The following is a 57671-nucleotide window of genomic DNA, read 5'->3' on the forward strand; positions in this document are numbered from 1 at the left end:
TTTTTCTACTGCTACGCAGTTGGATTTTAAATCTCTAAATTAACTATTTTTTTCTATTGCGTAATCTGGGTTTAATTTAGGATGACACGTTATTTCTTTATGAACACCTGTTGTCTTTGAAGTAATATCTCCGATAGGATCTTTTTTTCCAGATGCCATAACCCTTAACTTTTGTTTCACACGCCTCAATAATTGTTCAGTCTTAGTGAATTGTGTCAAATTTGTGAAATAAAGAAATATGCGTACGATATATAATTCTTCTATTTTTTTATCTTGACATACTAGTCTTGTATGTTCTCCAGGAACAAAGGCTACAAGATGTTTAGTGAATTGACCGATGATAGCTTCGTCAGATTCATTCGGAGTATCTTCAACTGCTGAGACACTTTCGATTTGAAAATAGAAATCTCCATAGTCAAAAATATATGTCGTAAAGTCCCACCAGATTTTATGAATTTGATGTTCTTTTAAATACCTTATAAATTGTAATTCACTGGTCTTATACAAATAATCCATTTTATATTCTTTTGGGGATTAATTTAGGGTGTATTCCCAATAGTATGAGTAAATAATCTTTAATTTATGAAAATAAATGGTGTCTCCTTAATTAACTTCATTTACAAAAAAAACTCCCTCACAGTTGCTTGTGAGGGAGTTCCTTTTTATAATATTTCTTGTTTGCTTATTGTGCGTTCAAGAACATTGATTTTTTAGATACCAATTCTCTAAAGTAAGGGTCTTGTAAATCTTTGATAAAGCGGATCGCTTCACCTGTAGATTTCATTTCAGGGCCTAATTGTTTGTCTACTTCAGGGAATTTAGAGAACGAGAATACCGGTTCTTTAATTGCCCATCCTGTTAACTTACGCGCAATAGTGAAATCTTTCAATTTGTTCTCACCCAACATAACTTTAGTAGCAATATTGATGTAAGGCACATCGTATGCTTTCGCGATAAAAGGAACGGTACGTGATGCACGAGGATTAGCCTCGATTACGTATACATTTTCACCTTTGATAGCAAACTGAATATTCAATAATCCTTTTACGTCTAATGCTTTTGCCAATTTGATAGAATATTCTTCCATCTTAGCTTGTACATTTTGTGATAAACTAAATGGAGGCAATACCGCGTAAGAGTCACCAGAGTGGATACCCGCAGGCTCGATGTGCTCCATCATACCGATAATATGTACATCTTCGCCATCACAGATTGAATCCGATTCGGCTTCTTCCGCTCTGTCTAAGAAATGGTCAATCAAGATTTGGTTTCCTGGAAGGTTTTTAAGCAAGTTAACTACTGCCTTTTCCAAGTCTTCGTCGTTGATCACGATGCTCATACCTTGACCACCTAATACGTACGAAGGACGAACCAATACTGGGTAACCCACTTCGTTTGCTACTTTGATAGCTTCTTCTGCTGAAGTTGCTACACCGTATTTCGGGTAAGGAATTTCTAATTCTTTCAATAAATCAGAGAAACTACCGCGATCTTCAGCCAAATCCATATTACCGAATGAAGTTCCGATGATTTTCACGCCTAAAGCTTCTAGTCTGTCAGCCATTTTAAGTGCTGTCTGACCACCTAACTGTACGATAACACCTACTGGCTTCTCTAACTCGATAATCTCACGTACGTGCTCCCAGAATACAGGCTCGAAGTATAATTTGTCTGCCATGTTGAAGTCTGTAGAAACAGTCTCTGGGTTACAGTTTACCATAATGGCTTCGTAGCCACATTCTTTAGCTGCTAACAACCCGTGTACACAAGAGTAATCGAATTCGATACCTTGACCGATACGGTTAGGACCAGAACCCAATACGATGATTTTCTTCTTATCAGAAGAGATTGATTCGTTTTCTTCTTCGAAAGTAGAGTAGTAGTATGGCGTTTGTGCTGGGAATTCAGCCGCACACGTATCTACCATTTTGTACACACGGTTGATACCTAATTCTTTACGACGATCGTAAACTTGATCTTCTGTTACATTACCTAACAACCAAGAGATTTGTAAATCTGAATAACCTTTTTGTTTCAAGGTCATAAAAAAATCACGTGGAATATTTGATAATTGGTATCTTTTCAATTCAGTTTCTAATTGAACCAATTCTTGAATCTGAAGTAAGTACCATTTGTCAATATGTGTTGCTTTACGGATAGATTCCAAAGGAACACCTAATTCGAAAGCATCTTTGATATGGAAAAGACGATCTGCACTTGGATGCTCTAAGCTGTGCATTATCTCTTCTAAATTGCGCAATTGACGACCATCAGCACCTAGACCAGCACGACCTGTTTCTAGCGATTGAGCCGCTTTTTGCAATGCCTCGATGAATGTACGACCGATTGCCATTACTTCACCTACAGCTTTCATCTGAAGACCTAATTCTTTGTTTGCACCTTTGAATTTATCAAAGTTGAAACGAGGAACTTTTACGATTACGTAATCTAATGTAGGTTCGAAATATGCAGAAGTAGTTTTTGTAATTTGGTTTTGCAACTCATCCAAGTTGTAACCGATAGCCAATTTAGCAGCGATTTTCGCAATTGGGTAACCTGTAGCTTTAGATGCTAACGCTGAAGAACGGGATACACGTGGATTGATCTCAATCGCGATAATATCTTCGTTTTCTGGATTCACGGAGAATTGTACGTTACAACCACCCGCGAAATTACCAATCGAACGCATCATCTTGATCGCTTGGTTACGCATATCTTGGTAACACTTGTCCGACAATGTCATTCCTGGTGCTACTGTAATCGAGTCTCCTGTGTGGATACCCATTGGGTCAAAGTTTTCGATTGTACAGATGATGATTACGTTATCGTTTTTGTCACGTAATAACTCCAATTCGAATTCTTTCCAACCTAATACAGCTTGCTCTACCAATACTTCGTGCGTAGGAGAGGCGTGAAGACCACGGTTTAATGCCGCATCAAAATCTTCTTTCTTGTGTACGAAACCACCACCAGTACCAGCTAATGTGTACGAAGGACGAATTACCAAAGGAAATCCTATTTCTTGCGCAGCTTCTTTACCTTCTAAGAATGAGTTAGCGATTTTTGAAGGCGCAACACCTACACCGATATCAATCATTAATTGACGGAATTCTTCACGGTTTTCCGTTTTTTCGATTGCTGCTACATCAACACCAATAACCTGAACGTTATACTTTTCCCAAATTCCGCGCTCTGATGCCTCAATACACAAGTTCAACGCTGTCTGACCACCCATAGTAGGCAATACCGCATCAATTTGTTGTTCCTGAAGAATTTGCTCAATACTTTCGCAAGTAAGTGGTAATAAATAAACGTTGTCTGCAACAACTGGGTCAGTCATAATAGTTGCAGGGTTAGAGTTGATTATCGAAACCTTGATGCCTTCTTCTTTCAAAGATAGTGCAGCTTGAGATCCTGAGTAATCAAATTCACACGCTTGTCCGATAACAATAGGACCAGAACCTATGATTAAAACGGAGTTAATGGAGGTGTTTCTTGGCATTATTTATTAAATCAAAAAGTTTAAATTACTATTTGTTGTTTGTGAAAAAGCGGTAGAAATACCTTTGATTGGAAGAGAATTCCGACTGCTTTGTCGGAGTGCAAAGTTATATATTTTATTTTTAAAATCCTTAAATTATTGTGATAATTTATTGTCAAAAAAACGTCTTAAAATCAAAAAGCCTTACAAAATTTGCAAGGCTAGTTACTTTTATTTTTTCAAATGCAAATCAAAATATTTTGCAATCTTATCGTACATATGAACTCTGTCTTTTCCACGAACATTATGTTCATGTGATGGGTACAGGAAATAATCGACTTGTATGCCTTTTTTAATGCATTGTTCTACGAAATCCATGCTATGCTGTTGTACTACGACTGGATCTTGTGCGCCATGAATAATCAATAAATTGCCTTTCAATTGACCAGCTTTGTCTAGCAATGAAGTCTTTTTGTAGCCATCTGGATTTTCTTGCGGTGTATCCATGTAGCGCTCGCCATACATCACTTCGTAATATTTCCAATCCATTACTGGGCCACCAGCTACACCAGCTTTGAAAGTTGTATTGTGTTTTGTCATTAACGATGTAGTCATAAATCCGCCATAACTCCACCCGAAAATTCCCATATTATCTTTGTCTACATAAGGGAGTGATTTCAAATAATCAAATCCAACAAGCTGATCAGCCATTTCGGCTTCGCCTAATTGTCTGTGTGTAACGCGCGTAAAGTCACGACCACGAGCGTCTGAACCGCGGTTATCCAATGTAAATACTAGATACCCTTGTTGAGCCATGTACAAATCAAAATAACCAACGCCTCCTAGCCATCTGTCTGTAATCATCTGTGCATGCGAACCACCATACAAATACACCATTACTGGATATTTTTTGGTTGAATCAAAATTCGTAGGGTAGGTGATACGAGCATTCAACGGAGTTTTTCCGTCAGGAGACAAAAATTCTTTAAATTCTATTTTTGGTAAGTTAATTTTACCTGTGAATGGATTTTCGGCTTCAAATATTGATTGGGTTTGTCCATTTTTAGTTGTTATAACTTGTAAGGTATAAGGTGTATTTAGATTGCTGTATTGATCGATCACATAATTTCCTGTAGGACTAACTGAAGCATTGTGTACACCTTTTGAAGTTGTTAATTGTTTCGTTTTTCCAGACTTAATCTCTACTTCATAAAGATGACGTTCCAAACCCTTATTACTTGCGCCTACATAATACAATTTAGAGGCGTTCGCGTTAAAGCCTTTGAAATTTTCTACAATGACATCTTGATAGCCTAGATGTTTAATCAATTTACCAGCTGTGTCATACAAATAAACTTGATTGTAGCCATCTTTGTCAGTTTGATACAAAAATTGGCTTTTATTATTGGGTAAGAAGGTCAATTCATGTTGCGGTTCTACCCAAGTAGTTGATTTCTCTTCAAAAAGTGTTTTTACGAAATCCCCTGTAACTGCATTGTACTGATTTAATTTCAAATGGTCTTGACCGCGGTTCAACACGCCGACATAGACAAATTCATTGCTAGGATCCCAAGTTACCGAAGTAAGATATTGTTCTTTTGGTTCGCCAGTTTTTAATGTGGTGTATGTTTTACTTTCGGTATTAAAAACTACTATAGTTACTTCTTCCGATTTCATACCCGCCATTGGATAGCGTATATCTTTGTTCGTCGCTACGCGCGTATCCCATTGCGGGAGCGGGTATTTAGTGACCATGGTTTCGTTCTTACGGTAGTACAATAAGCTCTTTCCGTTTGGTGACCACCACATTCCTTTGTGAATTCCAAATTCTTGACGGTGGGTATTGGAGCTACCATTGACAATCCCATCAATTGTATCTTTAGTGACTTGAATTTTTTGACCTTCTGTCGTTAGAATCTCAATATTATTACCGACCAAATAAGCGGTATATTGTGCATCTTGTGCTTCAACTAAATCCTTTGGAGATGATTTTACAATTTGCGCAGATTTATTTTTCGTATTGTAATGAATGTCGTAACTATCTTTCTCTGCTATTAATTCAAATGCAATGTTATCGCTATCAATCCAAGTATAAGTATAAGGGAAAGTACCTAAAGTAAACTTATCTGTCGTAATAACTTTCTCAAGGGCAGTTTTCAACTCTTCAGTTGAGGCAATTACTTTTTCATTCCAATTATCTTTTGCAGTTCTCGAAACCAACTGCTGATATGTGGCATCCAAATGCGTGAATGTATCTGTAGATTTCATCCACTGCACGCCAAATACTGTTTTGGGTGCAAATTTACTTGGTCCAAAGACAGTTTCGTCAATCGTAAAATTACGTTGCGCGTAAACAGTAGAACTGCTTAATAAAAAAAGTAATAGTAGTTTTTTCATTTTATGAAATAATTGTCAACGCGAAAATATGGATTTCCATTTAATTCACAGGAACGAAATTGTCTTTGTTCTTTATAATGGTCGAATCCAAATATTTCTGAAATTGACCAAGTCCCCATGGTCTTGCAAGGCAATAGGTCCCGGTCCGTGTGGAATCATTTGAGGCATACCAATATATTCGGTTGTTCCTTCTATTTGTGTGTTATAATGTACCACTACGCCATTGTGTAATACTGTGACTAAAGCTTTTTTGATAAGCACGCCATCTTTGTTGAATCTCGGAGCAGTATATAATATATCGTATGTATGCCACTCTCCGGCAGCCTTTGTAGCAGATACTAAAGGCTGTCTTTGTTTATAAATAGAAGCAGCTTGACCATTTACATACGTGTGGTTATTGTTGTTGTCCAACACTTGCAACTCGTATTTCCCTTGTAAAAAGACACCGCTGTTACCTCGTCCTTGACCTTCACCTTTTATGACTTCGGGGCTTTTCCACTCCAAATGCAATTGAAAATCTTCAAAATGCTGCTTGGTCTGAATATCTCCAGTTCCTGGTTTTACTGTAAGCACACCATCTTTTATTGTCCATGCTGCATTAGCGCCTTTTGTTTTAGTACTTTCCCATTGGCTTAAATCTGTGCCATCAAAAAGAATTAGTGCATCACTCGGCGCTTTATTCGGGCTGGTATGTACAATTTTTGATTTGGGTTCGTAAAATTCCGTGTCTTGTGGTTGGAATTTAGTCTGCGCAAATAAAGCGGTCGGAATGGAGAGTGTGAAAATTGAAAGTGTTAGAATGTTTTTAATGTTTCTCATGTGTTTAAGTTTATTGAATAAATATAAGGAAAAAGGCTAAAAATGCTTATTTTTAATTATGATTACACAAAAAGTTGCCCTGACGGATGTACGCTTCTATGCGCCAATAGGGTTTTATGAGGAGGAGCAGGTGATAGGCAATGAATTCTATATCAACCTCGAAGTACTTTTTCCTTTTGAAAATTCGGATGCTGAGGATTTAAAAAACACCATCAATTACGAGGAGCTTTACCAAATTTTAGTGGATGTGATGCGTCCTAAACGCAAGTTATTGGAATCTGCTTTGGAAGATATTTTGGATATGGTGTTGAAAAAATATGCTTTTGCGCAAGAAGTAAATGTGTCTATTCGCAAGGTAAATCCGCCTTTTGGGGGCGATTTAGCAAATTCCTTAGTTTCGCTAGCTTATAAAAGAGATTAACTTCATAATACTTATATGTTTAAGAAACGCCTTTTAGTAACCTAAAAGGCATTTTTGTTTTACAAAAATTGACAATTTGTCATCTAAAAATATAGTTTTATGACTTTTTGTCTTTAAAATACTGTTGGTATAGAAGTTGAATATTCCTTCATGTAAATAATTGAATTAAAATAAAATAGATAAAAATTAAAATTGGAGGATTATAAAATGGCATTATTAAAGTTCCCTACTAAAGCAGTTAACACAGACGGTGTAAATCCATTTGTAAACAGTGTATTTGACAACTTATTTAATGATTCTTTCATTACTGATCGTTTAGTAACTCGTATTCCAGCAGTAAACATTACCGAGTTAGAAAAATCATTTGAAGTTGAGTTTGCAGCTCCTGGTTTGCAAAAGTCTGATTTCAAAATCAATGTAGATAAAAATATTATTTCTATCTCTGTAGAGAAATCAGAAGAAAATGCTTCAGAAGGTAAATTGTATAGTAAGAAAGAATTCAACTATAATTCTTTTACAAGATCCTTTACTTTACCTGATACTGTTGATTACAGCAATATTGACGCGAGCTACGAAGATGGTATCTTAAAAGTAACAATTGGCAAAAAAGAAGATGCAATTATTGCAAAAAGATTAATAGAAGTAAAATAGTTTTATATTAGGTTTTGGTTAAAAAGGAAAACCCCTCGTATGAGGGGTTTTTGCTTTATATATTAACCGTTGAATTAGATAAGACCGACAAAAAGGAATTGGCTTTATTTACAAATTTTGTTAATTCCTCTTTTTCAGATTTAATAAAGGCATTATCTTCTAAACTTCCGATCACAACATTCATTTCTTCTTCGTTTTCGTATACCATATATCGGAATGGGTTTTCGTAATCTTTTTTGCGCGAATTGTAGATTTCAGTATATATCCATTGTTGTGTAGCAATGCTTTCTTCTATTAAGTTGGAGATAAACTGGACATCCCAATTTTCAATTGGTGTTTTCGTAATTTCTGCTAGTGAAGCTAGTGCGTGTGCTAATTTTTCTTGATTGTAATTAGCACTCCATTTATGATATTGCTGATGAATTTCTTGCCAGTTTTTGAATTTGTCGGCTTTGATGTCTTCTATCAAAATTTTTAAATCTTCTTTGGGAACGATTTGTCCACCTATATTTTCAAATTGTTTTCTTCCAATATCTTTATATTGTTGAAGTTTATTAAGTATGTCTAAAGCCCCATCATTTTCATCAACTAAGTGATCTAATATTTGTGTAGCGGCGTAGTGACGAATTAATTTTTTGAAAAGATTATAGCTTTCACGCGGTTTTAACAAAACGACTTTACGCTTCGAACATTCCACGTTTTCAAGATAAATATCTTGGTTTATTTTAATTTGATTATCCAATAAAACCTTCTTACCCTCTATTTTTGAGTTTGTCCAATTTGGATAAATAGATTTTCCGACAGCTTCTTCAATGATATCTAAAGAATCAAACATTTCATTAATCGTATCTGGCGCTAATACGTCGTATTCTAAATGTTGATTTTTCATTGTACGTTTATCACGCGCTACAAATTTCTTCGAATTACGCATTACGGCGTACATATTGTACAAAAACCAATAACCCGGCAAAATTATTAGTCTGTCATTTTGAACATCAGTACTTATTAATGAAAACGGTAGTTTAATATTTAATTCGTGTAAAAAATCTCCTTTAACAATCAACGAGTAGGAAGCGAATTTGGAATTATGCTTTAAACTTACACAGAGTCCCGGCCAGAAACCTCGATTTGCAATTATTTCGCCATCAGCAGAACGAGAATTGTGATTAGAACCAATTGTGGCGCCAGCAGCCATGTTGCTTTGCCCCATAATAAGTGCTGCACATAGAAAGGAGTTATTGTGGTGTTGTTCGTGTGCTGGAAATAACAATGAATTTAAAACCTCGCAACAGGATATGGTAGAGTTATCACCCAAAAAAGAGTTAATTAATCGTGCACCGTATTTTAATTGTGAAAAAGAAGAAAGGATAAAGCGAACAGCTTTCACACCGTAAAAAATGCGACACCCGTAACCGATAATACCATTTACGATTTCGCAACCCTCACCAATCTGTGTAATGGCTGTTTCAGTAGAATGTATAGTTACATTTTTGAGCTTATTTACACCTTTGATATATGCGTGATCACCAATAATAACATCGTTAATCATGTTACTATTTTTAATCACAACTTGATTGCCGATCTCACTGTAATATCCGCCTTTTTTTGAAAAGGCAGCTTCTGTTATTTCTTTCAGCTTATCCTGTAGCGCTACATCGTGACGATTGCGTGTCCAAATGTAGGCGTCAGTGGCCTGCATTCCATCAAATGGAAGAATCGGTCTGCCTCCGTTTTCGTTACACAGCTCTATCCAAATTCTCTTTTCTTCGGATTCGTCTTCTTTTATGATTCCATTTCCAAATTTTGCATTTTTGCTCGTTTCCATGTCGTTTATATTCAAAAGGATAACTTCGTTTCCTGTAATATAATTAGACATGTAGCGTACATGGTGAATGGCGTTGTCGTCACCAATTTCGCAATTAATAATTTGACTATTATATATTCCTGTAGGAAGTTTCAAGTCTTTGTAATCCAAGTAGAATGGTGATAAATTGCCTATACAAACTTTTCCGTAAAACTTAGAATTATTTACAAGATCAGGATTGAATTGATCGGTAACCAAAACATTCTCCCAATTGGGAGAATAATTTTGGTTTTGAATTAAGGTTGATACCTCTTGATTTGATAAATTACGATATTTCTTATTTTTTTTATTTCTATTGGAAGCTAGATGATAATAACTTCTTGTTTCTTCATCATTGGTCCAATCGTAGCCGAGTTTATCTAATGGTAGTTTATTTACTTTCCCCATTCTATTCCACTGTTACTGATTTTGCTAAATTACGAGGTCTATCTACATCTATTTGACGCTCGATTCCTACATAGTACGATAGAATCTGTAATGGTATAGTAGCTAGAATTGGAGCAATCATTTCATGACTTGCAGGTATTTTGATGTGTTCATCAGAAATGCTTATTGCAAGTTGGTCATCTTCTGTTACTACCGAGATCAATTTACCCGAACGCGCTTTGATTTCTTGCATATTACTCACTATTTTTTCGTGTACACGATCTTTCGTCGCTACGAATACCACGGGTAAAGTCTCATCTACCAAGGCTATTGGGCCATGTTTCATCTCAGCAGCAGGATAACCTTCTGCATGTATGTACGAAATTTCTTTGAGTTTTAATGCGCCCTCTAAAGCGATAGGGAAGTTGTAACCTCTTCCTAAAAATAGGAAATCTGTGGCGTGTTGGTATTTTTTAGCGATTTCTTTTATTCCGTCAATCGTATTGTCTAGAATATGCTGTACTTTATTTGGTACGTCGCTAAGTTCTTTCGCCAATTGTTTTCTTAATTCTTCAGAAGCAGATTGCTTGAATTCAGCGAGTTTTAGTGCGAATAATAACAATACAGTCAATTGTGCAGAGAATGCTTTTGTACTAGCTACACCGATTTCGGGTCCTGCATGCGTATAAATTCCCGCGTCTGAAAGACGTGCGATAGACGATCCAACAACATTTACAATACCAAAAATTGTAGCACCTTGAGATTTTGCGTTTTCTAAAGCTACTAAAGTATCTGCTGTTTCACCACTTTGTGAGATAGCTATAATAACATCCTCAGGAGTGATAATGGGATTGCGGTATCTGAATTCTGAAGCGTATTCAACCTCAACATTCACGCGGCACAATTCTTCAATCCAATACTCTGCTAATAATCCTGCATGCCAACTCGTGCCACATGCCACAATAATAACACGTCTTGCAGCGATGAGCTTATCTTTGATTTTATCTAATCCGCTAAGTGTGATTGACAAGTTTTCGGGATCTAATCGTCCACGGAGTGAATCAAAAATAGCTTGTGGTTGCTCATGAATCTCTTTAATCATGAAATGCTCATAACCTCCTTTTTCAATAGCAGCTAATTCTAAATCTAACTTTTGAACATAAGGAGTTAATGTTTCATTTCCTAGATTCTTGAGAACAAGTTGATCCGCATTGATAATCGCTAATTCATAATCATTTATATAGACTACCTCTTTTGTGTACTCTAACATTGGAGATGCGTCTGAGCCTAGAAAATGTTCACCTTTGCCTATACCAATAACTAATGGACTACCTTTACGAGCTGCAAAAAGTGTATCTGGATGTTCTTTTGACAAAATCAATATGACATAGGCACCAGTAACTCTTTTCAATGCAATACGGATAGCTTCTTCAAGCGAACATTCGTTATTTATATAAATATCTTCGATGAAATTCAATAAAACTTCTGAATCCGTCTCGCTATTGAAATGATAGCCTTTTTGTAGTAATTCTTCTTTTAAAGAAGCATAATTTTCGATAATACCATTATGTACTAAAGCAAGGTTTCCTGAATTGGAATAATGCGGATGTGAATTGGCATCTGATGGAATACCATGTGTTGCCCAACGTGTATGTCCAATTCCTAAAGTTGATTGTTTATCTTGTGATTCAAATGCCTCTTCTAGAGCCGCAACTTTGCCAGTTTTCTTGACGATTTGAAGATCGTTTATTTTGTGAAGTGCAATTCCTGCGCTGTCATATCCTCGGTATTCTAATTTTTTTAAACCACCAATTAGGTAAGGATATGCTTGATTGTGTCCGATATATCCGACAATTCCACACATATTTTCTTTGTTAAGTTTTTTAGTTAATAGGTGGCGCAAATATATGGAAAGACAATCGATTGTTTGGCTCTTTAGAAGGCTTTTTAGTTAATAAAAATTTTATTAATATTTTAAATTTATTAAAAAACAATATGGAATTTATCGAATAAATAGATGCTGATGGATCAGAACTTTTTCATTACTGAATAGTTTATAAGGTATAAGCGCATTATAAAACAATACCTAATGAAATATTATCGAATTAAACGCGGCAGGGGATTTTCTTATATAGATGCAGAAGGAAGGTCTGTGCAGGATGAAAAATTGCTTTCTTTTTTCAAATCATTAGTAATTCCACCTGCTTGGACTGAGGTAGAAATTAATGCTTCGCCACGGGCAAAAGTTAGAGCTACTGGTTATGATGCGAAAGGAAGGAAACAATACATTTACAACAGTAATTATAGATTACGCCAAGAGCAAAAAAAATTTGATCGCATATTGCAGTTTGCAAATAAGTTACCACATATGCGCAATATAACCGCACAGCATTTACGAAAACGGAAGTTAGATCAAAATAAGGTGTTAGCCTGTATGGTTCGGTTGTTGGATGTAGCTTTTTTTCGTCCTGGAAATGAAACCTACGCGAAGCAAAATAAAAGTTATGGGCTAACAACCTTGCGGTCAAAACATTTAAAAATTGATGGAGATAAATTGATATTCACGTATGTAGGGAAAGCTGCTCAGCCTCAAGAGAAATTAATTGCGAACGCGCAATTGGCTCGAATTGTACGAGAGATAGGTGAGCTTCCTGGTTATGAAATTTTTAAATTTATCGACGAAGACGGTAACATCAAAGATGTAAAGAGCCAGCACCTAAATGCGTATATCCGTGAGATCATGGGACCTGAATTTTCTGCTAAAGACTTTCGTACTTGGGCTGGAACTGTCATTGCTGCAATGAGTTTGGATGAATTAGGTGCTATCGAAGAGATTGATCAACGAAAATTAAACAAAAACATACGCGAAGCGGTTATAAAGGTAAGTGAGCGATTAGGTAATACGCCAGCTATAGCACGCAAGTCCTACATTGATCCTCGTATTATAGATAACTATACGAAAGGGAAAACTTTGGCTTATTTTAAAAAAGAAGTGAATAGGCTATTGAAAAGGAATCAAGATTTGTCGGTGGAAGAAATAGGTGTGCTGTGTTTACTCAAAAAAAGACTGCAATAAAAATAGATCATTATGAGAGCAATTTGGAATGGAGCAATTGGGTTTGGCTTAGTCAATATTCCCATAAAAGTCTACTCGGCGACAGAGTCAAGTACATTGGATTTAGATATGCTTGACAAAAAGGATTTAAATAATATTCGCTATAAGCGCGTTAATGAAGAAACGGGCAAAGAAGTAGCTTGGGAGAATATTGTAAAGGGCTATAAAATGGAGGAAAAATATATCGTTTTGGAGGATGAAGATTTTGAGGCTGCTAGTCCTGAAAAATCAAAGATTATTTCGATTTCTCAATTCGTAAAAGAAGCGGAAATAGATTCTGCCTTATTCGAAACGCCATATTTCTTAGAACCACAGAAGAATGGCGAGGCTGCATACAACCTATTGCTGAAAGCATTGTTAAAAACCAAAATGGGAGGAATAGGATCATTTGTAATGCGAGAACGTGAAATTTTGGCTTTGATCAGACCTTACGACAACAAAATGTTGATGTTGAATCGTATGCGTTATCCTGAGGAGTTGCGAAGTTATTCGGATTTGAATATTCCGATCAGAAAAGCAATTCCAAAAGCTGCCGAATTGAAATTGGCAGAATCATTGATTAAATCTTTAGCTAAGCCTTTTGAACCAAAAGATTATAAAGACACCTACAATGCTCAATTGTTGAAAATCATCAAGCAGAAAGCGAAAGGAAAAAAAATCAAAGTTGCGCCAGCAAAAGAGCAAGATGCAAAAGCTTCGGACTTGATGGCTATGTTGAAAGCAAGTTTGGAGAAAGGTAAGAAAAACACAGGCTAGAAAATTTGGTTTACTATGGGGTTAGAAGAATATAACCAAAAACGAAATTTTAAGGAGACATCTGAACCCGAAGGGAAAAAATCCCGAAAGCGCAAAAAACTACAATTCGTAGTGCAACGTCATGCCGCATCGCGGTTGCATTATGATTTTAGGTTGGAGGTAGATGGTGTGCTCAAAAGTTGGGCAGTGCCCAAAGGTCCTTCGCTCAACCCGGATGACAAGCGTTTGGCGATGATGGTCGAAGATCATCCCTTTGCGTACCGGACGTTTGAAGGAACGATTCCTAAAGGAAATTATGGGGCGGGAGAGGTTGAAATTTGGGATAAAGGATATTATGTGCCCCTTAATAAGACCAAAGGAAAACCGCAAGACAAGCTGATGCAGGAAGAATTGGATGACGGATCTGTGAAAATTATTCTTTATGGAGAAAAATTACAAGGAGAATTTGCGTTAGTAAAGATTAAAAATGGAGATCAAGACAATGCGTGGTTATTAATAAAACATAATGATAAGTTTGCTGTATCAAAGAAGTACGACGCAGAAAATTATGCTGCTTCAGATTCTAAAGTGACTGCTTATCTAGAAAATAAAAGAAAAAGTAAAGGCAGTTCTTCGTCCAAAGAGAAAATTATAAAGCTTACCTACTCTCGCACAAATAAAGAAAAAAAACTTTCCGAAACCATTACCCCGATGCTTTGCAAAGTTTCGGAAAAGCCTTTTGACGGTGAAGAATGGGCTTTTGAGATTAAATGGGATGGTTACAGAGCGATAGCTGATCTGCGGAATGACAAAACGCAACTTTACTCCCGAAACGGACTTGATTTTTCAAGAAAATTCTCTAAAATATTTAATGCACTGAAGCTGCAATCTTATGAGATGGTGCTTGATGGCGAAATTGTAGCGTATGATTCAAGTGGCAAGCCAAGTTTCAATCGTATTCAAAATTTAGATGATGATCAACAGGCTGTCGTATTTCAAGTGTTCGATTTATTGTGGCTCAATGGACATTCTACGCAAGAGTTAACGTATTTACAACGTAAAGAATTACTGAGTGAAGCCTTGGTGGCTAATGAAGTCATCCAATATCATGATTTTGTGCTGGAAAATGGAAAAGCATTTTTCAAAGAAGCACAAAATCTAGGCTTAGAAGGGATAATAGCAAAAAAGATAGACTCGTATTATACTTCAAATGTACGAAGTTCAGAATGGTTGAAAATCAAAATTCAACAAACAGAGGAAGCTTTGATTTGTGGGTTTACAGAGGCCAAAGGGTCGCGCAATAAATTTGGTTCGTTGGTATTGGGGAAATACTTGGACGATGAGCTGGTGTTTTGTGGGCATGTTGGAACAGGATTCAAAGAGAAAGATTTGAACGAATTACACAGCAAAATGTTGCCTTTAGAACGAAAATCATCACCGTTTCAAAAAGTTCCCAAAACCAATGGCAAGACAACTTGGATCAAGCCAGAGTTGGTCGCTGAAATTAAGTTTACCGAACTCACCAATGATCTGATTTATCGCCATCCCGTATTTTTGCATTTGCGAGAGGACAAAGATTCTACAACAGTTTATTTTTCCACAGATGAAGAATTAACAACCGCAGAAAAAAATACACCTATGAATATTTCCACTTCATCGAAGTCTTCTACTAAGAAGAGAGATGTAACCAAAAAGATTGGGGGCCAACAATTGAAACTAACTAATCAAGACAAGATTTATTTTCCCGAATTGGAGATTAGAAAGTCTGTGGTTATAGATTATTACCAAAGCATGGCTACATTTATTTTGCCACATCTCAAGGATCGTGCACAATCCTTAAATCGTTTTCCGAATGGAATTGATGGGATGAGTTTTTACCAAAAGGACGCGGGAGACGAAACCCCAAATTGGATTCCGACACAGGAAGTATACTCGGAAAGCACAGATAAATATATTGATTACTTGATTTGCAACGATAAAGCAACAATGGCTTATTTGAATAATCTAGGCTGTATAGAATTTAATCCTTGGACGAGTAAAATATCAAACCTTGATAAGCCATCTTATTTGGTGTTGGATTTAGATCCTTCGGATAATAATTCATTTGAAGATGTGATTGAGGTAGCTCAAGCTGTAAAGTTAATTTTGGATCAAGGGAGAATTGAAGGCTATCCAAAGACGTCCGGAAGTACAGGTATGCACATATATATTCCGATGAATGCGAAATATACATTTGATCAGGTTAAAGATTTTGGACATGTGCTGATGCAAATGGTACAACTAAAATTGCCAAAATTGACCACATTGGAAAGAAGTTTGCAAAAACGCGATAAGAACAAAATATACCTTGATTATTTGCAAAATCGTCGTGGACAAACCTTGGCTAGCGTTTATAGCCTGCGACCTAAAAAAGAGGCGACAGTTTCTATGCCATTAACTTGGGAGGAAGTCAGGTCTGGTTTGAAACCTTCTGATTTCACGATATTCAATGCTTTGGATAGGGTGAAAGAAAAAGGTGATTTGTTCAAGCCTGTAGTAGGAAAAGGTGTTGATATTTTGAAAGCAATTAAAAATTTGGAATACGAGAAATAGTTGTAAAAGCTTAAATTATGGAGGCTGAATTTTTGTTAGAAATATTATACCGCACCTGCATTATGTTTGTGGTCATCTTGTTGGTGTTAAGGTTGTCTGGACGAAGGGGGGTACGTCAATTGACGCTTTTTGAAGTAGCTATTATTTTAGGGATGGGATCTGCGGCAGGAGATCCGATGTTTCAAGAAGAGGTGCCTTTGCTGTATGGTGTGACTGTTCTTTTTACGATTTTGGTGTTATATAAGGGAGTGACCATGTTGAGTGCGCGTTGGAAATTTCTACATGAATTGCTAGAGGGGAAGTCTATGGTTATTGTTCATCATGGGATGTTTGATATCAAACATGAAAAAGATTCTGATTTCTCTCAAATGGAATTTTTTGCAGAACTTCGAAATCAATCGGTAGAACATTTGGGACAAGTACGTTATGCGTTACTTGAGACAGACGCAACATTAAGTGTTTTATTTTATCCTGACGATGATGTTAAATATGGATTGCCTTTATTTCCTAGTCAATATAAAGCAATCAAAACTTTACCCATAAATAAACCAAGTGCTTGTATGTTTTGTGGTAGAGTAGAAGAAGAATTAATAGCGATAGATGCGGTTTGTCCACGTTGTCACCACAAAGAATGGGCTTTAGCGCTGAATACGAAACGAATATCTTAGGTTTTAATATTTTTGGGATGATTTCCTGAATATCTCGTCATCTCCACTAAGGGAGCTAACTATATTTTAGATTTTTCTATTCGATAACTTCGTTCGAAAGCACGTAGAATTCAGTCATTGAATCTTTTAATTTTTTTCTGTAAAAGAGTTTGTATCGTATAGTCATTTTCGAAAAGAAAAAAATAATTGTATACCTGAAAATTATGTCTTATCTTTGCAACTCATTAAAGAAATTTAAATAAATAACAATGTACGCAATAGTAAGTATAGCAGGACAGCAATTTAAAGTTGCAAAAGACCAATATCTTTTTGTACACCGTTTACAAGGAGAAGAAGGCGCTAGTATTGAATTTGACACAGTATTGTTGGCAGAAGATGGCGGCAAATTCACTGTAGGTGCTCCAAGTATCTCAGGTGCTAAAGTTTCAGCAACGATTTTGTCTCATTTAAAAGGTGATAAAGTTATCGTTTTCAAGAAAAAACGTCGTAAAGGCTACAAAAAGAAAAACGGTCACCGTCAACAATTCACTAAAATCCAGATCACTGGTATCAGTTTATAATCGAATTTTTTAATCAGACGCAAGTCTTAAATTAAGATAAAGAAATGGCACACAAAAAAGGTGCGGGTAGTTCTAAGAACGGCCGTGAGTCACACAGTAAGAGATTAGGTATCAAAATTTTTGGTGGTCAACAAGCTATCGCTGGAAATATCATCGTACGTCAACGTGGAACTGTTCACAATCCTGACGCTAACGTTGGTATTGGTAAAGACCATACTTTGTTCGCTCTTGTTGCTGGTACAGTTGTATTCCGCAAAAAAGCTAACAACAAATCTTACGTTTCAGTAGTTCCTGCTGAGCAAAACTAAGGTTTACCTAACAATATCACAAAGCCGCTAAGTTTCTTCTTGGCGGCTTTTGTTTTTTAAATATTGGATTATGCTTTTGTGATAAGCCGTGATTCAACAATAATTTATGGAGGCTCTTTCTTTTAAGATTGAAAGTTCCTCAAAATACATTACATGAAGACTTTCAAAGATTTAAAAGTAAGTGCGCCTATTTTGGATGCGCTAGATAAACAAGGTTATCAAAATCCAACACCGATTCAAGAGCAGGCTATTCCTGAAGTATTAAAAGGTAATGACTTGCTAGGCTGTGCGCAGACGGGTACAGGTAAGACAGCTGCATTCTCTATTCCTATTTTACAATTATTAAATAGTCATAAACCAAAGGACCACAAACGTGGAACTATACGTTCATTGATTTTGACGCCTACGCGCGAATTAGCTATTCAAATCAACGAATCCATCGAGGCGTATGGTGAGAATCTTAAATTGAAACATGCTGTTATTTTTGGTGGTGTGAACCAATTTAGTCAAGTACAACAATTGCGTCAAGGTGTCGATATTTTAGTGGCTACACCAGGGCGTTTATTGGATTTGGTATCCCAAAAAATCGTGTGGTTGGATAAGATTGAAATCTTAGTATTGGATGAAGCGGATAGGATGTTGGATATGGGGTTTATACACGATGTAAAGCGTGTTTTATCTTTAGTGCCTGATAAGAGACAAACGTTGTTTTTCTCGGCGACTATGCCTAAGCAAATCCAAGCTTTAGCGGATTCTATTTTGCATAATCCCGTAAAAGTAGAAGTAACACCGGAATCAACTACTGCCGAGACAATCCAACAAACATTATATTATATCGAAAAGGCAAATAAGCCAAAAGCATTATTGCAGTTGTTGAATACACGTGTAGATAACAATGTCTTGGTGTTCTCGCGTACCAAACATGGTGCGGATCGTTTGGTGAAGTTGTTGCACAAGAACGATATTTCAGCAGCAGCTATCCACGGTAATAAATCCCAGAACGCACGTCAAAATGCATTGGAAGCTTTTAAGAAAAAGGATATTAAAGTATTAGTCGCTACGGATATTGCGGCTCGTGGTATCGATATTGATTTGTTGCAATATGTGATCAATTATGAATTGCCAAACTTGCCAGAATCTTACGTGCACCGTATCGGTCGTTCGGGAAGGGCAGGAGCATCTGGTTTTGCGATCTCACTGTGTGACGTGGAAGAAATTCCATATATCAAGGATATTCAATATACAATTGGCTTTGAATTACCTGTAGAGGTAATGGAAGGATTGAGTATGTCACCACAGTTCGTGCAGAAAAATCAATTTGCTGGTACGCAAGGTAAAGGCAAAAAAGGAGGAGCAAAAGAGCAACCAAAAGAAGGTGCGAAACCTGATTTTCGTCATAAAAAGAAAACAAAACCTACAAGTAAAGAGCGTCGAAGAAATCAAGAACGAAATGCTGCAGGTGGAGGAAGCTCCAAACCCGGAGCAAGTGCTGGAGGAAATCGAAGCAGATCTACTAGAACAAGATAAAATAGAAGGAAGCGAAAGCTTCCTTTTTTGTTTACTGATAAAATCCGTACTTTCATATATGATACGTTTCTCTATTTTTCTTTTGTTATTGTGCTTTGGCTGTAATTCGGATAAATCATCTAATCAGCATGAAGAATACTATATGCATGTGGATGGTCGGGATACTTCAAGGCTACGATTAGTCAGATACGAAAATAGATTCTTTGGTTCATACACCCATACAAAAGGAGGTATTGCTCCTGTCGTAGGTGAAATAAATGGGGATATAAAAGGCGATACGCTTATCGGAGATAATCACTATACACCATACCGTTGGAAGGAAAAGAAGCGTGCTCCAATTGTGCTACTTAAAAAAGGAAATACTTATATAGAAGGTGATGGTAAAAAGATTGAATTTATGGGGGTGCTAACTTTTATAGAATGGACGTTAAAATTTGATCCACCTAAAAGAATTTATAAGCCTGTAGATAAATTTGAGGAGTGAATTGTTTTCTAGATCCAATTATTAAAATTTGCATATAGTAAAGTAATATAATAATTAATTTTTATAGTGTTTCCAAAACCGCAAGCCTTTCATTGATCGATGATTGTACTTTTTCTGGTGTGATACCAGTTGTAGTATTAATGCCTTTTTTATCTCTATTACAATGAATGCAAATGTCGTCGCTTTTTTTATTAGTATTATTACAAACACATAACCAAATTTCTTTATTTCCAAGTAAACCTTTTTCTATTCTATATTCTGCATCATACTGAAAAAATGATAGAAGATTTTCACCAGATAGACTTTTTAAATTTGCAACTATCTCATCATTAATAATTTCAGGGTTTTCATTTAAAATAAATAATGCTGCAATTTATAGATACTTATCATTTTCGTTTAAAAATTTGATAGCTCTTGAATAATCAATTATGCCCAGTTCTATTATAGCCTTTAAAATTCTATCTTTTTCCCAATAGGCTAATGATTCGTCCTTAAGTTTATTGTAAAGAATATCTTTTGATATTGAACTATTTATTATGCTAAAATAGTATAAGACCTTTTTATGTTTTCGTATGTGTTGTATTCATCTGATAACTTACTGTAAAGAAAATTAACTAAATATGGTGCGAATTCAACGAACTTCGATTGAATAATAAAATCAAGCTCTTTTATACTTATAGAATTTAAGGAATATCCAGTTTCTAATATTTTTTTCGCATGAACCTTATCTGATAAGTATGATCCTGTAATTGTTTTATTTGATTCTAGTTCGAAGTTATCAATTGTCGATAAGATTACTGGAGTACCCGTTGCTGTGATCATAAACATTTGTTTTCCACCTCCAGAAATTTCATCAATATCGATTGATAGACCGACTAATCCGTTTGCCCTTCTCTTCTTTGCTTCTACTTTTAAAGCTTCGATAACATCGAGATAAATTGCACTTAGCTTTTTCTCATATGTATCTACTCTCCCTCCAAAAAAATCCATAAAATTAGCTCCAATGTCTGAAAGCACGTTTGAACCTATTACAATATTTTTTGTTATTGGATCAAGATATTTTTTTATCGTAGAACCTTCAATACTATTGGTTGTTGTTATTATCATAATTTTTTCTCAACTTTGTCATAAGTAAATTATATGAATTAATCTATCATCATTTTCGTCTAGCGAGGTGCTCTAACCAGTTGAAAAACTAGAAGATTGAAAATTCATTTCTCAACAATATTGATAACTAAACTGATAATAGAAGTTTAATATAAATAAAAAATTGTATATCAAATAATTAATGTTATATTTGAGTATAATCAGGCTTTGCCTTGCTTCTCTAGAACCGAATAGTTTACTCTTCTTTTTTAGTTTTCGCTTTACTTGGCTAATGTTATCATCTAATTTGATGAAGTAACTATTTGAATTTGTTTCCTTCAAAATCATTTAATTCTTTTCACGTTTAGTTAACGAATGATTATTTAAGATTGAAAGATCTTAAAAGGTATGGCTTTATGCCTTAACAAATTTATTTATTTTAATACATTACAAAAATGCAACAAGGAACAGTAAAATTTTTCAACGAAACAAAAGGTTTTGGATTTATTACACCAAGAGATGGTGGTCAAGACTTATTCGTACACATGACAGGATTAGTTGACAACATCAGACAAAATGATGAAGTTACTTATAATGTAGAACAAGGACGTAACGGACTAAACGCTACTAACGTACGTATAGCATAACAATACTTCATACTGTATTATTAATATGGCTAAAACATTTTGTTTTGGCCATTTTTATGCAGTTTGTTTTAAAAATTTAAGTTATGTGGAGCATATCGGATTCGAACCGATCACCTCTTCGCTGCCAGCGAAGCGCTCTAGCCAAATGAGCTAATGCCCCAAATTCAGAAGATTATTTTTCTTCTGCAATATTAATCGTGTAGCGTATACGATCGTGTGCTGCTACTTTGGATATGAAATCAAAATACGTTTGGTAGTCATCAACGGAATAAGTTCCGTCTTTGATTACTAATTTACGATAATAATTTACCTTTTGCCCATCCGATGATATTTTCAACTCATATTTTCCCATCGGACTTTCAATAATTTCATTTACCGGAATTAGAAAACCTTTTAATTTTTCTTCGAAAATAAATTCAGATTCATCAATATCTGTATACCCCCGATTTATATACAATGGATTAGCTCTGTTTCTTGATTCGGGAATATTGCGTTGTGCGTTAAAAATATTCGGTGTGAAAATATAGCTATTACCATTCTTTACCACATAGTTGCGGATATTAACGGCAAGATTTTCTTCTAAAATAGGTGCTGCCTCCGAATTGACTTTGTAGTCGATTTTGTTGAAAGCAATATTGTTGACATCATAATATTTCTTCAACTGTTTATTTTGATCTGGCAGGCTGTTGAACATATTGTGAAAATGATTTTCGAATTGTGATCCCGAAAATGAAGTCGCTACTGTTCCGTCTAAGCTACCGTCTTTGGATACTTTAAATTCATTTTTGCGCAGTTGTAAACTTTCAGTAGCAGGGTAGGTCTGTGTGCGCAAAACTTTTCCTCCTTCTGCTGTACAAGCCAATACAAGGCGATCATCCGTAAAATCACCCAAATACCCGAAAGGACTTTTGTTGCTCGTACATTCAAGCCAAGTGGTGTCGTTTTCAAATGGTACGCACAAAATAATATGGTTTCCATCTACGGCATTTGCAAAAGTTTCATCCAAACTTATTTTTTGATTGCCAGCTTCCACCACACAATACAATGAAGGAATGTCTACAGCAGCTAATAACGCTTGCATATAATTTACCAACGCTTTACAGTCACCATAACCAAGTTTGTCTACATATGACGCCGGAAAGGGTTCTAAACCGCCAATTCCGATTTGTATACTGATATAGCGCGTCTTGTCTTGCATATATTTGTACAATGCCTTTGCCTTGTCTTTTGGATTGTCATATTGACTGGCGATTTGCTTCGCTTTCTCAACTGTCGCAGCTGGTAAATCTTGCTTTCCTACCAATAATTCATCATGAATCCATTTACCTAGGTCTTTCCAATCGCTCACATTACCTCTTCTTTTGTAATATTGAAAAGTCTCGGGCACAATCTTTACAATAATTTTATTTGGATTTTCGATAGGCGAGAAGGGCTCTATTTTTCTGGCGTTTAATGCTGAAGCAGACCAAGTGTAAGTTTTTCCTTTTTCGTCAGAAGTTATATTAGCCTCTTGTTGTAGGTTTTCTACTTTGATACGCAGCTTTAGATCAGGCTTGCAACTAAATTGATACGTGCTTTTTTCTACAGCCAAATCGCTATTACGGTTGGGATACCAATACGGAATAAATAAGTTCTGCGCATGTTTGATTTCGTAGCTGTACACAATCGTGTATGGGTATACAGTCATACTAGGCGCGTAATGCTTTACACGCAGATCGCCATACATACTCACGCCATCAGTTGCGCTGTAATCTTTAAAATCTTTTTGCCCAAACTTGCTTATTTGCTTCCCAAATTCATCGTATACAAATCCTTTTATATCCTTTATGACTTTACTTTTATCGTAATAAAGCGTAAGCTGTGCATAATCTTCACCAGATTGATTGAGAATAGTAATAGCCCGTGTTACTGTTTCTGTTATATTGTTTTCAGCTTTCATGTCAAGACTGATATGCTCATTGCGCAAAACGGCTGTAGCGCGACTTTTTAGGCTATTAGGGATAAGTTCCACCCCATAATCCTGCGCAAATAAAGCGACACCTGAAAGTATATAGCTGAGTAGGAATAATAATTTTAAACGCATTATTTTGTTTGGTAATTAAATTCGTGATCAATCTGCATATGTTGAATTATTCGTGAAAATAATTCCTTTAAGCCAAAGTATTCTTCGCTCGTATAAATCGCTTTGTTTAACATGAGTTGTTGCGTAACCGTCAATTTGTTCTCGTTAATATTACTGATGTATTGATAACGGGCTGAATTCTCGGGTAGCGCCATATTTACTCTTTTGGGAGCTTGTTTGAATGTTAGACCTTCAGGTAATTCTATTTCAATGAAATGCTTTTCGGTATCTTTTGCACCTAAATCCACGTCATAATTACGCTCATCTAGGTTAAAAGGATTTTTGTTGATACGTGAAATAAAAATTGGGTTAAATTGCACATGACCATTTTTCAATGGCGATGCGACATTTATTTCAACTTCGTATTCTTCGGATAGCATATTATCGGGATTGTCAACATTCTCAACTTTTGAACTTAAGATTTGCAAATGCGACTGTTTTTCGTCAAAATTTTCGGCATACTCCTCAATACTTGGGAAATTTAGAATTTCTTTACGCTTCTGCAACGCATCTAGACCATTGCTGACAATGAAGAGTGTACCTTTTAGTTTACCATCCAGATCTAATTTTCCTTTGAAAGAATATTCGGTGATGGAAATTTCTTTATTCGTCAGTTCAATCCATTCTGAGGATTTGCGTGAGTAAATTATACGTCCTCGGCCATTGATACAGTGAAGCGGCAGTTGACCAAATCCAATCAACGGATCTGTCGCATCTACCAACACAAATTCATCATTTAGCTTCACAGCAGCTATGATATAATTGAAATTAGATAAAACGGGATGCAAATCATGCGGCAAGCCATTGTTTCGCGTGGAAATAATAACGGGGTATGCTTCTAATTCTGCCGCGTTGAATGCAGCGATTAAAGCCAAATTAATATCACCGACATTTCCACTTTTGCTTTCTAATGCATCCTCTATGCCGTGTTGGCTATATTTACCATACACATTATTTAATCGAATATTCTTGGAAATCCAACGGTGAACCTCAGAAGCACGTTGGTAATTATCCGTTACAGCAAGTATTTTAGGATCCAGTTTTTGCTTTATAAAATCAACTTTTTTGAGCTGTCCTCCAAAGCTTTTGTCGGTCATCAATTCAATATCCACGTCCCTCCAAGCCTTCGTATATTTGTCCACACCACCATTTGGATTAGCCATTTCGACCAATTCGAAATTAATAGCAGAAATATAGTTTTTTGGCGCAAGCATATATGCTTCCTCCTTGAAAGCAGGAATATTGTTCATCGTATACGTGATATTGGAGCAATCTAGACGCTGTCCCATGACAACAATACAGCCTGTTTCTCTATTAGTCTTCGTGTTTTCTAATTTTAGGGCACCCTTTAAAGTTACATTATAATTGCTCATAGACGGGATGCGCACATTGTATTCACTCCGAATTTTGGGTATATCGGTTTGAAATTCCCAACTTCTGAAATTAAAAATATCGGGTGAGACAATATAGTATTCAATCTCAATGATAGAACCTACTTTTATGTTTGGTAGGGTAAATTTAGTAAGCTTTAGAAATTCACTTTTATTTTCTGTAATGATGTTTTTGCGTTCTAATAATGTTTCGGTGATTCGCCCATTTTCCAAATTGTATGTTTTACCAGTAACCTCTTCTGTATATTCGAAATTTTTACCAAAACTATAAAGTGGAAGTGTGAAATTGGCTTGGTCAAATCCTTCTTGGGATAGTATCTTTATGCGAGCTTTGTAGCGGTGGTAGACACGTAAGGCATGGTCGCGATCGCTAATATCCAAATGCGTCTTTCCAGTTTCCAACAGCACGACAGCGACAGCGTTCGAATCTAAATTCTCCGATGTTATATTGAAATTTCCTGCTGTTACGTTCGGAAAGTCACTTACTTGCGCGCTAGAAACTTCAAAAATAGTTAGAGCTAGAAAAAGAAAAATTAATTTCATTAATTTAAAGTATAATTGTTTGGTGAAAAATAACAATTATACTTTAAATATCCATATAAATTATTCTTGAGCCTGTAATAATTGTTTGTCGTAAAGATCAGCGTATTCTCCGCCTAGCGCAAGTAAAGATTCGTGGTTTCCTTCTTCCACGATTTTACCGTTTTCTAACACAATTATATGATCAGCATTTTTGATAGTTGAGATTCGATGCGCAATAAAAATGGAGGTTTTGTCTTGCATAATCTTACTTAGGTTGCTCAATATTTCTTCTTCCGTTTTGGTATCTACCGCAGAAAGACAGTCGTCAAAAACTAATATATCTGGATTCTTAATTAAAGCACGCGCAATTGAAACACGTTGTTTTTGACCTCCCGAAAGTGTAATGCCACGTTCGCCTATATGCGTGTTGAAGCCTTCTTCAAAGCCTTTTATATTTTCGTAAACGGCAGCTTGTTTAGCAGCTGTTTCAACTTCTTCCTCGCTGTATTTGTCCAGTCCAAATGCGATATTATTTGCAATGGTGTCGGAAAATAAAAATACTTGCTGGGGAACAAAACCAATCTGATGACGCAAATGCGCGTAATCGTAATCTTTGATATCTACACCATCATAGCTGATTTTACCGCCATCAGCATCATACATGCGTAATAGTAGATTGGCAAGCGTACTTTTTCCAGAACCTGTTTTACCGATTATTGCTACAGTTTGTCCCGCTTGAATATTTAAGTTAATGTTGTCTAAGGCTTTTATTCCAGTTTCTGGATAGGTAAATGAAACATTTTCTAATGTGATGTTTCCTTGTAAATCTTTGGTCACAGTGCCGTTAGGAATTTCGGATTTAGTATTCAGAAATTCATTGATTCGTTTTTGCGAAGCTGCAGCGCGTTGGATTAAAGAAGTTACCCATGCTAATGCCAATGCAGGGAATGTTAATTGGTTCACATAAATAATGAATTCCGCGATATTACCCGCTGTGATGGTGCCTTTATTCACTTCCAAGCCTCCAATGTATACGGTAATAATTGTACTGAAGCCTACCAAGAATATAATCAACGGAAAGAAAATCGCTTGCACACGAACTAAATCCAACGAAGTATTTCGATAAACATTGCTTTCCTTTTTGAACTCTTCAATTTTTCCGGCTTCCTGCGTATAGGTTTTAATCACACGAATACCCGAGAAAGTTTCTTGAACAAATGACGAAAGCTTGGATAATTGTGCTTGAATCTTGGTACTGCGTTGGTTGATCATTTTATTGATGAACAATATAATCACCATTATGATAGGAATCGGTAACAGCGCATAGGTGGCTAATGTAGCATTCACATCATACATCGCGTATATCACCATTATGGATAATGTCACCGTATTTATACTATACATGATAGCTGGACCGAGGTAATTACGTACTTGATTCACATCTTCGGTCGCGCGATTCATAAGATCACCCGTATTATTGCGTCTAAAAAATGCAAAATCTAAAGCCTGATAGTGCTTATAAATTTCATTTTTCAAATCATATTCAATATATCTGGAGATTAAAATGATCGATTGACGCATCAGAAATAAAAATATTCCACGCAATAGTGCAAGTAGCAAAACGATACCAGCGAAATACAATAAACTTTTTCCAAATTGATCATAAATGGATTGTTGATTGTCAAATCCATTGTATAGCTTATATAAATCTATGTTTTCTTTTACCAAATCAAATGCTTCACGAATGACTTTAGCTGGTAGTATGCCGAAATAATTGGATATAATGACGAAAATAACGCCTGGAATAAGACGCCATTTATATTTTATGAAATATTTATTTAGATAAGCGAGATCTTTCATGATTTGCTAACAAAGGTAAGGGTTTCGCTTTAATATTTTCATCGATATGGTTGTATTAAAGTCATACTTTCATAAATGCATCAAAAGGTAATTTTAACAAAATTTATTTCTTATTTTTGTACTGCCTTAATTTGGCATATAGATTAATAATTTTGGTTATGCAAAATTCCACTATTTTCAGTCTGATGGCTAATGCTGATCATCAGAATTTATTCTTTTGTAATGATCCGGCAGTAGGATTGAAGGCTATTGTAGCTATCCATGATACGACATTAGGTCCAGCAATTGGCGGTGTGCGTATGTTGCCTTACGAATCGGAAGAAGAAGCTATCGAAGATGCTTTGCGTCTTTCAAAAGCGATAACTTACAAATCTTCGTTGGCGGGATTGAATTTAGGCGGTGGTTGTGCGGTGATTATTGGCAACAACCGTACGGACAAGACAGAGGTTTTGATGCGTCGTGTAGGTAAATTTATCGAAGGGCTTAACGGAAATTTTATAGCTTCAATTGACGTAGGTACGACTCAGCGCGATTTGGAATACATCCATGCTGAAACAAACTATGTTGCTGGTCTTCCTACTTCGATGAATGGCGGTGGTGATACTACTGTTTTCGCCGCGAGAGGAGTTTTCTACGGCATCAAAGCTGCAATCAAAGAATTGTATGGTGATGATTCTTTAGCTGGACGCAAAGTTGCGGTTCAGGGTGTGGGATCTGTCGGGGAGCAATTAATAGCGATGTTGCGAAATGAGAATGCGCGTGTGTATGTTTCGGATATGACCGAAGAGCGCAATTTGAAAGTAGCTGCGAAATACAAAGCAGAGCCTATTCAATATGCAACAAGTTATGAATTGGATGTGGATGTGTATGCACCATGTGCCTTAGGTGGAACGGTAAATCCGGATACAGTGCCTAAAATGCGTTGTAAAATCATCGCTGGTTCAGCAAATAATCAACTCAAAGAAGAAGAAAAAACAATACAATTGTTGAAAGAACATAATATTCTATACACACCAGACTTCTTGATTAATTCTGGCGCTTTGATAAGTTGCTATTCGGAATTAGAAGGATATGGTAATGATCGTACAGAATCGTTAATTCGCAATATATATACAGCGACACGTCATGTGTTGCAACGTGCAAGAGAAGAAAATATTACCACCTATGAGGCGGCCAAGCAATTAGCGGAAAAGCGAATTGCGGACATGTCCAAAATTAAAAGGTAATAATTTGTTCTCCTTTAAAATCGTTCTTTATAAATAATTCGTTCTTATACACTTATGTTAAACAGAAGACACCTTAGAGTTAAGGTTATGCAGACGCTTTATGCGTACAATTTATCGGAAGATAAACAGGTTAAAGATTTTGAAAAGGCACTTTTCAAGAATGTAGATGAGGTAAATGAAATGTACATCTGGACATTGAATTTACTGGATGAAGTAGCAGAATACGTAGTTTTAGATGCCGAGAGTCGTGCCGCAAAATATTTGCCAACGGAGAAGGATAAGATTTTGACAACCAAACTGAATAGCAATACATTTATTGAGTCATTGCGTCAAAATAGAGCTTATCTGGAATTTGTAAAAAAATATAATGTGTCGTGGGGATTTGATCCAGAGATTGTGCGTTCGATTTTTGCGCAGTTGAAAGATTCAGAGGCCTATTTGGAATATTTGCAAGTAGAGGATAGAAGCATTGCTGCCGAAAAAGATATTATTAAATATATATTTAAGAAAATAATCTTAAAATCGGTTGAAATCGAACAAGTCTTCGAAGAAAAATTTATCAACTGGACAGTAGATAAAGAAGTGTTGCAGGCAATGGTTGCCAAAACCTTCAAAAACTTCAGTTCAGAGGTGCCTTCACAGAATAAACTAGCAGATTTGACACCAAATTGGTCAGAAGATGAAGATTTCGTTGCTGACTTGTTGAAGACTACTATTCGTTATTCGGAAGAATATCAGCAGCTTATTGCTGAAAAAACAAAAAATTGGGAAGCTGATCGTATTGCGTTAATGGATACTATTTTGATGCGTATGGCGATTAGTGAATTGATTAATTTCCCATCGATTCCTGTGAAAGTTACGATCAATGAGTACATAGAATTGTCAAAAACATTCAGTACATTGAAAAGTAATACATTTATAAATGGTATATTAGACAAAATTCTTGCTGATTTGACCAAACAAGGTCGTATTAATAAGTCAGGAAGAGGACTAAAAGACTAAGTGAAAAATGAAGAAACTATTATTTGCGGGAGCAGCATTATCCATGTTGTTTGCTTGTAATAATCCATCTCAAAAATCAGATGAATCTGGGGATTCGACAGCTTATGAAACGAGTTCAAATACAGTGGGAACGGGTAAAATTGCCTTTGAATCTGATGTGTTTGATTTTGGAACAATCAAAGAAGGTGAAGTAGTCGAGCATACATTCAAATTCAAGAATGAAGGTAAAGAGCCTGTGATATTAGCGCAAGTAACTGCTTCATGTGGATGTACGACACCAAGTTATACGGTTGATCCTATTTTGCCAGGAAAAGAGGGAGAGATTAAAGTAAGCTTTAATAGTGCAGGTCAACCTGGTTTGCAGCAAAAAATTGTAACGGTATCCTCCAATGCAGAAAATGCAGTGACTACAGTGCAATTAAAAGGAACCGTAGAAAAGTAAATTTAAAATTATTAATTACAATATGATATCAACTATTTTATTACAAGCTGGTGGCGGAAGCAGTTTGATGGGAATGCTACCAATGGTATTGATCATCGTTGTGTTCTATTTCTTTATGATTAGACCACAAATGAAAAAACAAAAAGACCACAAAAAATATATCGAAGAATTAGGTGTAAATGCTAAAATCGTGACTACAGCAGGTATTCACGGTCGTATCGTAGAAGTTTCTGACACTACTTTTTTAGTAGATGTAGGTTCTGGTGTACGTATGCGTTTTGACAAATCAGCAGTTTCTTTGGATGCTTCTAAAGCAGCGAATGCAGAGCCAAAAGCGTAATTTTTAGTAATTAAATATAGGAAAGCCATTTGCAAACTTGTAAATGGCTTTTTTTATTGTAAATACGTTCTGTACGCTTATTTTTTTAACTTTGTGTATATGAAGCAACGTAGATTTTCAAAAATCCATAAGAGAAAGATAAACATCTTTTTGCGTTGTCTCGTTATTTCTTTTATTGCTTGGCTTTTGATAGCTGTTTCCAATCAATACACGTTCACAATTAATGCAGGTATTGAATACGTCAATATGCCTGAAAAAAGAGCGTTCCACCCACTACAATCGGATACGGTTAGTGTAAAAATAAAAATGAGTGGCTGGAATGTCTTACTTGCCAAAATGCGTGCAGATTCGACTAATATTCAGGTAGATTTGAGCAGCTTGAATACCCGAAATTTTGTCGTTTTTTCCAATCAGATTGGATTTATTAATAGGCAATTTCCAACTGAAAAGCGTGTAATCAGTGTTTCGCCTGATACATTATATTTTGATTTTTCGCGCCAAAGGCAGCGTAAAGTTCCTATAAAAGTTCCTACAAATATTAGCTTCAAAAAGCAATACGGATTCGTTGGGGAGACTAAGGTTAATCCTGCTGAAGTGACAATAACGGGGCCAACAGAAGATGTGGCAAATATTGAATTTTTGGAGACGGATACCATTAAGGGCGATTTGGTATTTACCGATATTAGAACCGTAGCGCATATCAATAAGAATCATAAAACAAATATCACGATTTACCCGCGAATGACGGAATTGGTCATTCCTGTAGGTGAATTGACAGAAAAGATTATTGAGGTTCCCATCAAGATAATCAATGGTATGAAATATACATCAGTTCGTACTGTTCCTAGCAAAGTTACCTTAACGGTGATGGTTCCATTGAAGGATTTTGTAAAATGGACAGCAAGCGATTTTGAAGCGGTCGTAGATATGGCGAATTGGGAAGACAAGCACGTCAAAAGTTTACCTGTACGGATAACGAAGATTCCGGATTTCGTGCAATTGATAAAGTTAGAACCTCAAAACGTCGATTTTTTCGTTCGTAAATAAAACTACTATGAAATCCATTAAAGTTGGTATAACTGGAGGTATTGGCTCTGGCAAAAGTTTTGTCGCAAAAATCTTTAAAACATTAGGTGTTCCTTTTTACGATGCCGATAAAGAGGCTAAGGATTTGATGGTACGTAGTGAACTCATCCGAAATGGTTTAATAGATGCTTTTGGTGCGGAGGTGTACTTCGAAGATGGGACATTAAATCGTAAATGGTTATCTTCTCAAGTATTTAACAACCCAGAGAAATTAAAACTTCTTAATAGTATTGTGCACCCTATCGTGATACAAGACGCTGTGGATTGGGCAAATGCGCAAACATTCTGTTACAGTTTGAAAGAAGCTGCTTTGTTATTTGAATCTGGTTCTTACAAAACATTAGATTATACGATCTTAGTAGTCGCGCCAGAAGAATTGCGAATTGAACGCGTTATAAAACGCGATGAGGTTTCACGTGAAGAAGTGCGCAATAGAATAAATAAACAAATGCCTGAGGAGGAGAAACGAAAATTAGCTGATTTTATTATCGTTAATGATGGTATTCAGCCATTAGTTCCTCAACTATATGAAATACATAAGAAGCTAATAAGTACATGCTAAAAACAGATATTTTAGAAGATTTTTTAATAGAAAATGAGTTTGGTTATTATTGTGCGTATGGGGATTTCTATATTGATCCAAAATATCCAGTTGCAAAAGCAGTAATTTCTCATGCACACGGCGATCATGCCGTACCAGGACATACCGCTATTTATGCTACCGTAAATACAATAGCCTTTATGCAACATCGCTTTACAAAGCAACCTTTGTCTTCTTATACGGAGAAGGGATACAAAGAAAGCTTTAAGATAGGAGAGGTCGAGATAAGTTTTATTCCGGCAGGACATATATTAGGCTCTGCACAGATATTGATGCAGTATAAAGGTGTGCGTTACCTCTATACGGGTGATTACAAATTACAAGAAGATATAACTTGTGAGCCTTTGGAATACATAAAAGCTGATGTATTAGTAACAGAAACAACTTTCGCAGATCCTACGGTCATACATCCCGATCCAATTGAAGAAATCAAGAAGCTTAATTCCACTTCGTTGAATATTATGCTTGGATGTTACGCCTTAGGAAAGGCGCAACGGATTACGAATTTGATTAACACTTATTGTCCGCAAAAAACTGTTTACGCACATCACAATATCGCGCCAATTCACCGTATTTATGAAGAAAAAGGTTTGGTGAAATTGACTTACGAAATTTATAACCGAAAGGCTTTAAAAGATGGACAAGATAAGATATATCTTGTGCCTCCGATGATGTTTAACAACTATTTCCGCGCAAAAAATGTGGTGCGCGTCTTTGCGTCAGGATGGAAGCGTTTGCAAAATTATAACGATATTACTTTGTTTATTTCGGATCATATCGATTGGAATGATCTGAACAATTTTATTACGGAAGTTCAACCAACTGAAATTTGGACCGTACATGGTGAAGGTGCTCACCTTAAACATCATTATGAGGGAAAAATAAAAGTTAGAAATATATTGAAATAGTTTTTTGGCTATTTCAATATATTTCTATTAAGAGTTGTCAGCTTTTTTGGTAAAATATTGACCTAATCTTTCTCTATTTTTAAGGATTATTTATCCTAAAATGCTCAAGAGTATATTTCCAATTTCAAAGTTTATTCCGAACGAAAATCCGCTGCCTGAATCACTTTCTGACTTGTTGAAATTAAATCCAAACGAATTAGCTAAGCCCCAAATTAGGCTAATAAAACCAAAAGAAACTACGAGTAAGTGAATAAAATCAGGCTTAGTAGTTTGGATTTTGTCGTCATAACCAGAAAGTAACCAATTCGCAAGCCAATCAGTTTTTACTAAGAAAATGTAAGCAAACAGGATTGGGATAATGAAAGTTGTGATTTGATTGCTGTTGGTTGTTGGTGGAGGAGCGTAAAAAGCCGAATTAAAAAATCCGAAAATTCCTGTTCCGATCAAGTATAGAAAATAGATTCCGAAAGATTTTATTATGATTTTAAGCAAGTTTGAAATTAACATAGATTAGAAGTATTAATTGGTTGGCGTACTAAAAGTAGTTATATCTCTGCACATATCCAATTGCCACAAAACATTTTGGCTACATATTGGTTATACAAGCGTATCACATTAATAAATACTTACCAATATGAATAAATTATTTAGAGCATTAATTGCAGGTTGGGGAGCCAAAAAAATGGGACTTGGTTGTTTCGGTACGATAATCGTATTTATCATTATCTACTATCTGTTGGGATATTTGGGATAATAGATATAAACAAGAAAAGCTTCTGAAATTTCAGAAGCTTTTCTTGTTTTTGTGGTGCCAGCTGGATTCGAACCAGCGACACAAGGATTTTCAGTCCTTTGCTCTACCAACTGAGCTATGGCACCTTAAGTTTTTGATTAGAAACTGTTACTTTCAGTTTTTGTGGTGGTGCCAGCTGGATTCGAACCAGCGACACAAGGATTTTCAGTCCTTTGCTCTACCAACTGAGCTATGGCACCTTTAAGTTTTTGATTAGAAACTGTTACTTTCAGTTTTTTGGTGGTGCCAGCTGGATTCGAACCAGCGACACAAGGATTTTCAGTCCTTTGCTCTACCAACTGAGCTATGGCACCTTTTTCAGCAACAATTTATCCTTTGTTGCGTTGCAAATGTAGCTTCTTTTTTTTAATTCTAAAACATTCCGCGCATTTATTTTTACTTAATTTCCCAATTCCTTGATTTTGATTGAGATAAAATTACATGAAATAAACACGGTAATAAATGATTTTAGGGTATCTTTGCACTTTAATAAATTGATATGAGTAAAAAGGGTAGAGTATTGGTCGCGATGAGTGGTGGAGTGGACAGTTCAGTTGCGGCTGTAATGTTGCACGAGCAGGGGTATGAGGTGATCGGTATTACGATGAAAACTTGGGATTATGCTAGCTCAGGTGGTTCATCAAAGGAAACTGGCTGTTGTAGTTTGGATAGTATCAATGATGCGCGTTCTTTGGCTGTCAGCTATGGTTTCCCGCACTTCATTCTAGATATACGTAATGAATTTGGCGATTATGTTATTGACAATTTTGTCGATGAATATATCGCTGGTCGTACACCAAATCCATGTGTATTGTGTAATACACATATTAAATGGGAGGCTTTGATTAAGCGTGCTGACAAATTGGATTGCGAATTTATCGCTACTGGTCACTACGCGAATATACGTCAACATGATAATGGTCGCTATGTGATTTCAAAAGGTTTGGATGAGCATAAAGATCAATCTTACGTTTTGTGGGGCGTTTCGCAAGAAAATTTGGCTAGAACCCAATTTCCTTTGGGGTCATTTCATAAGTCAGAAATCAAGCAAATGGCGTTGGATATGGGACAGCACGAGCTAGCAAATAAATCGGAAAGCTACGAGATTTGTTTTGTGCCAAATAACGATTACCGTGATTTCTTACGCAACAAAAGACCTACATTGGATCAAGAGATTGGACCAGGTAATTTTATCTTGTCTGATGGTACCGTTGTAGGGCAACATATCGGATACCCTTACTTCACTATTGGTCAACGTAAAGGCTTGGGGATTGCATTAGGTAAACCAATGTTTGTGATTGAGATCTTGCCAGAAAGTAATTCTGTAATGTTGGGTGAAGAACATGAATTAGAGAAAACACAAGCTTTCGTTCGTAATATCAATTTGGTGAAATATGCTTCAATTGATGAACCAATGGAAGCTATTACAAAAATCCGTTACAAAGACGCTGGTGCGCAATCTATTTTGACACAACAAGGTGATATTATGCAAGTGGATTTCCCACATGCAGTGAAAGGTATTGCTCCAGGTCAATCTGCAGTATTCTACGAAGGAAACGACCTTTTAGGTGGTGGATTTTTGATGAAATAAGAGAATTAGTTTTATTGTAAAAACACTAATATACATTTACAAAGAAAGCAAGCTTTTATAGCTTGCTTTCTTTTTTGATTATACGTTTTGGAGTTGGTTTATTTTGTTGTTTGAAATCGTATTGTCGCTCCAAATATTTGATAATTTCCGCTGCAATATCTTTGTTAGTTGCTTTTTCGATACCTTCTAAGCCTGGAGAAGAATTTACTTCCAAAATAAGTGGTCCACGAGCCGATTGTAGCATATCTACACCTGCCACAGTTAACCCCATTGCCTTTGCTGCAGCAACTGCGCTTTCGCGTTCTTTGCGCGTTAATTTGATAATTTCGGCAGTTCCTCCACGATGTAAGTTGGAACGAAATTCTCCCTCTTTAGCTGTACGTTTCATCGCACCGACTACTTTTCCGTCTACGACAAATGCACGAATATCAGAACCTTTAGATTCTTTGATATACTCTTGAATCAAAATATTATTCCCCAATCCATAAAAAGCTTCTATTACTGATGAAGCAGCTTTCTTCGTTTCGGCCAATACTACACCAATACCTTGAGTACCTTCTAATAATTTGATCACAAGTGGTGCGCCACCAACCATGTTGATTAGATCATCTACATCAGATGCCGTACGAGCAAACCCTGTAGTTGGTAAACCTAAACCAGCGCCCGAAAGAATTTGCATACAACGCAGCTTATCGCGAGAGCGCGTAATGGCTTGACTTGGGTTGGCAGAGATTACATCCATCACCTCAAACTGTCGTACAATCGCTGACCCATAAAAAGTTACAGAAGATCCTACTCTTGGTATAATAGCATCAATGTCATTAATGTCTTGACCTTTATAGTGAATGCTTGGTTTTCCTTGCTGAATTCCTACGTAGCATTTGCTGTGATCCATCACAATGCATTCATGCCCACGAGCGGTTGCTGCTTCTACAAGACGACGTGTCGAATAGATGTTTTTGTTTGTCGATAAGACTGCTATTTTCACAAAATGATTGTTAAAGTTTTTTATTAAAACAAGAAAACTACTGGATTGGTTTTTAATTAGCTAGATGGAGTTGGATGCCAAGTTTTTTTTGGATACATCCACAAGGAACTTTTTACTTATAAAATTACGTCCTAACAGCATAGGATAGGACATTGTTGAGCGATCACGCAATGACAATTTAATATCATATAACTGATCAAACATTCTGATTTTAGTCAGAAAAATATGTCTAGTTTCGGTTTGTCCGAAAGAGCTTTTTACCACTCTTTCGCGATGTACCGGAAATGTTATGGTGAGGATTTCATCGGTTTCCAGATGCGGTCGTATGTGACAAGTAATGAAATGTTTTTCATTCTTCTCTGTTACTTCGTAATCCTCACAATGTAAAACTGAAGTTTCAGCTCCTGTATCAATCTTTGCCTCAATATTGTACATTCCCAATTCGGGAAGGTCAATAATTTCAGCACGTCCTATGATGAGCTTCTCCTTCACTATATTATTCGTATATAAATGTACCGTAAGGCGATGAAACTGTAACTTGTTTTTTATCGCTAGCTTCTACGCGACCTACGATTTGTGCTGGAATTCCGAATGATTCTGAAATAGCAATAATGTCTTGTGCGATTTCTTCTGCTACATACAATTCCATGCGGTGTCCCATATTGAATACTTTATACATTTCTTGCCAGTCGGTATTCGATTCTTTTTGAATCAATTCAAAAAGTGGAGGAATAGGGAACACGTTATCTTTGATAACGTGAACCTTATCTACAAAGTGAAGCACCTTTGTTTGTGCGCCACCTGAACAGTGAACCATACCATCGATCTGTGAACGGTACTTATCAAAAATTTGTTTAATCACAGGCGCGTAAGTACGTGTAGGTGATAACACCAATTTACCCGCAGTAACTTCTTCGCCAGTTTCTGTTGTAATTTTATCTGTCAACGCTTTGCCACCAGCAAATACTAAATCGTAAGGAACTGCTGGGTCAAAACTTTCAGGATATTTTTCTGCTATATATTTGCTGAATACATCATGACGAGCCGAAGTCAAACCATTCGAACCCATACCGCCGTTGTATTCTTTTTCGTAAGTAGCTTTACCATATGAAGCCAAACCAACGATAACATTACCAGCCTTGATATTGTGATTAGAGATTACGTCTTCACGTTTCATACGACAAGTAACTGTACTGTCTACGATAATCGTACGTACCAGATCACCGACATCAGCCGTTTCACCACCAGTGGAGTAAATGCCAACGCCCATTTCACGCAATTCAGCTAATATTTCTTCGGTTCCATTAATGATCTCAGCGATAACTTCGCCCGGAATATTGTTTTTGTTACGACCTATTGTTGAAGATAAGATGATATTATCAATAGCTCCCACACACAATAAATCATCTAAATTCATGATGATGGCGTCTTGTGCTATACCTTTCCATACAGAGATATCACCCGTTTCTTTCCAATATACATATGCTAAAGAAGATTTCGTACCAGCGCCATCTGCGTGCATGATATTGCACCATTGCTCGTCGCCACCTAGTATATCAGGGATGATTTTACAAAAAGCCTGTGGGTATAAACCTTTGTCGATATTTTTTATAGCATTGTGTACATCCTCTTTCCCAGCGGATACACCTCTTTGGTTGTATTTTAAGTCTGACATCTTGCCACAAAGATAATCAAAGCTGTTTAGTATAACTAAATTTTTTACAAACTCTAATAAGGCGATTCGAAGGGTTTAGGTTTTGATAATTTCCCACTGTAAAAGCAATCTTTCGAGATTAAATTGTGCGTTGGCGGGGCTCGTACTTGGTATAGTAATATATTGTATATGTTCTAACTTGTCGAAATATTTTTCAAAGAGTTTTTGTGCTTTTTGACCGTTAAAAATTACGGTAGTAATACTGGGATGTTCAGCTAAAAGTTGGTCGATGGCATTTGGAATAACTTCTGTAATTGCTGTATCCATACTGCCAGGGCGAATAGCAGAAGCACACACATCCCAAAGTGCGATTTGTTGTTGATGAAGTAAGGCTATCTTTTCGGAATAATCAGTAGTAAATTCTCGCTCAAAATGTGAAAATAAAACCTTCCAAAATCTATTTTGTGGATGGGCGTAATATTGGTCTTTAGCAATCGATAAATCTCCGGGTAAAGAACCTAAGATTAAAATTCTTGGTTGAGAAGGGATAATAGGAGCAAAGGATTGTTTGAGCATTTCAATTATTTTAATAATTCTTTCCAAGCCTCACTTTCTGCAATTTTTTTCAACTCTTTGTTTCTTGTGAGGAGGAAATCTGTCATATATTGTTTTAGAAATAATCTGTTTACAAATTTTCCCAGTATTCCAAAAGGTGATTCAAATTCAAAAACATCTAACATCTTAGTTTGGTTCATCAAAGACTCAAATTTATGTACATGTTCCATTCTTGAAAATGCACCTTTCACCATTTTATCCTCAAAAAAGTATGGTCGTTCTAGTTTGGTGATTTGTACGGTAAGATTTTGATAAATACCGAGATGCTTAGCTCGCCAAGTGACGGTTTCTCCTTCATTAATAAGTCCTGAAGTTTTTCCTGCGATAGCTTTTTCATTGGTATTTAAAGCAGAAAGTTTGTGTAAATCAATGCTTCTCGCTAGATCAAAAACACGTTCAATAGGTGCATTAATTATGGTCTCTAGGTATATTCTTTCCATTCTTGTGGAAGTTTGAAACCTAAATATACTTAATTTTAACTTAACCCCTGCTTTTCTTCCATTTCAAATACAGAATCAATTTGCCATTTTAAGGGATTTTTTGAAGCAGCAACGGCTAATTTATCACAACGTTCGTTAAGTGGATGGCCAGCGTGACCTTTTACCCACACCAATTTCACATCGTGCAATTTGTAGGACTGCATAAGTCGTAACCACAAGTCTTTATTTTTCTTACCAGCGAAACCTTTTTGCATCCAACCATACACCCATTTTTTATCAATAGCATCGATAAAGTATTTTGAATCAGAATAGATTGTGACTTTTTGTTTTATATTTTTCAATGCTTCTAATCCTACAATTACCGCCATGAGTTCCATACGGTTATTGGTAGTTTTACGGTATCCTCCTGAAAATTCTTTTTCGATTAACTTACCTTGGAAATCAGGATTTGCCCCTGTATAGATTGTACGTAAAATCGTCCCATATCCCCCTGGACCTGGGTTTCCACTTGAGGCACCGTCTGTATATAATTCAATCATTGACGACAAAAATACAATTTTGCGAACGGAATAAGTGATGAAGTGGATAAAATCCGATATTGTTAGTATGGTATACCGAATTTTCTTTTTAGTGGTCTAAAAATCATAGAAGTAAAAACCACTATTAGTAACCCAATAATACAGCCCACAGCAACAGAACCAAATCTATAAATCGGTGCCTCTACCATGGATGATTCATGCGGCTGTACCATAATGATTAGTAAGGCAACCAAGGCTACACGAGCCATGTTCATTACATTAAATAAACGACAGATTACTATTGTAATGAATATACCAAAAAGTATAGAATAAACCGATGGTTCGAAAAACAATAACAATCCCATAGCTACTGCTGAACCAATGAAATTGGATTTGAATCGTTCAATGGAAAGTTTGCGTGTATCTTTCTCTTCGGGAGAGATAACTAAGATAATCGATAATAAAGTCCAGAAAAGCTCGAAATCGGGAAACTCAATATACAATTGATATCCAATCATAAAACCTATGCAACATCTGATTATGTAGATAAGTAATGGGGAGGAAACAATTCTTTTTAACAGTTTGTCAAACATTCAAGGTTTGGATTTGTACTGCAAAATTACGGATTGTATTATATTTAATACAATCTAATTTGAGTTTTAATTTCTTGATTTTAAAGTTTTGTAGTGAATTTATGTAGATTTGAAATACTAATATATCCTATCAATTCATCATGCGTATTAAATTGCTAATCCTATTGGGAACAATAATATTATCATCTTGTAATTTGTTAAATTCTAGTAAGAAAGTAGAAGTCAAAAAATTAGTTACTCTTACTTACAATATCCATCATGGTGCCCCAGAGAATTCGACGGAAGTAAATTTAAATAATATAGCTGCAGTAATACGAAAGAGTGGTGCTGAACTCGTCGCCCTGCAAGAAGTGGATGTAAATGTACCAAGATCAGGAAATGTCGATCAAGCTAAAGTATTGGCTAAACTGCTTGATATGCATTATTATTTTTCCAAATCTATTGATTATAGTGGGGGAGAGTATGGAGTTGCAATTCTGAGTAAATACCCGTTGACAAATACCCGTAATGAATTACTACCCATGCCAACTTCTGGTGAGCAACGCAGTGTGGCTATTGCAACGGTGAATTTGCCAAGCGATTTTTCTGTAGAATTTGCTTCGACGCATTTGGACTTAAATGTATCTAACAGAACGGCACAAGTTGAACGATTAACTACTATTAGCAAAAGTTTGAACAAACCTTTTTTGATTGGAGGAGACTATAATGCTATACCAACTTCGGTTGAAATACAAAAATTGCAAGAAGAATTCAATTTATCATGTGTGAGTTCTTGTCCATTATCGTTTCCAGTTGGAAATCCTAATAGGGCTATTGATTTTGTGGTTTTTAATAAATCAGCGGCTACTATTCTAAGTTTGGTTGCGTCATACGCTATGACAGGGGAATATGCCTCAGATCATTTACCCGTTGTAGCAGTATTTGACTATAATTAAAACGAAGAATCCCTTAACATCTAAAGTTAAGGGATTCTTCGTTTTATTCTTTGCTACTAATAGTTGCTTTTCCCTCTTTCCCGGGAGAACCAGAATAAATCTGACCTTGAGGTACTCCCCGAAGTCCAGGAGCAGAACGACTAATTTGGTCGTAAATATTCCTTAAGTCGGTGGATGGCGTCACGCGTAATCCACCAGGAGTCACATCAGTGTGAATATAACTCTTTCCTTTTTTGTCTGCGGATTGAGGTGCAATTCCCTTAGGATCATAAATTAAATTAATATTTCCAGCGTCACCATTTGGATCTGTTTTTGTGCCATTCATAGCGTCTTGTCCTCGTGCAACTATGTACAATGAACCGAGTTTTTGGAAATTAAAATCCAAATCAAAATTAGAAGCATTATTTTTACCAGCCATACCACTGATAAATGCTCTGTCTCCGATCTCTGCATGCCCCACAACGATTTTAACTTCTTTTTTGCCAAAAAATTGTAATGAGGAACGATCCTTCATCACCAAAGTATCAATAAATAATGTCGTCGATGAGTCTCTATCCCTATCAGAAAAAACTTTCTTTTCTTTTTTATCCAAAACTAATTTGGATATTCGTATTTCATTTGCTTGTGCGTTAACATTATTCCCCAAGAATAGGGTAAGTATAAATGTTAGTAATGCTGTCCATTTCATAAAAACTCCTTTTTTGCGTTAAGTCAAATATTCTACAATGAGTTTAGCTGTACGAGCAGAGGCTCCTGGATCACCTAATTTCGTCGCTAATACATCGTAATTTTCTAAGATACTGGCACGGTGCTCGGACTCCATCAAGATTTTACCAATTTCATCTTTGATGTCCGAAGTTGTGCATTCTTCCTGTATCAATTCAATAACAGACAGGTAATTATTGATAAGGTTTACTAAGGAAATGAAGTTAACTTTTATTAACTTTCGAGCTATCCATACAGAAATCGGGTTAGCTTTGTAGACCACTACCTGTGGTACACGTAATATTCCGGTTTCTAAGGTCGCTGTTCCACTAGTTACTACTGCTGCATCTGCATTCTTTAATAAATCATAAGTCTGATCAAATACAATAGGTATTCCTAAGTCTCCAATGTATTGTTGGTAATAGGATTTCTCAAAGTTGGGAGCTCCAGCAATTACTAATTGATGTTTGGGAAAAGAGAACGAAAGTTCAACCATTTCAGGTAATATCTCATCAATCTCCATCTTGCGACTACCCGGAAGCAGTGCAATAATGGGGGCGTCTGACATATTATTATCTTTTCGGAAATTAGGATTAAATTCATAAGCAGAAATAGCATCAAGCAACGGATTACCTACATAATCCACCTTCATTCCAAATCGCTTGTAGAAGTCTACTTCAAAAGGAAGAATACAGAACATGTGGTCGACCACTTTTTTGATTTTGTGCACGCGCCCTTGATTCCACGCCCAGATTTTTGGTGAGATATAGTAACATACTTTAATACCATGCTTCTTCGCGAATGAAGCAATTTTCATGTTGAATCCGGGGAAATCAATTAATATTACTGTATCAGGTTTATAATTCAGGATGTCTCCTTTTACAGCTTTGAGATTTTTTGAAATAGTTTTTAAATTTTTCAGAACCTCCACAAATCCCATAAAAGCCATTTGAGAAGTATGGATTAATGGTATTTGATCTGCCGCTTCTTGCATTTGATTACCACCAACAATTTTGAAATCAGCTTGTGGATCTTCTGTTTTTAAAGCTTTAATCAAATTTGCGCCATGCAAATCCCCCGATGTTTCTCCAGCTATAATGTAATATTTCATGTAATTTTCCTTTTGAATCCTTAAAGATAAGTATTCTTTTAGGATGGATGCAGATTTGAGCTGGATTCCATAAGTACTAAAGAGAAAAATTACATTAAATCAAAAAAGGTCATTATTTCGTTAATAATGACCTTTTTTAATGTGTTTTATCTCGATTAAATACCTAATTCGATTTGGAACATGCCACCCCAACCATTCTTCTTGTGGTTGTTGTCAAAGATTCCATCTTTCACGGTATATGTACCATTCAGTTGGAATTTTAAACGGTGTGCTTTCATATATTTTGTTAAACCTAACTCAAATACTTCAGTTTGATCTTCAAAAGTTGAAATTTGTTGATGCGGTTTCAAGTACGTGTAGCGAGCTGCTACTTCGTAACCTTTATTCAACAGGTAAGAAGTCTGTTGGTTTACACCCCAACCTTTGTATGCATATGTTTCTTCCGTCGGATCATCCTCCAATACATTTAATGGATTGTCCACATCACGGCGCATATATTCTACTTGATACGCAAATCCTTGGTATTTGAAAATTGCATCTGCAAAACCAGTTTTTAACGTGAATGGGTTCATCACGTATTTTCCCAATTGACCACCTTCGCGAATAGTACGGTCATTGTAGCTGTAACCACCACCGATAGATAATTTTGGCGTTTCTTCACGCTCAATATCACCTTCCGAATAATCTCCGCCATTTTCGAATTCACCTAACGGTAAAAACTCCACACGCCCTGTGTATGCTAAACCATCATCAGTAGAAAGAGCTGGTCTACCTTCACCTGTAGAAATCGCCGCTTTCGCGTTGAATGGCATATTGCCAATCTTATTACTTAAGTGAAATGTTAACCCAAAATCTCGGTCTATTGCAAAATTTCCATTTACCAACGAACGGTCAGTAAATTGCAATTGACCTGAAGAGTTTACACGCTGACGGTTTCCAGGAAGTTTATTTTGTCCAAATGAAATATAAAAATCATCCGAAAAATTGTAGAATATTACCGCATCACGCACAATATTTGCGATACCAGTATCATCAAAGTCTTGGTCTCCGCGTGTGAAAGCTAACTGTACGGAATAGGAAATTTTAGGTGTGTAAATATAACCATCCATACGCATACGCAGACGACGAATACGGGCGTCAAACTTGCCATTATCTTCACCATCCATTACATTGCTAAATCCTAAACGATTTTGCATACGAAAACGAAAGTTGGTGTAGAACAAGGAATCCGGGGAAGTGTATTGTATGCCTTTGAAATTTAAAATCGTAGCACGGTCATCTCTTTCTTGAGCTGATACTTGGGTTGTGCTTGAAATTGCTATAGCTGTAGCCGCAGCAAAGAAATAAGATAGCTTTTTAAAAGTTGTCATTTCCTCAGTTAAGTTTATTAGTATACTTATATGTTAACTAATATCTGTTGAATTAGTTTGCTAACATTAAATTAACACAAATATAGACTTACAATCGGGAAAAATTGAGGAATCGCGTTAATCTAACGGAATGATAATATTTACTTAATATTAATTTAACCTCGAATAGGTGTTCAACTAACGAATGGTAATACTTTAATTTACCTCTTTTTCGGCTTCTCGGGCATCGATTTGATGTTGTTTGTAGTTCTCAATAGCATTTTTACTTGCTTTTTGTGAAACATACAGAGCAACGATAGCAATCACTGTAACAACACTTACACCCCAAGCATATTTACGCTTATCTTGTTTTACTAACCAGTACATCACAAAAATATAAGGGATAGCGAATATAATGTAAAAGATAATACTTGGACCTACCATGATTCTATTGTTAAAAATTATATTGCAAAATTAGAGTATTTTAAAGGATAAACAAAATTTAGAATATTCTTGGGTAATTAGCGGAAGTTGATATTTTTTAATTAAAATTTTAGTTAAATGGAAATCAAGATATTTTAAACATTTCAACGATTTATACGTCTTATTATTAGTTTGATTATTATAGCATTTAAGCAATTGATTTTTTTGAAAAAAAACTACAATTCCATTGCATAAACAAAAAAATAATTTAATACTTTTGCGCAGTCAGATTTTAAGAAAGAAAACATTTTATACAATGTATAGTTCAAAAGCCTTTTTCACTGCTAATAAACAAGTTTTTAATAAACTTGTAGCTATGGCTTTTGCATTCTATAATAGGATGAATTGTCCAATTTTGCGATTTCGACGACCTATTCTGCCTCGAGCTTGATTTCGGAGGCAGAGCACATTAGCTTCAATCGAATTCGTGTAGCTCTACGAATTTTACAATCCTTAGTTATTCTTTATTTGCACGAGAGTGCGTTAATTATTAGGTCGACATCTTAAGATGACAATTTCAGATTTTTTAATTATTCCTGCGACAGCTGATCACGTGATTTATGCTGATGCAATTTGTAACGAAATGTTTGAGTCTGCAAAAGCTCGTGGAACGGGTATTGCTAGACGCAAGCCAGAGTATGTAGCGAAAAAAATGGAAGAGGGGAAGGCGGTCATTGCGTTGCATAAGGATGGACGTTGGGCAGGTTTTTGCTACATCGAAACGTGGTCGCATGGCGATTATGTGGCAAATTCAGGTCTTATTGTGAGTCCTGAGTTTCGTAAAGTAGGATTAGCAAAGGCAATTAAAAAGCGTGTTTTCGAACTTTCCCACGAAAAATATCCTAAAGCAAAGATTTTCGGATTGACAACGGGTCTTGCTGTGATGAAAATCAATTCCGAATTAGGGTACGAACCAGTTACTTATTCGGAGCTGACGCAAGATGAGGAATTCTGGGCAGGTTGTAAAAGTTGCATCAATTATGATATTTTGGTGAGTAAAGAACGCAAAAACTGTATGTGTACAGCCATGCTTTGGGATCCAGAGGAAAAAGCGAAAGAGTTGGAAGAAAGATTGAAGCGTAGAGCAGAAGCCAAAATACGTTTGGAAAGAATTTCGAAAAAACAATCTTTATTAAAACGTATCGAAGCAAAGTTGTGGCGCTCGACAAAGAAATTTGTGGCAACAGTGTTTCCTACACGTGCAGAAACAGCATAGTTTATTAATTCGTACATTTGTAAAGCTTTAGTGATAAAGCATTTTACCATAAAATATAGCATAAAAAGAATGAAAAAAGTAGTTTTAGCATTTAGTGGTGGTTTAGATACATCGTTTTGTTGTATTTATTTGACTAAAGATTTGGGCTTGGAAGTACACTCTGTAGTCGTAAATACAGGTGGATTTTCTGCTGAGGAATTAAAAAATATCGAAGCTCGTGCATATGAGTTAGGCGTGAAATCGCATACCACAATCGACGAGACTGAAAACTACTACCGCGAAACTATTAAATATTTGATTTTTGGTAATGTGTTGAAGAATGCAACTTACCCATTATCAGTTTCCGCAGAACGTGTGTGTCAAGCAACAGCTATCGCGAATTATGCAAAGAAAATCGGCGCAGAATCCGTAGCGCATGGCTCTACAGGTGCGGGTAATGACCAAGTTCGTTTTGATATGATCTTCAATACCTTGATTCCAGGTGTTGAAATCATTACGCCAATTCGTGATTTGAAATTATCGCGTGAGGCTGAAATTGAATATTTAGGTAAGCATGGTTTCCCATATAGCGCTGAAAAAGCTAAATACTCAATTAACAAAGGGCTTTGGGGTACTTCAGTAGGTGGTGCAGAGACTTTAACTTCAAACCAATACTTACCAGAATCAGCTTGGCCAACAGCTGCTACTTCTACAGAACCACAAACGGTTACAATAGATTTTGAAAAAGGTGAGCCTGTAGCATTGAATGGAGAGAAAATCGGCGCAGTAAAAGTTATCCAACAATTACAAGAATTAGCACAGCCTTATGGAATTGGTCGTGATATTCACGTTGGTGACACCATTATCGGTATCAAAGGTCGTGTAGGTTTTGAAGCTGCTGGTCCGATTATTTTGGTAAAAGCACACCATACGTTAGAGAAACATACGTTAACAAAATGGCAATTGGCGTGGAAAGATCAAATTTCTGCATTCTATGGAAACTGGATGCACGAAGGTCAGATGCACGATCCTGTAATGCGTGACATCGAAGCTTTCTTATCTTCAGCGCAAGAGACTGTTACAGGTCGCGTGATTGTGGAATTACACCCATACCGTTTCGTAATCGTAGGTATTGAGTCAGCGCACGATTTGATGAATAATAAATTTGGTAGCTACGGCGAGATGAACGAAGGTTACACTGGAGATGATGTAAAAGGATTCTCTAAAATCTTCGGAAACCAAACTATCATTTGGCATAAAGTAAACAGCAAAGGCTAATGATTGTCCTTGGTACATTAGATAATTTACATGATTTAGTGGGCCTATTTGATCAATATAGAATCTTTTATAAGAAAGATTCTGATCTTGAAGGAGCTGCAAATTTTTTATCTGATCGTATCCTGAACAAAGAGTCTGTTATTTATATCTATTACGATAAAAATATTGCGGTAGGGTTTACGCAACTCTACCCTAAATATTCTTCAGCACGAATGGTACGAAACTGGATTTTGAATGATCTATTCGTGCTGAAAGAATATAGAAAAACTGGGATAGCCACTCAGTTGATAAATAAAGCTATTGAATTTGCAAAATCCAATGATGCAAATTTTGTACAGTTAGAAACCCAAGTTGATAATCTTGTAGCGCAAGAGCTCTATCAACATCTAGGCTTTGAATTGCAGGGACCTGATGCAGAATTCCTGCTTTATAAAAAGTTTATATAAACCTTAACTTTCCAATATGAGCAAAATAAGAGTAGGAATAATCGGTTCGGCAGGATATACAGGCGGTGAATTATTACGTATTTTGATATTTCATCCCGAAGTAGAAATAGTGTTTGCAAACTCTGCTTCCAATGCTGGCAATAAATTATACGCTGTACACAACGATTTATTCGGTGATACAGAATTGGAATTTTCTTCGGATTTCCATTCGGATATTGATGTGTTGTTTTTGTGTGTCGGTCATGGAGATGCCCGCAAGTTTTTGGATGCTAATTCTATTGACAGTTCTGTTAAGATTATTGACTTGTCACAAGATTATAGATTGCGCGCAAATACAACTTATCAAGGTCAAGACTTTGTCTATGGTTTACCAGAATTGAATCGTGAAGCTATTAAAAATGCGCAATATATAGCAAATCCAGGCTGTTTTGCAACGAATATTCAATTGGCATTATTGCCTTTGGCGTCGAAAGGTCTTTTGCCTTCGCAAATTCATATCAATGCGACGACAGGTTCGACAGGTGCTGGTCAAAAACCAACAGCAACATCTCATTTCTCGTGGCGTAACAATAACTTGTCTGCTTACAAATCTTTCGAACATCAACATTTGCAAGAAGTATCAGAGTCTTTGGATCAATTGCAAGATGGTTTTTTACCAGAATCGGATAAATCATTATTAGAAAGAGCTTCGGAGAAAATCAACTTCGTGCCACAACGTGGAGATTTCACGCGTGGTATTTTCTCTGCTATTTATGTAGATTCGGATTTGACAGAAGATGAAGCTTATGACTTGTATAATTCATACTATGCTTCGCATCCTTTTACATCAGTTTCGAAAGCAAATATTGATTTGAAACAAGTTGTGAATACGAACAAATCTATTATCCATTTGGAAAAACATGGTAATAAGTTGTTGATTCTAAATGCTACGGACAATCTATTAAAAGGTGCATCTGGTCAGGCAGTTCAGAATATGAACTTAATGTTCGGCTTAGAAGAACGTACAGGACTTAATTTAAAATCCGTAGGATTTTAATCCATAAAAGATTTCTATTTTTGTAAAGCCATCAAGACCTGATGGCTTTACTTATTTCTATGGCATTTGATACATTCGATTTTTCAAAAGTAAATTTCAAGAACGAGATTTTGGCTGGGCTTACTGTTGCAATGACGATGATTCCAGAATCTTTGTCCTTCGCCATTTTAGCGGGATTGACTCCATTGATGGGATTATATGCTGCATTCTTAATGGGGATTGTAACTGCTATTTTGGGCGGAAGACCTGGCTTGGTTTCTGGCGGAGCAGGAGCCACTATTGTTGTTTTGATGGCTTTGATTGTGTCGCATGGTGTAGAATATCTGTTTGCTGCAATTATATTAGGTGGTTTTTTTCAGATTTTAGTCGGTGCATTTAAGTTAGGAAAATTTGTACGATTGATTCCACAACCTGTAATGTATGGATTTTTGAACGGTTTGGCGATCATTATTTTTATGGCACAAGTTGAGCAATTTAAAGTGATGGAGGATGGAGTGTCGTCTTGGATGTCAGGGGCAACTTTGTATGTGATGGGCGGATTAACGCTGCTAACAGTTTTAATCGTATTGGGGTTTCCAAAACTTACTAAAGCTGTTCCAGCTTCTTTAGTAGCAATTATTATAACAGCAGCTCTTGTTTTTTTCTTTGGAATTGATACAAAAAAAGTTGTTGATATTGCTTCGGTTAGTGGATCACTACCTTCGTTTCATATACCTATGGTGCCATTTAATTTGGAGACATTAGAAGTTGTTTTTCCCTATGCCTTAATCATGGCTGGTGTTGGACTGGTAGAGTCATTGTTAACTCTAAGCATGGTCGATGAAATAACGAATACGAAAGGAAATTCAAATCGTGAGGCTATGGCACAAGGCACAGCAAATATTGTTAATGGATTTTTCGGTGGGATGGGAGGTTGCGCGATGGTGGCACAGACATTGGTGAATCTGGATGCAGGTGCACGCACGCGTATAGCTGCAGTGGTAGGAGCGATGGGGATTTTGATTGTGATACTTGCGGGTGGACCTGTCATTGAGCAGATTCCGATGGCTGCTTTGGTAGGTGTAATGATGATGGTTTCCATTGGTACATTTCAATGGGCATCCTTTAAAGTGCTCAAGAAAATGCCAAAATCGGATGTTATTGTGGGAATTTTGGTCGCAGCAATAACGGTGTTAAGACACAATTTAGCAGAAGCAGTTTTAGTAGGTGTAATAATTTCTGCTCTCGTATTTGCTTGGGATAATGCAAAGCGCATACGTGCACGCAAAAGTATCGACGAATTTGGAAATAAAATATACGAAATTTACGGTCCATTATTCTTCGGATCGACCAGCAATTTTATAGAAAAATTTGACATCGAAGAAGATCCAAGTGTCGTAATTGTAGACTTGAAAGAATCTCGAGTCGTCGATATGTCAGCTATTGAAATCTTGAATAAACTTACTGATAAATACGCAAAAGTCAATAAGAAAGTAGTCCTACGGCATTTGAGTAAAGACAGTATTCGTCTTTTGGAGAATGCCAAAGGAATAATTGAGGTGAATATAGAAGAAGATCCGACCTATAAAGTAATGCCGTAGAGAATTTAAATTAAAAGATAAAAATTTAAAAACATTTCTCAGTTTTTAAATTTTGTTTCACTACTTACTACTTAGATTAATATACTTTCGGGGCTTCTAATAAATCTGTTACGTATCCAAGGATTTCAATTTCGCTATCACCATCTTCCAACATAGAAAATGTAAGGTAAGCGGCATAAATTTCAGCGCTAAAGACAATATGTTTATCACTTATGATTTCATCAACGACATGTTCGTATACATGTATTCCTATGTGCGTAAGTTCATTATGAAGATTTGTGGAGATCGTATTGTGACTTTCTCCCGATGCAAATCCTACAATAATATGAAGTATTAGTTTATCGTAAATTTTTGAATCTTCGAAATGCTGTAAATACTCTTCGTAATTAAAACGCTGCTTAGCACTATTGACAATTTTGTCCCAGATTAGGAATTCTGTTTTTGTTTGCATAGTATAAACGTGTTTATAAGTGGTTAGATAAATATAGGTAAAAGATTTTAAATTTTTAAAAATATTTCTATTTAATTTGTTGTAAATCAATATTCAATAGTGGAGCATAATTCAATTCGCGCGTTTATATTTTGTATTTTAGAAGCATAATTAATAGTTTATGGAAATCAATTTACAAGGAAAAAAAGCTTTAGTGGGCGGTAGTACATCTGGCATTGGTAAGGCTATAGCACAGCAGTTAGCCGCATGTGGAGCTAGTGTAACGTTAGTGGCAAGGAATGAAGATAAGCTAAAATCTGTATTGGCAACTTTAGATATAACCAAAAATCAATCTCATCAGTATATTGTAACAGATTATTTGGATTTTGAGGTTTACAAGAAATCTATCACAACCTATTTTTCTAAAAACTCAATAGATATATTGGTGAATAACACGCAGGGACCGAATCCAGGAACAGTTCTTGAAAAAACGGATTTCGACTATTTGCAAGCTTTCAACTTATTGTTTCAAAATGCAGTGTTTACGACTAATCTCGCTTTGCAAAAAATGCAAGAGAATGGTTTTGGACGAATAGTTAATATATCTTCAATGACCGTGAAAGAACCTCAGGATAATTTGGTGTTATCTAATACTATGCGTACGGCTTTGGTATCATGGTTCAAATCTTTATCTAATGCTGTTGCAAAAGATAATATTACGGTTAATTCCGTTATGACAGGTTATTTTGAAACAGAACGATTGACTAGCCTGATGGAAAACCAAGCTAAGAATGAAGCTGTGAGCTTTGAAGAAATTCGAACAAAACGTATTCAATCTGTTCCAGTGCAAAGATTAGGAGATCCAAAAGAATATGGTTTTTTAGTTGCATTTCTTGCATCAGAATATGCTTCTTACCTTACAGGGGCATCTATACCATTGGATGGTGGAATTGCGAAGACAATATTTTAAAAACATTAAAAAGGCTTCCAAATTTTGGAAGCCTTATGTTGTATATTAATTTCTATAACCTGGGTTTTGCTGAGAAAATATTTCCCCATTCGCATTAACTTCTGCTAAAGGAATTGGTAATATAGTTTTGTGAAATGTTCTATCAATACTAGCGGCTCTATGGATTGTAGATACAGAAGCCAATGCATCATCGAAATTAATAGTTTTGTTCCAACGCATCATATCAAAGAAACGATGACCTTCACCAATAAGTTCTTTAGATCTTTCTGCATCAATTAAATCTATATTAATTGATGCATTACTTGCTGGGGTTAGATTAGGTGATCGCTTACGAATTTGATTCAAATAATTAACAGCTTTTGTAAGATCAGGTGATGCTTTTCGTAAAGCAGCTTCCGATGCGATTAAGTAAACTTCGGATAGGCGAATAACTTTAATATTTACTGCAGTAGAATTACCTTTGCCATCTCCATCTAATCCTACACTACCGCTATATTTATAAATAGCACCGTGTCTAGGGTTTGCTGTTGTAGATAATTCATCGGTAGTCATTATTCCTTTTCTTACGTCTTGGGCGTCTTCATTTAATCTAGCTAAAAAAGATGTACTAGAAGTAAAATATCCAGCCGCAATTGTGTTGTTTGGATTCCCTCTTCTACGTGTATATGCGCCTAATGAGCTATTTCCTAAATCACCTTCATTTGGATAGATTGCTAGTTCGAAAACGGATTCAGAGCCAAATTGTTTAGACCATGAGCTAACCCATGTATCATTTGTATACAATTTATATTGACTAAAAGCAATTACTTCCTCAGCTGCAGCTAGCGCATTTTCAAAATCCTCCATATATAGATACACACGAGCTTGAATGGCTTTATTTCCAAAATAATTTAAAAACCCATTTGTATTGGCTAATGTTGAAGCATTTGTTGGCTTTGTGATTAGGGGTTCAGCATCTTTTAAATCTTTTAATATTTGGGTATAAACTTCATTTACAGAGCTTCTTGTTAATTTAGCGTCTGATGAAAGCGGAGTCAATGTAATAGGAACCCCAAATGAGTTTTTATCCATATTGAATGGTTTCCCGTAAAGCCTAACTAAATCAAAATAAATTAATGCTCTAGCAGTTAATGCTTGACCAATTACAGTATCAAAATTTTCGCTGGAACCTGCTGCCTTTAGATTTTCAATTTGAACTAAAAGATCATTTATATGTGCAATACAGTTGTATCCTTGAGACCAAATGGATGAATAATTATTGGATGTTTCACTGTGATTAAATACATATAAATAATCATATCCTCTTCCTTGGGATGTTATAGTGTAATCACCTCCTTTGGTGTCAGCATAAAGCATAAAATTTCGACCATAATAGTTGCCACTGGCCATTTTGCTCATCAATCCTCTAATAATCACATTTGCGTCAGCCACAGTTGTGATAGTTTGTGTTGATGCATCAGCAGAGTTTGTTGGTTTTACGTCTAAGAAGTCACTACATGAACTAAAAGTTAATGCAACGAATAAACAAGACGTTAATATTTTATTTTTCATAATCTTTCAATGCTAAATATTAAAAACTAAAATCAATTCCGAAAGTGTACGTTTTGGCAATCGGAGTTTCCCAGCCACGTGTACTGTATTGATTAACTTCAGGGTCCGCTAGCTTAAATTTGCTGAAAGTCAATAGATTGGATCCATTAAAGAATAATCTTGCATTACTGATCTTTGCAGACTTTAAGACATTGCTTGGAATGTTATATGATAATGAAACGTTTTTCAATCTTAAAAAATCAGCAGGATTTAGATGTCTACTACTAATTTGGTTTACATCTTCCAAATCACGTCCACTTATCATTGGGTAATATCCACTTCCTTTCTCTGGTGTCCAGGTATTATCAACAAAATCCTGAGAATGTATGCGTTCCCAATAGTAACCATCATCTGCCACGTCTCTATTCGCAGCATCATATAGTTCGCCACCGATTTTGTACACGAAATTAAGTCCAAGTGAAAAGTCTTTGTATTCTAAATTCGAATTAATACCCCCAGTGAATTTCGGAATACCATTACCAATGATTACTCTCTGCGCTTTAGTGTATGTATAAGTAGCGCCTCGACCATTGAATTCAAAATCACCTGCTGTCCCATCGTTTATGTACCAAACATTTTTGCCGTTTGTCTGATCTGTGCCAGCCCATTCAATTCCATAAAATGCTAATGTAGATTGTCCTTCTTTGTAAATATATCTTGATCGAGCGTCGCCACCAGTAGGATCATTCCAGATTATTTCCTCTTCAGCTCCACCATTCAATTTGATAACTTTTGAAGATAAGGAAGCTGCATTCACACTAAGCGTCCATTTTAAATCCTGTTTATTAATGATGTCCGATCCTAATAAAATTTCAACACCTTTGTTATTTATTTGTCCTACATTTCTTACAGAAGATCCAAATCCAGTAATCATAGATTGAGGTACGTCTTGTAATAGGTCTTTTGAATCTCTATTGTAATATTCAACTGTTCCGAACAATTTGTTTTTGAATAATCCAAACTCAAGGGCTATGTTTGTACTATAATTGTTTTCCCAAGTCAGGTTAGGGTTTGGAGAATTTCCTAAACCACCTCCAGGTCTTTGCATGTATTTATTACCATAAGTTACCAATGCTCTCCATGCAAAATTGTCTGAAGGCAAAGTTCCGTTTACACCGTATGATGATCTTAGTCTTAAAGCATTTATAGATGGAATATTCACAATAAAGTTTTCCTTTGCCAAGTTCCATGAACCCGCGATAGACCAAAAGTTACCCCATCTGTTTTCGGGGCTCAATTTTGAAGACCCATCAGTTCTATAAGATGCAGATGCAAAATACTTTTCATCGAAATTATATTCAACTCTTGAAAGTGCAGACATTATTGAATTCCCCCATGCATAAGCTTGAGCATCCAAATTTCCTGCGGTAGCTACGGTTGGTAATTGGGAGTTCGGAATATCCTTACCCGTAGTACGCATAAAATCTGTTGTATTTTTCTCAGCTTCGAAGCCTGCTAATACACCTAAATTATGCAAGCCAAATGACTTGGTGTAATTTGCAGTAGTGGATGAAACCAATTTTCTCAAATCTGTATTCATCTCATGTACTATACCCATATCATTGGCTCCGGTATAGTGATTTGCACTATAATAGAGATGATCCCTTGATGTTGTCTGGTCGTAAGAGAATATAGTTTTTAAATTTAACTCGGGTAATAAGTTAAGAGTTAAAGATGGACTAGCACTTAAGCGTCTTGTACCTGTACCATTTTCCCATTCGTTGTTGTAATATACTTGGTTTTGAGCATAACTATTATAGCGAGTTGTCCAAGTATTTCCTGTTTTATAATCCGTAGGCCAATAAAAGTCCCAAAATAAATTTCTTGATTGAAACAGATAATTTGTACTTGTGTTTCGAGTATCATTAAATCCAGATAATTCCGTGTTGGCTATAGCTAAATTTACACCAAAATCCAATATTGGAGATAGTTTCTGCGTAAAATTAAAACGTCCGTTAATTCGCTCATAATCATTGAGTACAGTTCTACTCTTGTCTGTAGTATAACCTAATGAAGTAAAATAATTTGTTTTTTCAGTTGCTCCACTGAATGAAATGTCATTTACATTATACTTACCTGTCCGGAAGAAAACATCGTCCCAGTTGAAATATTTACCATCTCTATTCTCTACGCCATCTGTTTTTCCTTTAATGGTGACATGTTCAAACATCGAAGTCCCTTCTGTAGAAAATTCATATCCATGAATGCCAAAGCCGTATCCAGTATTAGCAGTTCCGTATGATGTACCAGGAGTCCAATTGCGTGAATTCAAACGCATTAAAGTTTGCTCATTCGCTTGTTCAGGAGTTCTACCTGCAGCAATACGAGAATCATACAGAACACTATATAGCGTATTGATTTGATCCTGAATATCGGCTTTTTCGTAGTTGTCCGTTGCCCAATCAGGACTAATTGCTAATGAACTTTTGAATGAAATTTTTGGAGCACCAGTTTTACCTTTTTTAGTTGTGATTAAAACTACTCCATTTGCAGCTCTAGATCCATAAAGTGAGGATGCTGCAGCATCTTTCAAGATTGTAATACTTTCAATATCATTTGGGTTAATTGTATTCATGACATTGTTTGTATTATAAGTATATCCAGACATTTGAGATACTTGACCGGATACTATAGGTACACCATCAATTACATATAAAGGTTCATTTGATGCATTCATGGAACCAATACCTCTTATTCTAATAGATGTAGTGGAACCAGCTTGACCTGATGTTGAATTAATCTGAACTCCTGGAACTCGACCAGTTAGTGCATCTTGAAATGATGTAACAGGTACGTCTTTCGCATCCTTAGCGTAATTGATATTTGCAGCAGATCCTGTGAAAGTACTTTTCTTTGCTGTACCATAAGCCACAACAATTACTTCGTCAAGTTCTTGGTCAGTAGACGATAAGGAAACGTTAACGGTCTTGCGTCCAGATACTTTTATTTCTTGCGATACATATCCAATCGAAGAAACAATAAGAGTAGCATTCTGATCTGCATTCAACGTAAACAATCCGTTAGCATTAGAAGTTACGGCGACATTGGTGCCCTTGATGCTTACTGTGACACCTGATAATGGTGTACCATTTTGGTCTGTGATTTTCCCTGCTATTGGGATTTGCTGCGCATTTACAACTTGTAGTCCACAAGCCATTATGCACATGGATGTGAGTAGATGTTTATTCATAATTTTGGTAAATGAGTTATAAATAAATATATATAATTAAACCTAATTTTTAGAATTATTTTTCAATTTATTTAGCAAAACATTTTTTTTATTGATTTATAATCATAAAATCTATTGTTTTGCAGAATATATGTTTTAATTATTAATAATTCAAAGAATCATTAATAAAGTCAGTGGATTAAATTAAAATACCAAGCTTTGGTTAGCTTGGTATCACTTGTATTTTAATTCTTCAAAATTCCAATTCCTGGACGATCAGGAAGTATGCATTTTCCATTTTCTACGGTCATGCCATCAAAGATGTCATTTCCAATTAATAAGGCTCCATCTAAGTCTGCCCAATCGACTAATGGCCCTAGTTGTGCTGCTGCTGATATTGCACATGAAGTTTCTGTCATACAGCCCAACATTACTTTCATATCTAATGAACGAGCTAATTCCGCCATCTGCTTTGCTTCACGCATACCTGTACATTTCATCAATTTGATGTTGATACCAGTATAAACGCCCTGTAACTTCGGAACATCGATTAAACGTTGGCACCCTTCGTCTGCAATAGTTGGAATTGGCGAGTGTTCGGTTAACCACGCATTTTCATCGATCATTTCTTTCGGCATAGGCTGTTCCAAGAAAACAACATTTTTTTCCTGTAGCCAATGCGCCATTTCTAAGGCTTGTTCTTTATTCTTCCAACCTTGATTCACATCCGCACATAAAGGAACATCAGTCACCGAACGAATCGTATCGATGATCATTTTGTCCGTGTCCAATCCTAATTTTACTTTCAAGATTTTGAATTGATCAGCTTCAGCTACTTTTTTACGAATCATCTCTTCGGTATCAATACCAATAGTATACGAAGTAGGAGGAATCAGATTAGGGTTTAATCCCCAAATTTTGTAAAACGGCTGATTCATGATTTTTCCTAATAAATCATGCAATGCAATATCCACAGAAGCT

52 protein-coding genes and 4 tRNA genes (1 of these 56 running past the window's edge) are annotated in these 57671 nt (G+C 36.0%); 26 read left to right on the forward strand and 30 right to left on the reverse strand.

All coding sequences use genetic code 11. The features are described from left to right. Positions 1 to 39 precede the first annotated feature (39 nt). The 4 genes from GOQ16_RS11470 to GOQ16_RS11485 form a co-directional block, all read right to left on the reverse strand. Positions 40 to 516 carry a hypothetical protein gene (locus tag GOQ16_RS11470; protein ID WP_160069416.1) on the reverse strand — a complete coding sequence of 159 codons (477 nt, stop codon included), beginning with the start codon at positions 514 to 516 and terminating at the stop codon, positions 40 to 42. Between the two features lie 166 nt (positions 517 to 682). Beyond that, positions 683 to 3502 carry a carbamoyl-phosphate synthase large subunit gene (carB, locus tag GOQ16_RS11475; RefSeq protein WP_160069417.1) on the reverse strand — a complete coding sequence of 940 codons (2820 nt, stop codon included), beginning with the start codon at positions 3500 to 3502 and terminating at the stop codon, positions 683 to 685. 210 nt (positions 3503 to 3712) lie between these two features. Beyond that, entirely contained in the window at positions 3713 to 5878 is a 2166-nt protein-coding gene (locus GOQ16_RS11480; RefSeq protein WP_160069418.1) for a S9 family peptidase, read from the reverse strand. 72 nt (positions 5879 to 5950) lie between these two features. Then, a complete protein-coding gene (locus GOQ16_RS11485) occupies positions 5951 to 6697 on the reverse strand; it encodes a 3-keto-disaccharide hydrolase (RefSeq protein ID WP_160069419.1) in 747 nt (248 codons plus the stop codon). Between the two features lie 58 nt (positions 6698 to 6755). On the opposite strand from GOQ16_RS11485, the gene folB reads away from it, so the two are divergent. Next, a complete protein-coding gene (gene folB, locus GOQ16_RS11490) occupies positions 6756 to 7118 on the forward strand; it encodes a dihydroneopterin aldolase (RefSeq protein ID WP_160069420.1) in 363 nt (120 codons plus the stop codon). A gap of 207 nt (positions 7119 to 7325) precedes the next feature. After that, positions 7326 to 7769 (forward strand): Hsp20/alpha crystallin family protein, encoded by a 444-nt coding sequence (locus GOQ16_RS11495; protein WP_160069421.1) that lies wholly within the window; start codon positions 7326 to 7328, stop codon positions 7767 to 7769. 55 nt (positions 7770 to 7824) lie between these two features. Here the strand turns inward: GOQ16_RS11495 and GOQ16_RS11500 are convergent, their stop codons facing one another. Both GOQ16_RS11500 and glmS read right to left on the reverse strand, forming a co-directional pair. Then, a complete protein-coding gene (locus tag GOQ16_RS11500; RefSeq protein WP_160069422.1) occupies positions 7825 to 10020 on the reverse strand; it encodes a DUF4954 family protein in 2196 nt (731 codons plus the stop codon). A 1-nt stretch (position 10021) separates the two neighbouring features. Next, a complete protein-coding gene (gene glmS, locus GOQ16_RS11505) occupies positions 10022 to 11863 on the reverse strand; it encodes a glutamine--fructose-6-phosphate transaminase (isomerizing) (RefSeq protein WP_160069423.1) in 1842 nt (613 codons plus the stop codon). A gap of 225 nt (positions 11864 to 12088) precedes the next feature. Between glmS and GOQ16_RS11510 the strand changes: the two genes are divergently transcribed. From GOQ16_RS11510 to GOQ16_RS11545, 8 genes are all read left to right on the forward strand, one after another. After that, positions 12089 to 13075, forward strand: a complete 987-nt coding sequence (locus tag GOQ16_RS11510; protein WP_160069424.1) for a DNA topoisomerase IB — start codon at positions 12089 to 12091, stop codon at positions 13073 to 13075. 12 nt (positions 13076 to 13087) lie between these two features. Beyond that, positions 13088 to 13870 carry a non-homologous end joining protein Ku gene (gene ku / locus GOQ16_RS11515; protein WP_149914315.1) on the forward strand — a complete coding sequence of 261 codons (783 nt, stop codon included), beginning with the start codon at positions 13088 to 13090 and terminating at the stop codon, positions 13868 to 13870. Positions 13871 to 13885: 15 nt separating this feature from the next. Further along, a complete protein-coding gene (gene ligD / locus GOQ16_RS11520; RefSeq protein WP_160069425.1) occupies positions 13886 to 16441 on the forward strand; it encodes a DNA ligase D in 2556 nt (851 codons plus the stop codon). A 17-nt stretch (positions 16442 to 16458) separates the two neighbouring features. Continuing rightward, a complete protein-coding gene (locus tag GOQ16_RS11525; protein WP_160069426.1) occupies positions 16459 to 17109 on the forward strand; it encodes a DUF421 domain-containing protein in 651 nt (216 codons plus the stop codon). 248 nt (positions 17110 to 17357) lie between these two features. Further along, positions 17358 to 17669 (forward strand): 50S ribosomal protein L21, encoded by a 312-nt coding sequence (rplU, locus tag GOQ16_RS11530; protein WP_149914318.1) that lies wholly within the window; start codon positions 17358 to 17360, stop codon positions 17667 to 17669. A 44-nt stretch (positions 17670 to 17713) separates the two neighbouring features. After that, entirely contained in the window at positions 17714 to 17977 is a 264-nt protein-coding gene (gene rpmA, locus GOQ16_RS11535) for a 50S ribosomal protein L27 (protein WP_149914319.1), read from the forward strand. 153 nt (positions 17978 to 18130) lie between these two features. Beyond that, positions 18131 to 19504 carry a DEAD/DEAH box helicase gene (locus tag GOQ16_RS11540; RefSeq protein ID WP_160069427.1) on the forward strand — a complete coding sequence of 458 codons (1374 nt, stop codon included), beginning with the start codon at positions 18131 to 18133 and terminating at the stop codon, positions 19502 to 19504. A gap of 58 nt (positions 19505 to 19562) precedes the next feature. Continuing rightward, the gene (locus tag GOQ16_RS11545) at positions 19563 to 19988 is read left to right on the forward strand and encodes a hypothetical protein (protein ID WP_160069428.1); all 426 of its coding nucleotides are present in this window, start codon (positions 19563 to 19565) and stop codon (positions 19986 to 19988) included. A 534-nt stretch (positions 19989 to 20522) separates the two neighbouring features. Here the strand turns inward: GOQ16_RS11545 and GOQ16_RS11550 are convergent. Continuing rightward, positions 20523 to 21095 carry a YbjQ family protein gene (locus GOQ16_RS11550; protein ID WP_160069429.1) on the reverse strand — a complete coding sequence of 191 codons (573 nt, stop codon included), beginning with the start codon at positions 21093 to 21095 and terminating at the stop codon, positions 20523 to 20525. Between the two features lie 434 nt (positions 21096 to 21529). On the opposite strand from GOQ16_RS11550, the gene GOQ16_RS11555 reads away from it, so the two are divergent. Next, a complete protein-coding gene (locus tag GOQ16_RS11555) occupies positions 21530 to 21721 on the forward strand; it encodes a cold-shock protein (RefSeq protein WP_159635141.1) in 192 nt (63 codons plus the stop codon). Between the two features lie 86 nt (positions 21722 to 21807). Here the strand turns inward: GOQ16_RS11555 and GOQ16_RS11560 are convergent. From GOQ16_RS11560 to GOQ16_RS11575, 4 genes are all read right to left on the reverse strand, one after another. Continuing rightward, positions 21808 to 21881: transfer RNA gene (locus GOQ16_RS11560), tRNA-Ala, on the reverse strand. Positions 21882 to 21893: 12 nt separating this feature from the next. Beyond that, positions 21894 to 23804, reverse strand: coding sequence for a DUF3857 domain-containing protein (locus GOQ16_RS11565; RefSeq protein ID WP_160069430.1), 1911 nt, complete (start codon positions 23802 to 23804; stop codon positions 21894 to 21896). Next, positions 23804 to 25777: a DUF3858 domain-containing protein gene (locus tag GOQ16_RS11570; RefSeq protein WP_160069431.1), complete on the reverse strand. Its 1974-nt coding sequence runs from the start codon at positions 25775 to 25777 to the stop codon at positions 23804 to 23806. The genes GOQ16_RS11565 and GOQ16_RS11570 overlap by 1 nt, the downstream gene beginning before the upstream one ends. 60 nt (positions 25778 to 25837) lie before the next feature. After that, positions 25838 to 27616 (reverse strand): ABC transporter ATP-binding protein, encoded by a 1779-nt coding sequence (locus GOQ16_RS11575; RefSeq protein ID WP_160069432.1) that lies wholly within the window; start codon positions 27614 to 27616, stop codon positions 25838 to 25840. Between the two features lie 158 nt (positions 27617 to 27774). Between GOQ16_RS11575 and GOQ16_RS11580 the strand changes: the two genes are divergently transcribed. From GOQ16_RS11580 to GOQ16_RS11610, 7 genes are all read left to right on the forward strand, one after another. After that, positions 27775 to 28842: a Glu/Leu/Phe/Val family dehydrogenase gene (locus GOQ16_RS11580; RefSeq protein ID WP_149914326.1), complete on the forward strand. Its 1068-nt coding sequence runs from the start codon at positions 27775 to 27777 to the stop codon at positions 28840 to 28842. Between the two features lie 87 nt (positions 28843 to 28929). Next, a complete protein-coding gene (gene nusB / locus GOQ16_RS11585) occupies positions 28930 to 29844 on the forward strand; it encodes a transcription antitermination factor NusB (protein ID WP_160069433.1) in 915 nt (304 codons plus the stop codon). Positions 29845 to 29851: 7 nt separating this feature from the next. Beyond that, complete coding sequence (locus GOQ16_RS11590) at positions 29852 to 30286, forward strand: DUF1573 domain-containing protein (protein WP_160069434.1); 435 nt, start codon at positions 29852 to 29854, stop codon at positions 30284 to 30286. 22 nt (positions 30287 to 30308) lie between these two features. After that, complete coding sequence (yajC, locus tag GOQ16_RS11595) at positions 30309 to 30626, forward strand: preprotein translocase subunit YajC (protein WP_149914329.1); 318 nt, start codon at positions 30309 to 30311, stop codon at positions 30624 to 30626. Between the two features lie 99 nt (positions 30627 to 30725). Beyond that, positions 30726 to 31673: a YbbR-like domain-containing protein gene (locus GOQ16_RS11600; protein WP_160069435.1), complete on the forward strand. Its 948-nt coding sequence runs from the start codon at positions 30726 to 30728 to the stop codon at positions 31671 to 31673. Positions 31674 to 31680: 7 nt separating this feature from the next. Continuing rightward, entirely contained in the window at positions 31681 to 32274 is a 594-nt protein-coding gene (gene coaE / locus GOQ16_RS11605) for a dephospho-CoA kinase (protein ID WP_160069436.1), read from the forward strand. After that, a complete protein-coding gene (locus GOQ16_RS11610; RefSeq protein WP_160069437.1) occupies positions 32268 to 33221 on the forward strand; it encodes an MBL fold metallo-hydrolase RNA specificity domain-containing protein in 954 nt (317 codons plus the stop codon). Before coaE ends, GOQ16_RS11610 begins: the two co-directional genes overlap by 7 nt. 90 nt (positions 33222 to 33311) lie before the next feature. Here the strand turns inward: GOQ16_RS11610 and GOQ16_RS11615 are convergent, their stop codons facing one another. The 4 genes from GOQ16_RS11615 to GOQ16_RS11630 form a co-directional block, all read right to left on the reverse strand. Beyond that, positions 33312 to 33728 carry a hypothetical protein gene (locus tag GOQ16_RS11615; protein WP_160069438.1) on the reverse strand — a complete coding sequence of 139 codons (417 nt, stop codon included), beginning with the start codon at positions 33726 to 33728 and terminating at the stop codon, positions 33312 to 33314. Positions 33729 to 34027: 299 nt separating this feature from the next. After that, positions 34028 to 34100 (reverse strand) — tRNA-Phe (locus GOQ16_RS11620). A 38-nt stretch (positions 34101 to 34138) separates the two neighbouring features. Then, positions 34139 to 34214, reverse strand: a tRNA-Phe gene (locus tag GOQ16_RS11625). 38 nt (positions 34215 to 34252) lie between these two features. Next, positions 34253 to 34328, reverse strand: a tRNA-Phe gene (locus GOQ16_RS11630). A gap of 185 nt (positions 34329 to 34513) precedes the next feature. Between GOQ16_RS11630 and mnmA the strand changes: the two genes are divergently transcribed. Next, the gene (mnmA, locus tag GOQ16_RS11635; protein ID WP_149914335.1) at positions 34514 to 35605 is read left to right on the forward strand and encodes a tRNA 2-thiouridine(34) synthase MnmA; all 1092 of its coding nucleotides are present in this window, start codon (positions 34514 to 34516) and stop codon (positions 35603 to 35605) included. Between the two features lie 55 nt (positions 35606 to 35660). Here the strand turns inward: mnmA and rimK are convergent, their stop codons facing one another. The 7 genes from rimK to GOQ16_RS11670 all read right to left on the reverse strand — a co-directional run bounded on the left by rimK (position 35661) and on the right by GOQ16_RS11670 (position 40338). Then, a complete protein-coding gene (gene rimK, locus GOQ16_RS11640) occupies positions 35661 to 36593 on the reverse strand; it encodes a 30S ribosomal protein S6--L-glutamate ligase (protein ID WP_149914336.1) in 933 nt (310 codons plus the stop codon). A 60-nt stretch (positions 36594 to 36653) separates the two neighbouring features. Beyond that, positions 36654 to 37085, reverse strand: coding sequence for an ATP-dependent zinc protease family protein (locus GOQ16_RS11645; protein ID WP_240141024.1), 432 nt, complete (start codon positions 37083 to 37085; stop codon positions 36654 to 36656). Positions 37086 to 37089: 4 nt separating this feature from the next. Beyond that, positions 37090 to 38268: an AIR synthase related protein gene (locus GOQ16_RS11650; protein WP_160069439.1), complete on the reverse strand. Its 1179-nt coding sequence runs from the start codon at positions 38266 to 38268 to the stop codon at positions 37090 to 37092. A 75-nt stretch (positions 38269 to 38343) separates the two neighbouring features. Beyond that, positions 38344 to 38850: a DNA-deoxyinosine glycosylase gene (locus GOQ16_RS11655; protein ID WP_240141025.1), complete on the reverse strand. Its 507-nt coding sequence runs from the start codon at positions 38848 to 38850 to the stop codon at positions 38344 to 38346. Beyond that, positions 38829 to 39302, reverse strand: a complete 474-nt coding sequence (locus GOQ16_RS11660) for an SRPBCC family protein (RefSeq protein ID WP_160069440.1) — start codon at positions 39300 to 39302, stop codon at positions 38829 to 38831. Before GOQ16_RS11660 ends, GOQ16_RS11655 begins: the two co-directional genes overlap by 22 nt. 35 nt (positions 39303 to 39337) lie before the next feature. Further along, positions 39338 to 39841, reverse strand: a complete 504-nt coding sequence (locus GOQ16_RS11665) for a ribonuclease H family protein (protein ID WP_160069441.1) — start codon at positions 39839 to 39841, stop codon at positions 39338 to 39340. 62 nt (positions 39842 to 39903) lie between these two features. Then, on the reverse strand, positions 39904 to 40338 hold the full coding sequence (locus GOQ16_RS11670; RefSeq protein WP_204987468.1) for an FUSC family protein: 435 nt from the start codon (positions 40336 to 40338) through the stop codon (positions 39904 to 39906). A 215-nt stretch (positions 40339 to 40553) separates the two neighbouring features. On the opposite strand from GOQ16_RS11670, the gene GOQ16_RS11675 reads away from it, so the two are divergent. After that, positions 40554 to 41348 carry an endonuclease/exonuclease/phosphatase family protein gene (locus GOQ16_RS11675; protein WP_160069443.1) on the forward strand — a complete coding sequence of 265 codons (795 nt, stop codon included), beginning with the start codon at positions 40554 to 40556 and terminating at the stop codon, positions 41346 to 41348. Between the two features lie 43 nt (positions 41349 to 41391). Here the strand turns inward: GOQ16_RS11675 and GOQ16_RS11680 are convergent, their stop codons facing one another. The 4 genes from GOQ16_RS11680 to GOQ16_RS11695 form a co-directional block, all read right to left on the reverse strand. Next, positions 41392 to 42036 carry a hypothetical protein gene (locus GOQ16_RS11680; protein WP_160069444.1) on the reverse strand — a complete coding sequence of 215 codons (645 nt, stop codon included), beginning with the start codon at positions 42034 to 42036 and terminating at the stop codon, positions 41392 to 41394. An 18-nt stretch (positions 42037 to 42054) separates the two neighbouring features. Then, positions 42055 to 43164: a lipid-A-disaccharide synthase gene (gene lpxB / locus GOQ16_RS11685; RefSeq protein ID WP_160069445.1), complete on the reverse strand. Its 1110-nt coding sequence runs from the start codon at positions 43162 to 43164 to the stop codon at positions 42055 to 42057. Positions 43165 to 43319: 155 nt separating this feature from the next. Further along, entirely contained in the window at positions 43320 to 44534 is a 1215-nt protein-coding gene (locus GOQ16_RS11690; RefSeq protein WP_160069446.1) for a porin, read from the reverse strand. A 195-nt stretch (positions 44535 to 44729) separates the two neighbouring features. Then, positions 44730 to 44957 (reverse strand): hypothetical protein, encoded by a 228-nt coding sequence (locus GOQ16_RS11695; RefSeq protein ID WP_149914345.1) that lies wholly within the window; start codon positions 44955 to 44957, stop codon positions 44730 to 44732. Between the two features lie 547 nt (positions 44958 to 45504). Between GOQ16_RS11695 and GOQ16_RS11700 the strand changes: the two genes are divergently transcribed. The 5 genes from GOQ16_RS11700 to GOQ16_RS11720 all read left to right on the forward strand — a co-directional run bounded on the left by GOQ16_RS11700 (position 45505) and on the right by GOQ16_RS11720 (position 50531). Continuing rightward, positions 45505 to 46212, forward strand: a complete 708-nt coding sequence (locus GOQ16_RS11700; protein WP_160069447.1) for a GNAT family N-acetyltransferase — start codon at positions 45505 to 45507, stop codon at positions 46210 to 46212. Positions 46213 to 46281: 69 nt separating this feature from the next. Beyond that, a complete protein-coding gene (gene argG, locus GOQ16_RS11705; RefSeq protein WP_160069448.1) occupies positions 46282 to 47469 on the forward strand; it encodes an argininosuccinate synthase in 1188 nt (395 codons plus the stop codon). Then, a complete protein-coding gene (locus GOQ16_RS11710) occupies positions 47469 to 47915 on the forward strand; it encodes a GNAT family N-acetyltransferase (protein ID WP_160069449.1) in 447 nt (148 codons plus the stop codon). Before argG ends, GOQ16_RS11710 begins: the two co-directional genes overlap by 1 nt. 16 nt (positions 47916 to 47931) lie before the next feature. Then, positions 47932 to 48951, forward strand: coding sequence for an N-acetyl-gamma-glutamyl-phosphate reductase (gene argC / locus GOQ16_RS11715; RefSeq protein WP_160069450.1), 1020 nt, complete (start codon positions 47932 to 47934; stop codon positions 48949 to 48951). Between the two features lie 41 nt (positions 48952 to 48992). Then, positions 48993 to 50531 (forward strand): SulP family inorganic anion transporter, encoded by a 1539-nt coding sequence (locus GOQ16_RS11720; protein ID WP_240141026.1) that lies wholly within the window; start codon positions 48993 to 48995, stop codon positions 50529 to 50531. A 76-nt stretch (positions 50532 to 50607) separates the two neighbouring features. Here the strand turns inward: GOQ16_RS11720 and GOQ16_RS11725 are convergent, their stop codons facing one another. Further along, positions 50608 to 50982 (reverse strand): hypothetical protein, encoded by a 375-nt coding sequence (locus GOQ16_RS11725; protein ID WP_160069451.1) that lies wholly within the window; start codon positions 50980 to 50982, stop codon positions 50608 to 50610. A gap of 160 nt (positions 50983 to 51142) precedes the next feature. On the opposite strand from GOQ16_RS11725, the gene GOQ16_RS11730 reads away from it, so the two are divergent. Beyond that, complete coding sequence (locus tag GOQ16_RS11730) at positions 51143 to 51931, forward strand: SDR family oxidoreductase (protein ID WP_160069452.1); 789 nt, start codon at positions 51143 to 51145, stop codon at positions 51929 to 51931. A 45-nt stretch (positions 51932 to 51976) separates the two neighbouring features. Here the strand turns inward: GOQ16_RS11730 and GOQ16_RS11735 are convergent, their stop codons facing one another. From GOQ16_RS11735 to GOQ16_RS11745, 3 genes are all read right to left on the reverse strand, one after another. Next, positions 51977 to 53482: a RagB/SusD family nutrient uptake outer membrane protein gene (locus GOQ16_RS11735; RefSeq protein ID WP_160069453.1), complete on the reverse strand. Its 1506-nt coding sequence runs from the start codon at positions 53480 to 53482 to the stop codon at positions 51977 to 51979. Positions 53483 to 53501: 19 nt separating this feature from the next. Beyond that, entirely contained in the window at positions 53502 to 56711 is a 3210-nt protein-coding gene (locus tag GOQ16_RS11740) for a SusC/RagA family TonB-linked outer membrane protein (protein WP_160069454.1), read from the reverse strand. 224 nt (positions 56712 to 56935) lie between these two features. After that, on the reverse strand, positions 56936 to 57671 hold the 3' portion of the coding sequence (locus GOQ16_RS11745; protein WP_160069455.1) for a dipeptide epimerase. 317 nt of this gene lie beyond the right edge of the window; only the last 736 of its 1053 coding nucleotides appear in the window; the start codon falls outside the window, past its right edge — the gene reads right to left on this strand; its stop codon occupies positions 56936 to 56938.

The sequence above is a fragment of the Sphingobacterium bovisgrunnientis genome (genome assembly GCF_009829085.1).
In the GTDB taxonomy this organism is placed as follows: Bacteria; Bacteroidota; Bacteroidia; order Sphingobacteriales; family Sphingobacteriaceae; genus Sphingobacterium; species Sphingobacterium bovisgrunnientis.

Bases quoted from the DNA above. Each gene is read 5' to 3' on its own strand.
- GOQ16_RS11720 (WP_240141026.1), top strand. From the start codon at position 48,993: ATGGCTTTACTTATTTCTATGGCATTTGATACATTCGATTTTTCAAAA.
- GOQ16_RS11710 (WP_160069449.1), top strand. From the start codon at position 47,469: ATGATTGTCCTTGGTACATTAGATAATTTACATGATTTAGTGGGCCTA.
- GOQ16_RS11665 (WP_160069441.1), bottom strand. From the start codon at position 39,841: ATGATTGAATTATATACAGACGGTGCCTCAAGTGGAAACCCAGGTCCA.
- GOQ16_RS11480 (WP_160069418.1), bottom strand. From the start codon at position 5,878: ATGAAAAAACTACTATTACTTTTTTTATTAAGCAGTTCTACTGTTTAC.
- GOQ16_RS11580 (WP_149914326.1), top strand. From the start codon at position 27,775: ATGCAAAATTCCACTATTTTCAGTCTGATGGCTAATGCTGATCATCAG.
- GOQ16_RS11545 (WP_160069428.1), top strand. From the start codon at position 19,563: ATGATACGTTTCTCTATTTTTCTTTTGTTATTGTGCTTTGGCTGTAAT.
- rplU (WP_149914318.1), top strand. From the start codon at position 17,358: ATGTACGCAATAGTAAGTATAGCAGGACAGCAATTTAAAGTTGCAAAA.
- GOQ16_RS11500 (WP_160069422.1), bottom strand. From the start codon at position 10,020: ATGGGGAAAGTAAATAAACTACCATTAGATAAACTCGGCTACGATTGG.
- GOQ16_RS11670 (WP_204987468.1), bottom strand. From the start codon at position 40,338: ATGATTGGATATCAATTGTATATTGAGTTTCCCGATTTCGAGCTTTTC.
- argG (WP_160069448.1), top strand. From the start codon at position 46,282: ATGAAAAAAGTAGTTTTAGCATTTAGTGGTGGTTTAGATACATCGTTT.
- GOQ16_RS11470 (WP_160069416.1), bottom strand. From the start codon at position 516: ATGGATTATTTGTATAAGACCAGTGAATTACAATTTATAAGGTATTTA.
- GOQ16_RS11510 (WP_160069424.1), top strand. From the start codon at position 12,089: ATGAAATATTATCGAATTAAACGCGGCAGGGGATTTTCTTATATAGAT.
- GOQ16_RS11485 (WP_160069419.1), bottom strand. From the start codon at position 6,697: ATGAGAAACATTAAAAACATTCTAACACTTTCAATTTTCACACTCTCC.
- GOQ16_RS11565 (WP_160069430.1), bottom strand. From the start codon at position 23,804: ATGCGTTTAAAATTATTATTCCTACTCAGCTATATACTTTCAGGTGTC.
- GOQ16_RS11570 (WP_160069431.1), bottom strand. From the start codon at position 25,777: ATGAAATTAATTTTTCTTTTTCTAGCTCTAACTATTTTTGAAGTTTCT.
- GOQ16_RS11540 (WP_160069427.1), top strand. From the start codon at position 18,131: ATGAAGACTTTCAAAGATTTAAAAGTAAGTGCGCCTATTTTGGATGCG.
- GOQ16_RS11725 (WP_160069451.1), bottom strand. From the start codon at position 50,982: ATGCAAACAAAAACAGAATTCCTAATCTGGGACAAAATTGTCAATAGT.
- carB (WP_160069417.1), bottom strand. From the start codon at position 3,502: ATGCCAAGAAACACCTCCATTAACTCCGTTTTAATCATAGGTTCTGGT.
- GOQ16_RS11680 (WP_160069444.1), bottom strand. From the start codon at position 42,036: ATGAAATGGACAGCATTACTAACATTTATACTTACCCTATTCTTGGGG.
- GOQ16_RS11650 (WP_160069439.1), bottom strand. From the start codon at position 38,268: ATGTCAGACTTAAAATACAACCAAAGAGGTGTATCCGCTGGGAAAGAG.
- GOQ16_RS11615 (WP_160069438.1), bottom strand. From the start codon at position 33,728: ATGTTAATTTCAAACTTGCTTAAAATCATAATAAAATCTTTCGGAATC.
- folB (WP_160069420.1), top strand. From the start codon at position 6,756: ATGATTACACAAAAAGTTGCCCTGACGGATGTACGCTTCTATGCGCCA.
- GOQ16_RS11735 (WP_160069453.1), bottom strand. From the start codon at position 53,482: ATGAAAAATAAAATATTAACGTCTTGTTTATTCGTTGCATTAACTTTT.
- lpxB (WP_160069445.1), bottom strand. From the start codon at position 43,164: ATGAAATATTACATTATAGCTGGAGAAACATCGGGGGATTTGCATGGC.
- GOQ16_RS11600 (WP_160069435.1), top strand. From the start codon at position 30,726: ATGAAGCAACGTAGATTTTCAAAAATCCATAAGAGAAAGATAAACATC.
- GOQ16_RS11575 (WP_160069432.1), bottom strand. From the start codon at position 27,616: ATGAAAGATCTCGCTTATCTAAATAAATATTTCATAAAATATAAATGG.
- GOQ16_RS11690 (WP_160069446.1), bottom strand. From the start codon at position 44,534: ATGACAACTTTTAAAAAGCTATCTTATTTCTTTGCTGCGGCTACAGCT.
- GOQ16_RS11695 (WP_149914345.1), bottom strand. From the start codon at position 44,957: ATGGTAGGTCCAAGTATTATCTTTTACATTATATTCGCTATCCCTTAT.
- GOQ16_RS11610 (WP_160069437.1), top strand. From the start codon at position 32,268: ATGCTAAAAACAGATATTTTAGAAGATTTTTTAATAGAAAATGAGTTT.
- GOQ16_RS11555 (WP_159635141.1), top strand. From the start codon at position 21,530: ATGCAACAAGGAACAGTAAAATTTTTCAACGAAACAAAAGGTTTTGGA.
- coaE (WP_160069436.1), top strand. From the start codon at position 31,681: ATGAAATCCATTAAAGTTGGTATAACTGGAGGTATTGGCTCTGGCAAA.
- ku (WP_149914315.1), top strand. From the start codon at position 13,088: ATGAGAGCAATTTGGAATGGAGCAATTGGGTTTGGCTTAGTCAATATT.
- GOQ16_RS11525 (WP_160069426.1), top strand. From the start codon at position 16,459: ATGGAGGCTGAATTTTTGTTAGAAATATTATACCGCACCTGCATTATG.
- GOQ16_RS11740 (WP_160069454.1), bottom strand. From the start codon at position 56,711: ATGAATAAACATCTACTCACATCCATGTGCATAATGGCTTGTGGACTA.
- GOQ16_RS11730 (WP_160069452.1), top strand. From the start codon at position 51,143: ATGGAAATCAATTTACAAGGAAAAAAAGCTTTAGTGGGCGGTAGTACA.
- GOQ16_RS11590 (WP_160069434.1), top strand. From the start codon at position 29,852: ATGAAGAAACTATTATTTGCGGGAGCAGCATTATCCATGTTGTTTGCT.
- GOQ16_RS11550 (WP_160069429.1), bottom strand. From the start codon at position 21,095: ATGATAATAACAACAACCAATAGTATTGAAGGTTCTACGATAAAAAAA.
- glmS (WP_160069423.1), bottom strand. From the start codon at position 11,863: ATGTGTGGAATTGTCGGATATATCGGACACAATCAAGCATATCCTTAC.
- nusB (WP_160069433.1), top strand. From the start codon at position 28,930: ATGCAGACGCTTTATGCGTACAATTTATCGGAAGATAAACAGGTTAAA.
- rpmA (WP_149914319.1), top strand. From the start codon at position 17,714: ATGGCACACAAAAAAGGTGCGGGTAGTTCTAAGAACGGCCGTGAGTCA.
- GOQ16_RS11700 (WP_160069447.1), top strand. From the start codon at position 45,505: ATGACAATTTCAGATTTTTTAATTATTCCTGCGACAGCTGATCACGTG.
- GOQ16_RS11675 (WP_160069443.1), top strand. From the start codon at position 40,554: ATGCGTATTAAATTGCTAATCCTATTGGGAACAATAATATTATCATCT.
- yajC (WP_149914329.1), top strand. From the start codon at position 30,309: ATGATATCAACTATTTTATTACAAGCTGGTGGCGGAAGCAGTTTGATG.
- GOQ16_RS11660 (WP_160069440.1), bottom strand. From the start codon at position 39,302: ATGGAAAGAATATACCTAGAGACCATAATTAATGCACCTATTGAACGT.
- ligD (WP_160069425.1), top strand. From the start codon at position 13,886: ATGGGGTTAGAAGAATATAACCAAAAACGAAATTTTAAGGAGACATCT.
- argC (WP_160069450.1), top strand. From the start codon at position 47,932: ATGAGCAAAATAAGAGTAGGAATAATCGGTTCGGCAGGATATACAGGC.
- mnmA (WP_149914335.1), top strand. From the start codon at position 34,514: ATGAGTAAAAAGGGTAGAGTATTGGTCGCGATGAGTGGTGGAGTGGAC.
- GOQ16_RS11495 (WP_160069421.1), top strand. From the start codon at position 7,326: ATGGCATTATTAAAGTTCCCTACTAAAGCAGTTAACACAGACGGTGTA.